This window comes from Kineococcus xinjiangensis, from assembly GCF_002934625.1.
Taxonomy (GTDB): Bacteria; Actinomycetota; Actinomycetes; order Actinomycetales; family Kineococcaceae; genus Kineococcus_A; species Kineococcus_A xinjiangensis.
In genome coordinates, this window is record NZ_PTJD01000019.1 from 1 (window position 1) to 49,946 (window position 49,946).

Annotated in this window: 40 protein-coding genes and 1 pseudogene; 19 read left to right on the forward strand and 22 right to left on the reverse strand. The window is 71.1% G+C overall.

Annotation, left to right across the window (positions count from 1 at the left end):
- Nucleotides 1-57: 57 nt before the first annotated feature.
- Complete coding sequence (locus CLV92_RS19310) at nucleotides 58-3,723, reverse strand: DNRLRE domain-containing protein (RefSeq protein ID WP_104435514.1); 3,666 nt, start codon at nucleotides 3,721-3,723, stop codon at nucleotides 58-60.
- 852 nt (nucleotides 3,724-4,575) lie between these two features.
- Here CLV92_RS19310 and CLV92_RS19315 point away from each other — a divergent pair.
- Both CLV92_RS19315 and CLV92_RS19320 read left to right on the forward strand, forming a co-directional pair.
- Nucleotides 4,576-4,983: a type II toxin-antitoxin system Phd/YefM family antitoxin gene (locus CLV92_RS19315; RefSeq protein ID WP_104435576.1), complete on the forward strand. Its 408-nt coding sequence runs from the start codon at nucleotides 4,576-4,578 to the stop codon at nucleotides 4,981-4,983.
- Entirely contained in the window at nucleotides 4,980-5,396 is a 417-nt protein-coding gene (locus CLV92_RS19320) for a PIN domain-containing protein (RefSeq protein WP_158257341.1), read from the forward strand. The genes CLV92_RS19315 and CLV92_RS19320 overlap by 4 nt, the downstream gene beginning before the upstream one ends.
- Before the next feature lie 130 nt (nucleotides 5,397-5,526).
- On the opposite strand, the gene CLV92_RS19325 is transcribed toward CLV92_RS19320, so the two are convergent.
- On the reverse strand, nucleotides 5,527-6,876 hold the full coding sequence (locus tag CLV92_RS19325; RefSeq protein WP_158257342.1) for a pentapeptide repeat-containing protein: 1,350 nt from the start codon (nucleotides 6,874-6,876) through the stop codon (nucleotides 5,527-5,529).
- 211 nt (nucleotides 6,877-7,087) lie between these two features.
- Here CLV92_RS19325 and CLV92_RS21675 point away from each other — a divergent pair, with 211 nt between their 5' ends.
- Complete coding sequence (locus tag CLV92_RS21675) at nucleotides 7,088-7,252, forward strand: hypothetical protein (RefSeq protein ID WP_158257343.1); 165 nt, start codon at nucleotides 7,088-7,090, stop codon at nucleotides 7,250-7,252.
- 54 nt (nucleotides 7,253-7,306) lie between these two features.
- On the forward strand, nucleotides 7,307-7,453 hold the full coding sequence (locus tag CLV92_RS21680; protein WP_158257344.1) for a hypothetical protein: 147 nt from the start codon (nucleotides 7,307-7,309) through the stop codon (nucleotides 7,451-7,453).
- Nucleotides 7,454-7,734: 281 nt separating this feature from the next.
- On the opposite strand, the gene CLV92_RS19330 is transcribed toward CLV92_RS21680, so the two are convergent.
- The 4 genes from CLV92_RS19330 to CLV92_RS19345 all read right to left on the reverse strand — a co-directional run bounded on the left by CLV92_RS19330 (nucleotide 7,735) and on the right by CLV92_RS19345 (nucleotide 10,203).
- A complete protein-coding gene (locus CLV92_RS19330; protein ID WP_146099669.1) occupies nucleotides 7,735-7,995 on the reverse strand; it encodes a hypothetical protein in 261 nt (86 codons plus the stop codon).
- A 97-nt stretch (nucleotides 7,996-8,092) separates the two neighbouring features.
- Entirely contained in the window at nucleotides 8,093-8,725 is a 633-nt protein-coding gene (locus tag CLV92_RS19335) for a hypothetical protein (protein ID WP_104435522.1), read from the reverse strand.
- Nucleotides 8,722-9,807, reverse strand: a complete 1,086-nt coding sequence (locus CLV92_RS19340) for a 3'-5' exonuclease (RefSeq protein ID WP_104435524.1) — start codon at nucleotides 9,805-9,807, stop codon at nucleotides 8,722-8,724. Before CLV92_RS19340 ends, CLV92_RS19335 begins: the two co-directional genes overlap by 4 nt.
- Nucleotides 9,808-9,894: 87 nt before the next feature.
- Complete coding sequence (locus CLV92_RS19345) at nucleotides 9,895-10,203, reverse strand: hypothetical protein (protein WP_104435526.1); 309 nt, start codon at nucleotides 10,201-10,203, stop codon at nucleotides 9,895-9,897.
- Nucleotides 10,204-10,491: 288 nt separating this feature from the next.
- Between CLV92_RS19345 and CLV92_RS19350 the strand changes: the two genes are divergently transcribed.
- From CLV92_RS19350 to CLV92_RS23150, 4 genes and pseudogenes are all read left to right on the forward strand, one after another.
- Nucleotides 10,492-10,905: a plasmid mobilization relaxosome protein MobC gene (locus CLV92_RS19350; protein WP_104435528.1), complete on the forward strand. Its 414-nt coding sequence runs from the start codon at nucleotides 10,492-10,494 to the stop codon at nucleotides 10,903-10,905.
- Entirely contained in the window at nucleotides 10,905-12,662 is a 1,758-nt protein-coding gene (locus CLV92_RS19355) for a relaxase/mobilization nuclease domain-containing protein (RefSeq protein WP_146099670.1), read from the forward strand. Before CLV92_RS19350 ends, CLV92_RS19355 begins: the two co-directional genes overlap by 1 nt.
- A gap of 31 nt (nucleotides 12,663-12,693) precedes the next feature.
- Nucleotides 12,694-14,757, forward strand: coding sequence for a hypothetical protein (locus tag CLV92_RS21685; RefSeq protein ID WP_158257345.1), 2,064 nt, complete (start codon nucleotides 12,694-12,696; stop codon nucleotides 14,755-14,757).
- Nucleotides 14,758-14,840: 83 nt separating this feature from the next.
- Nucleotides 14,841-15,543 (forward strand): annotated as a pseudogene (locus CLV92_RS23150) (NF041680 family putative transposase); the annotation flags it as partial.
- 1,781 nt (nucleotides 15,544-17,324) lie between these two features.
- On the opposite strand, the gene CLV92_RS19380 reads toward CLV92_RS23150, so the two are convergent.
- The 8 genes from CLV92_RS19380 to CLV92_RS19415 form a co-directional block, all read right to left on the reverse strand.
- Complete coding sequence (locus CLV92_RS19380; protein WP_158257346.1) at nucleotides 17,325-18,923, reverse strand: type IV secretory system conjugative DNA transfer family protein; 1,599 nt, start codon at nucleotides 18,921-18,923, stop codon at nucleotides 17,325-17,327.
- Nucleotides 18,924-19,567: 644 nt separating this feature from the next.
- The gene (locus CLV92_RS19385; protein ID WP_211291291.1) at nucleotides 19,568-20,449 is read right to left on the reverse strand and encodes a DUF4913 domain-containing protein; all 882 of its coding nucleotides are present in this window, start codon (nucleotides 20,447-20,449) and stop codon (nucleotides 19,568-19,570) included.
- A 107-nt stretch (nucleotides 20,450-20,556) separates the two neighbouring features.
- Complete coding sequence (locus tag CLV92_RS19390; RefSeq protein WP_104435536.1) at nucleotides 20,557-22,347, reverse strand: type IV secretory system conjugative DNA transfer family protein; 1,791 nt, start codon at nucleotides 22,345-22,347, stop codon at nucleotides 20,557-20,559.
- Entirely contained in the window at nucleotides 22,344-24,086 is a 1,743-nt protein-coding gene (locus tag CLV92_RS19395) for a hypothetical protein (RefSeq protein ID WP_211291292.1), read from the reverse strand. The genes CLV92_RS19390 and CLV92_RS19395 overlap by 4 nt, the downstream gene beginning before the upstream one ends.
- Nucleotides 24,083-25,588, reverse strand: a complete 1,506-nt coding sequence (locus CLV92_RS19400) for an SCO6880 family protein (protein ID WP_211291293.1) — start codon at nucleotides 25,586-25,588, stop codon at nucleotides 24,083-24,085. Before CLV92_RS19400 ends, CLV92_RS19395 begins: the two co-directional genes overlap by 4 nt.
- Nucleotides 25,585-27,021, reverse strand: a complete 1,437-nt coding sequence (locus CLV92_RS19405; protein WP_104435540.1) for a TrbL/VirB6 family protein — start codon at nucleotides 27,019-27,021, stop codon at nucleotides 25,585-25,587. Before CLV92_RS19405 ends, CLV92_RS19400 begins: the two co-directional genes overlap by 4 nt.
- Nucleotides 27,021-27,812: a DUF8175 domain-containg protein gene (locus tag CLV92_RS19410; RefSeq protein ID WP_146099671.1), complete on the reverse strand. Its 792-nt coding sequence runs from the start codon at nucleotides 27,810-27,812 to the stop codon at nucleotides 27,021-27,023. The genes CLV92_RS19405 and CLV92_RS19410 overlap by 1 nt, the downstream gene beginning before the upstream one ends.
- Before the next feature lie 47 nt (nucleotides 27,813-27,859).
- Complete coding sequence (locus CLV92_RS19415; protein ID WP_104435544.1) at nucleotides 27,860-28,129, reverse strand: hypothetical protein; 270 nt, start codon at nucleotides 28,127-28,129, stop codon at nucleotides 27,860-27,862.
- 449 nt (nucleotides 28,130-28,578) lie between these two features.
- Between CLV92_RS19415 and CLV92_RS19420 the strand changes: the two genes are divergently transcribed.
- The gene (locus CLV92_RS19420) at nucleotides 28,579-28,842 is read left to right on the forward strand and encodes a helix-turn-helix domain-containing protein (RefSeq protein ID WP_104435546.1); all 264 of its coding nucleotides are present in this window, start codon (nucleotides 28,579-28,581) and stop codon (nucleotides 28,840-28,842) included.
- A 41-nt stretch (nucleotides 28,843-28,883) separates the two neighbouring features.
- Here CLV92_RS19420 and CLV92_RS19425 read toward each other — a convergent pair whose 3' ends face one another.
- From CLV92_RS19425 to CLV92_RS19435, 3 genes are all read right to left on the reverse strand, one after another.
- Nucleotides 28,884-29,936, reverse strand: a complete 1,053-nt coding sequence (locus tag CLV92_RS19425) for a M23 family metallopeptidase (protein WP_104435548.1) — start codon at nucleotides 29,934-29,936, stop codon at nucleotides 28,884-28,886.
- Nucleotides 29,933-30,451: a hypothetical protein gene (locus CLV92_RS19430; RefSeq protein WP_104435549.1), complete on the reverse strand. Its 519-nt coding sequence runs from the start codon at nucleotides 30,449-30,451 to the stop codon at nucleotides 29,933-29,935. The genes CLV92_RS19425 and CLV92_RS19430 overlap by 4 nt, the downstream gene beginning before the upstream one ends.
- Before the next feature lie 243 nt (nucleotides 30,452-30,694).
- Nucleotides 30,695-31,759 (reverse strand): polysaccharide lyase, encoded by a 1,065-nt coding sequence (locus tag CLV92_RS19435; protein WP_146099672.1) that lies wholly within the window; start codon nucleotides 31,757-31,759, stop codon nucleotides 30,695-30,697.
- A gap of 342 nt (nucleotides 31,760-32,101) precedes the next feature.
- Here CLV92_RS19435 and CLV92_RS19440 point away from each other — a divergent pair, with 342 nt between their 5' ends.
- The 3 genes from CLV92_RS19440 (at nucleotide 32,102) to CLV92_RS19450 (ending at nucleotide 34,722) form a co-directional block, all read left to right on the forward strand.
- Complete coding sequence (locus CLV92_RS19440; RefSeq protein WP_158257347.1) at nucleotides 32,102-32,821, forward strand: helix-turn-helix domain-containing protein; 720 nt, start codon at nucleotides 32,102-32,104, stop codon at nucleotides 32,819-32,821.
- 109 nt (nucleotides 32,822-32,930) lie between these two features.
- The gene (locus CLV92_RS19445; RefSeq protein ID WP_146099673.1) at nucleotides 32,931-33,551 is read left to right on the forward strand and encodes a hypothetical protein; all 621 of its coding nucleotides are present in this window, start codon (nucleotides 32,931-32,933) and stop codon (nucleotides 33,549-33,551) included.
- On the forward strand, nucleotides 33,544-34,722 hold the full coding sequence (locus CLV92_RS19450; RefSeq protein WP_104435556.1) for a hypothetical protein: 1,179 nt from the start codon (nucleotides 33,544-33,546) through the stop codon (nucleotides 34,720-34,722). Before CLV92_RS19445 ends, CLV92_RS19450 begins: the two co-directional genes overlap by 8 nt.
- 28 nt (nucleotides 34,723-34,750) lie before the next feature.
- Here the strand turns inward: CLV92_RS19450 and CLV92_RS19455 are convergent, their stop codons facing one another.
- Entirely contained in the window at nucleotides 34,751-35,692 is a 942-nt protein-coding gene (locus CLV92_RS19455) for a saccharopine dehydrogenase NADP-binding domain-containing protein (protein ID WP_158257348.1), read from the reverse strand.
- 185 nt (nucleotides 35,693-35,877) lie between these two features.
- Here CLV92_RS19455 and CLV92_RS19460 point away from each other — a divergent pair, with 185 nt between their 5' ends.
- The 5 genes from CLV92_RS19460 to CLV92_RS21150 all read left to right on the forward strand — a co-directional run bounded on the left by CLV92_RS19460 (nucleotide 35,878) and on the right by CLV92_RS21150 (nucleotide 41,820).
- Nucleotides 35,878-36,723 (forward strand): SDR family NAD(P)-dependent oxidoreductase, encoded by an 846-nt coding sequence (locus CLV92_RS19460; RefSeq protein WP_211291294.1) that lies wholly within the window; start codon nucleotides 35,878-35,880, stop codon nucleotides 36,721-36,723.
- Between the two features lie 231 nt (nucleotides 36,724-36,954).
- The gene (locus CLV92_RS21145) at nucleotides 36,955-37,164 is read left to right on the forward strand and encodes a hypothetical protein (protein WP_146099674.1); all 210 of its coding nucleotides are present in this window, start codon (nucleotides 36,955-36,957) and stop codon (nucleotides 37,162-37,164) included.
- Nucleotides 37,165-37,464: 300 nt separating this feature from the next.
- Nucleotides 37,465-39,525, forward strand: coding sequence for a TOTE conflict system archaeo-eukaryotic primase domain-containing protein (locus CLV92_RS19470; protein ID WP_425433594.1), 2,061 nt, complete (start codon nucleotides 37,465-37,467; stop codon nucleotides 39,523-39,525).
- A gap of 938 nt (nucleotides 39,526-40,463) precedes the next feature.
- Nucleotides 40,464-41,180, forward strand: a complete 717-nt coding sequence (locus CLV92_RS19475) for a ParA family protein (RefSeq protein ID WP_104435564.1) — start codon at nucleotides 40,464-40,466, stop codon at nucleotides 41,178-41,180.
- 58 nt (nucleotides 41,181-41,238) lie between these two features.
- On the forward strand, nucleotides 41,239-41,820 hold the full coding sequence (locus tag CLV92_RS21150) for a hypothetical protein (protein ID WP_146099675.1): 582 nt from the start codon (nucleotides 41,239-41,241) through the stop codon (nucleotides 41,818-41,820).
- A 310-nt stretch (nucleotides 41,821-42,130) separates the two neighbouring features.
- Here CLV92_RS21150 and CLV92_RS22985 read toward each other — a convergent pair whose 3' ends face one another.
- The gene (locus CLV92_RS22985; protein WP_281256957.1) at nucleotides 42,131-42,265 is read right to left on the reverse strand and encodes a hypothetical protein; all 135 of its coding nucleotides are present in this window, start codon (nucleotides 42,263-42,265) and stop codon (nucleotides 42,131-42,133) included.
- A gap of 479 nt (nucleotides 42,266-42,744) precedes the next feature.
- Here CLV92_RS22985 and CLV92_RS19485 point away from each other — a divergent pair, with 479 nt between their 5' ends.
- Complete coding sequence (locus CLV92_RS19485; protein ID WP_245886986.1) at nucleotides 42,745-43,668, forward strand: GmrSD restriction endonuclease domain-containing protein; 924 nt, start codon at nucleotides 42,745-42,747, stop codon at nucleotides 43,666-43,668.
- A gap of 218 nt (nucleotides 43,669-43,886) precedes the next feature.
- Here CLV92_RS19485 and CLV92_RS19490 read toward each other — a convergent pair whose 3' ends face one another.
- The 3 genes from CLV92_RS19490 to CLV92_RS19500 form a co-directional block, all read right to left on the reverse strand.
- Nucleotides 43,887-44,348 (reverse strand): hypothetical protein, encoded by a 462-nt coding sequence (locus CLV92_RS19490; RefSeq protein ID WP_146099676.1) that lies wholly within the window; start codon nucleotides 44,346-44,348, stop codon nucleotides 43,887-43,889.
- Nucleotides 44,349-44,543: 195 nt separating this feature from the next.
- A complete protein-coding gene (locus CLV92_RS19495; RefSeq protein ID WP_104435570.1) occupies nucleotides 44,544-47,966 on the reverse strand; it encodes a choice-of-anchor L domain-containing protein in 3,423 nt (1,140 codons plus the stop codon).
- 642 nt (nucleotides 47,967-48,608) lie between these two features.
- Nucleotides 48,609-48,821 (reverse strand): hypothetical protein, encoded by a 213-nt coding sequence (locus tag CLV92_RS19500; RefSeq protein ID WP_146099677.1) that lies wholly within the window; start codon nucleotides 48,819-48,821, stop codon nucleotides 48,609-48,611.
- Nucleotides 48,822-49,063: 242 nt separating this feature from the next.
- Here CLV92_RS19500 and CLV92_RS19505 point away from each other — a divergent pair, with 242 nt between their 5' ends.
- Nucleotides 49,064-49,729 (forward strand): hypothetical protein, encoded by a 666-nt coding sequence (locus CLV92_RS19505; RefSeq protein ID WP_104435574.1) that lies wholly within the window; start codon nucleotides 49,064-49,066, stop codon nucleotides 49,727-49,729.
- The last annotated feature ends 217 nt before the right edge of the window (nucleotides 49,730-49,946 follow it).

Below are 49,946 nucleotides of genomic sequence, written 5' to 3' on the forward strand. Positions count from 1 at the left end.
GTCGAGGCCGAGCAGGCTCACTACGCTCACCACCAGACCCCGACACCGGTCGGAGCCTCAGAGTAGGAAGTCTCCGGACTCGCCGGGGCGGTTCAAAGCCACCGACCAGACGGCCTGCAAGTTGGCGCGGGTAGCTGCAGTCGTCACAACGCCTGGCGGTGCGGGGTTGACTACGGCGTGGCCGAACGTCGTGACGGTGCCGTCGCCGTCGGTCAGCGTCCAAATGGTGCTGGCGGCGTTGCCCGCCAGGGTGCCAGCCAGGATGAGGTCCTCCTGGCCAGGCTCGGCCTGCCAAGTGTTGTCCTTGCCCCGCACGAAGTGGATCGCCGTGCCCCCGGCGTCGACGAGGCTGAGGGTGGTGTCGCCGGTCTGACGGATTGCGGTCCACGCGGTGGCGAGGTCGTCATCCACTGCAGCCAAAGTCCACTGCGGGCCGAACGCAGAGGCCTGAGCATCCTCATGACCCGCACCGAGACGACGGGAGTTATAGGTCCGCGTCACCGACACCCCGAACGCCGAGGCGTCGCTGGACGACAATGTGAAGGCGCCGGTCAAAGCGTTGACGCTGCCAGGGCCCACTGCGAGGGCGGGGGCCTGTCCGCCCTCTGGGTCGAAAACGATGCCCGCTACCGGGTTCAGCGGCACTTGAGTGGGCGATCCATCAGTCGTGGTCTGGGAGTCGGTGAAGCGGAAGCGGACGTCCACCATGCCACCGACGCCACCGAGGGTCTTGTAAACGTCCCAGTAGACGCGCTCATTGGGCACGTCAAGGACGCGGCGCCCATCCGCCAGCAGCTTCGAGGGCAGCGATGCAGGCGCCGACTGCCCGGTCGTCAGCACAAGATCCGCGGTCGGCACGTTTTGCCACAGGCCAAGGCCACGCCGGAACTCCAGCACGGGCATGCTCATGCGGCCAGCGACATCGGCCTTCAACGTGAAGCCAACGGGGAGGCGCCGGGCAGTCGACTGGCGGGGCAGCGGAGTCGTCATGGAGCCGGCCGTCATGACAGCCGTGGGCACGGTGGAGACAGCGGCGTAGATGGTGCCGTGCTCGAAAGTCACTTGCCGCGCGCCGTCGGGCACGGGCCCGCCCGCCGGCCACACGATCGGGGTGAACTCGTCACTAGTGGGGTACCCCAGCCAGCCAGCGGGCCCGCCAAGCTTGTCGTAGTGGCTTCGGATGGACTCGCCCATCGCGTGGGCGCCCGTCGATGGGTGCCAGAAGATGGATGTCATTGGGCCACCGCAGCCGGTGGTCGAGTTCACCACAAAGCGGAGCGACTTGCCTCCTGCGTGCGTGTCGGCGGCGTCGCTCATGGGGTAGCCGATCGCTGTCCATTCCAGCGAAGCCCACTTGTCGCGAATGGGTCCCTCTACCACGAACGCGCCACAAGGGGAGGATGCGATGGACCGGTAGGAGCCGTCGCTGGGGTTGCGGAATTCGCTGCGCTGGTGTGGCTCGCTCAGGTTCATTCCGGTGCTGGTGGCGGGGTAGCCAAGCCGGCCCCGCTCGGCTCCTAGCGACAGCCACTTCGTCCTGATGGGGCCCCCGACTCGGTGCGCCCCAGTGGCGGCGCTCCAGTACATGGAGCGGTCGACACTGTAGTTGCCGGGCCCGAAGTTCTGGTAGCGGCCGGTGCCATCAGCGGTCGGCTGCTCATTGCCCGTCGGGTAGCCGTAGACGGAGCCGTTCTTAGCCATCAATGGGCGGAACTCGCCGCACACCTTGTAGGGCGACGGGTTGCCGTACTCGGGGTAATTGGTGCAGTTCTCCCACGTCACCTTAAGTGCGGGCTTGTCCGTGGCCGCTTCGCCGGCAGTGAACTGCTTAAAGCCGGTATTGTTCTGAAACTCTGCAGAAATGATGAATCCATGGTTAAGTACGCCCTGGTTGTGGCCGGCGGTGCCGTTAGACCAGCGCTGCACGATCGGTGTGACGTCGTGAGGAACGGTCTGAGCGGGGCAGGCCGTGGAGGCGCCGTGAGCGTACTTGTTGAGAACATAAAGATCAGACGAGGCTGGAGCCGTGAACCAGGTCACCGTTGACGGATTCCATGCACTGGAAACGGCGCTGATGCGGACGGTGGACGGAGTGCAGGAGACGGCGCCCGTGTTGTGCAGAGACAGATTGGCCGACAGGACTGTGTTCTCTGAGCCCTCGAGTTCACCGAGGTCGAAGCGGAGGAGCGAGCGGGTGTTCGGGGTAGAGCTGCCCACCCAGCGTGGACCAACGAGAAGGCGACTGGAGTCCTGCACGCCCTGGGCGGTGCTGGGGAACGCTTCGTCGATGTAGGCGTCGACGCTGGCGGATCCGTTGGCCCCGGTGGTGGTGCTGAAGCTGGTAGCTGCGGTGATCCGCGGGTCGATCGTCAACGGATAGACGCGGGCGGGGTCGGTGATCCAGGCTGGGTCGATGCTGACCTCGACGGTCGCATTGCCGGCGCTGGCGGCGATGAGGCGGGTCGCGACGGCGGTGACGGCCGGCTCCCCGGTGGCGTCACGGGAGGAGTCGAAGGCCTTGCCCCCACCGTAGGTGGCGATCACGGCCCCGGCGGCGTCGACGAACTCCACCCCAAGCACAGAGGCGTCGATGTCGTCTCGCGGCGCGGCCTGGCGGGCGGTGACACCGGCGGGCAAGGTGAAGACGCTGCGGTAGACCGCGGCGGCCTCCGCGCCGCCGGCTGCGGCGACCTGGGCGGGGCTGGCGAGCAGGACGGCCTCTTCGGCGCCGGTCTCGGTGACCGTGACCTGGAAGTCCCGGCCTCCCTTCAGCGCCCCGCGGTAGCGGGCCTGGGCGTCCGCCTTGGCAGTGCCCTCCCCGGCGCTGGTGTCGTCGTTCTTCGCGTTCGCGCCCCTGTCCGTGGGCTGCCCCTTGCCCGAGCCCTCATCGGGCTCGCCGGGCGCCTCACCGGTCTTGCCCGGTGCCTGTCCGCTCCTGCCCGGCGCTGGGGGAACCTCGACCGCCACGCCGGGGGTGACGGGTGCGGTGCCCTCATCCGGGGCGGTGGCGGTGACTGTCGGAAGCGGGCCGCCCGGGCCGCCGCGGCCGACGGGCTTGGCCGCGGCCTGCGGTGACCAGGAGATCACCGACCCTTGCGGGCCGACCTCGAACATCCTCGCGCCCGACGTAGGCGCCAGCCGCGCCGCCCACGGCCCGGCCGCGGCCGGGGTGTGCCGGCCCTTGCTGTCACGCCCGGACAGCGTCAGGTCCACGTCCTTCCAGACCGCCTTGCCCGACGTGTCGGGGCCGTGGCCACCATCGGTGCGGTAGCGCACCGGGGACAGCGCCGACTCCGTCGTCAGGGTCCCATCGGGGTTGGCCACGGTGCGGGAGGTCTCCGACGTCAAGGCGGTCACCTCGACCGCCTTCTTCGACGACGCTGCGGCCTGCTGCGCCGCGGCGATCGCCGCCTCCCGCGCCGCGCGCTTCTCCTCGCCCTTGTCGTCGCCCTTGCTGGCGGGTGGCAGCCCGGCAACGGGAATCTTGCGGCCCTTGCCGCCCAGCTCGCGCGCATCGCGCTCCGCGGCGGCATCCGCTTCGGCCTGCAGCACCTGCTGCTGCGCGATCACCGCGTCCAGCGCGGCCTCCCGGGCCTGCGCCGCGGTCTGGCTGGGCTTGGCCGCCTCCCGGGCCGCGGCCTGCGCCGACCAGTCCCGCACCACCGAGGGCGAGAGGTCGAAAGCGGTGGTGAAGCCCATCGTCAGCAGCACGGTGCCCGTCACCAACCGCGCCGGACGACGCGACGCCCACGCGGCACGAGACCCACCCGACCGCCCCGCCGGCACCGCCCCAGCTGCCGAGGCAGACACGGAGTCATCCTCCGCCGCCGATGGCGGGACCGCAGCAGCCGCGACAGCAGCAGACGAACGACGGACACGACGAGGCCAACCCCGCACGAGCACTCCCCTTGACGACCAGGCCGACGACGCCGCGCCGGTGAGACACCGGCTCTGCCTCGTAGGCGCACGCCACCACAAGTGGCAACCACGCCAACCATCACAGTCAGGTCACTGCGCCCGTCACAGATCGCTGAACATCCACCCGGACAGCGCAACACGGCTAGCTCATCCGCTCAGCGCAGCTCCGACGCACCCCGCGCGTCACGAGCTGAGCCGGCACTGCCTGAGGTAGTCAGGCCGAACGGGTGGAATCACCGACGCAACACCGCAGCGACGGAATCTCAAACTGGCCCGAGAGAACTACATGCGCTGGGCACCAGGGGCGCAGCGCCTAGATCCCACCCAAGGACGCAGTCCAGAAGGAACGAAGCCCCCGTGACGCGACGTCACCCGATCCTCCGCCCTCACCGTCCCCACCGCTGCAGACGACGCCCGCCCGAACCCCCCAGACTTGTTCCCCAGTCGGGCCCCGCCCGGCCCGACCGGGCCCGGCCGACTCACATGACCCGACCATGTCACCGTCCCGCTGCTGCTCCAGCCCTGCACTTGGTACCCGCTGCGGCGGTGGGGCCAGCCCTGGCCGCGCTGCTGCCCGACCGGTGCTCAAGCGTCGTCGGGACCTTGCACGTAGCACGCCTGTAGCACGGCACGCTACGGGTGCGCTACGCTGGGGTGATGCAGTCGATCAGCGTGCGGGAGTTGCGCAACGACTCCGGGCAGGTGCTCCGCAAGGTCAGTGAGGGCGCCTCGTTCGTCGTGACGTCGAACGGGCAGCCGGTGGCTGAGCTGTCCCCGCACCGCCCCCCGGCCCGGCCGGTCAGCGTGCCGGTCACCGCCGTGCTGGGCATGCTGTCGGCGTTGGGCCCTTCCGGAGCCGAGGACCTGCGTGAGGACCTGCTGGCGGCCGAGCCGGCGGCAGGCGCTGGGACGAGTACCGCATCAGGTGCCGAGACGGAGGCGGGAGCGGAGTCGGCGGATCCCTTCGAGCGCTGGGAAGCCCAGCGTGCGCAGTGGAACTCCGAGCAGAGCCCCGACCAGAACTCCGGTCAGCAGGCCGGCGGTCGGCGGCGGCGCGGCGCGTGAGCGGCTACCTCCTCGACACCTGCTCGGTGCTGAACCTGCTGGCCCCTCCCCCAGGCGCGAAGGTCCTCATCCCACTGGACGCGGCGACGTTCGTCTCGGCGGTCACCGACTACGAGTTGCGCTTCGGGGTGGCTGTGGCGACCGCGGACCCGGCCAAGGCGGCGAAGCGGATGAACCAGCTGATGGCGGTCACCGCGCACTGGCAGCCGCTGCCGGTGGACTCCGCCGTCACCGCCGCCTACAGCAGCATCGCCGCTGGCGTCATCGCGGCCGGACAGCAGCTGAAGGACAAGAGGATGGCTGACCTGTTGCTGGCCGCGACCGCCCTGGCGCACGACCTCACGTTCGTCACCAACGACAAGGCCCTCACCCGCGCGGTCGCGGACACCGTCCCCGTCACCGCACTGCTCTGACCGTCCCTGCTACGGCACCCGGGCAGGTTCGGCAGCGGTCCGACTCGAGATGACAGAACATCTCTTATCGGCGTACCGGAGAAGGGGCCGAGAGGGGCCTGACCGGGGCTGTGGGCGGCCACCCGACCGGCTACGCCACAGGCGTGGTCGGCCAGTGCGCAGGGCGCACTACCTCCGGGGGCAAGGTCGTGGCGCTGTTGCCGTGGACGTCGGCCAGGTCGGCGCCGTGCAGGTTCGCCCCGGTCAGGTCTGCGCCTGGCAGGTTCGCCCCACCCAGGTCCGCGTGAACCAGGAAGGCGCCCTGCAGGTTCGCCTCGGCCAGGATGGCGTTCTGCAGGTTCGTTCGGGCCAGGTTGGCGTTTTGCAGGTTCGCCCCGGTCAGGTTGGCGTTTTGCAGGTTCGCCCGGGCCAGGTTGGCGTCCTGCAGGTCCGCCCCGGCCAGGATGGCATCTGCCAGGTGCGCGTCGGCCAGGAAGGCGACCTGCAGGTGCGCTCCGATCAGGGTGGCGTCCTGCAGGTTCGCCCGGGTCAGGTCGGCGTCCTGCAGGTGCGCGCCGCTCAGGTCGGCGTCCTTCAGGTGCGCGCCGCGCAGGTCGGCGTCCTTCAGGTGCGCGCCGCTCAGGTTGACTTCCTGCAGGTGCGCGCCGCTCAGGTCGGCGCCCTGTAGGCGCGCTCCGGTCAGGTTGGCGCCCTGCAGGTGCGCGCCGCTCAGGTCGGCGTCCTTCAGGTGCGCCCGGCGCAGGTCGGCGTCCTTCAGGTGCGCCCGCGCCAGGTTGGCGCCCTGCAGGTTCGCCTCGGCCAGGTTGGCGCCGCGCAGGTCGCTGCCGCGCAGGTCCGGGGATCGCTCGACGATGCCCCCTGCGCGGTCCTCGGCGGTTAGGGGAGCTCGTCGCGCAAGGATGGTCAGCGCGGTTTGGATGTCGATGGGGGGGCTCAGCAACTTCTCCGGCTCCGAGGTGGCGGGCGCCGGTTCGCGGCGCCCGTGGGCGACACGAGGACGGCGAGGCCGCGGTGTCGCTGCGGTGCCCTTGTCGTCAGCTGGAGGCCAGGGCGCGCGGTCGCGGATGTAGGCGCACAGGACGTCGCTGATGGTGGCGCGGTAGGTCTTCGGTTCCTCGCGGGCGAGCTGTTCCAGGGCGTAGAGGCCGCCGAGGCGGGCGTTGAGCTTGTCGTCGCTGATCAGCTGGATGGCCTTGACGTAGCGGTCGGTGTACTGCCCGGCCTGCGTCAGGGCGACGGTCTTCTCATCCCGCACGCGGGTCTGGACCAGGGTGCGGTGGCTGATCCAGGCGCTGATCCCCCCGACGACGGCGAGGAAGAGCCCGGCGGTCGGTATCCGGGCGGCGTTGACCGCGGTGGCCCGCTCCGCTGGCGTGGCGAAGTTGCGCTGGTTGAGCCACTCCGGCACCGCCCACAGCGCCAACATCAACAAGCCGATGGCGAGGAACACCGCCGCCGAGAGGCTGATCGCACGAGCCATGAGCACGAGAGCACGCACCCAGGGCAGGGACGCGATCCGCTTCTCCGGGCGGCGCCCTCTCTGCGCGGGGCGGAGCCGGCGCCGATACGGCGCGGGCCGGGGCGCGTGTCCGTGATCGGCTGCCACGGGCAGCATCCTGACAGCGCAGCGTGAGCGGTGGTCTGTGGATGACGCAGGTCGCTTCTGGCCGGCGCCCGGCAGGCTGTCGCCTATGGACATCGCCGCGGACCTGGACGCCTGGCCGCACCTGTGCGCCGTCTGCGGCCAGACCCTCACCCCCACGCACCCCGCACCGGGCCGGCCCCGGCAGTGGCTGCACGAGGCCGTCCACGTCGACCACGTCACTGTGCCGCTGCTTCTGCAGCCGTTCGACTGAGCGCTGCCGTCGAGCCGGCGCGGGCCCCGGCTCGCGGTGCCGGAAGATGGAGCGGTGCAGTGGACGATCGCCTACCAGACTCCGCAGACCTCCGAGGTGCTCAGGGAGACCGTCGCGACGGCTGACAGCTGGGACGCCGTCACCACCGTGCGCGAGAAGCTGCCCGAGGGACACACCGTGCTGTACGTCATGCGCGGCTGAGCGGGCGCCCGCCAGCAACGATCCGCGACCACCCACCATCTCCTGGCCGTCTCCGCCAGCCACCGACAGGTGACCCCGGCGGCCGCCGCGGTGGTGTCGGCCCCTGGCGTGCCCGGCTGCCAGCCCTGCAGCTGCCTAGCCACACCAGCTCGGCAGTACCTGACCACGTCGCGCGGTGCGCTGACGCGAGCAGGCTCGTCCTCGTCGTCCTCGTCGTCCTCGTCGTCCTCGTCGTCCTCGTCGACTGCGCCGGTGGACCGGCGGGCCGGCGGGCCGCTGGCTCAGGGACGGCGGACGTCCTCAGCGCGGAACCACTCCCCGCGTGCCAGACCCGCGACGTCGACGCGGACCAGGTCAGGTGTCCAGGCGTCGGCGAAGGCGTGCACCTCTTCCTCGCCGGTGTCGGACCACTGCAGCCGCACGAGGACCTCGACGGGCGCGGGGGCTTCGGTCCACTCGGCGGGCACGCGACCGCCGAGGCCGTTGAGGAGGCGGTGGGCGAAGTACGGCCACGGCTGCGACTCAGGCGGGAGCTCGGGCACGGCGCGCAGCGTGGCGCAGCGCTCCGACACGACCGGTCCGCGACGTCCCGCCGGCGACGCCCTGTCGGCGACGTCCGGCCGCTCGCCGACGTGGAGGTCAGGCGCCGTGCACTCCGCCCACGGCCGCGGTGTCGGGGTCGTGGCGCGGTAGCGCGATGGAGGTTGGGTGCGCGGGCAGCTGCACGGGCACGCCGGCAGCCGCGGGCACGTCCTCGGCCACGCAGGCGGGCGGGTGTGCGGGGAGGTGGGTGGGGATGGTGTTGTCGCGGGCGAAGAGGAAGCGGTCGGCGATGCTGCGGGCTTGCTCGCGGGCGACGTCTTCGAGGGGGTGGCCCGGGCACATCGCGGCGAGCTCTTCGAGCACGGTGGCCAGGGTGACGACTTCGCCGACGGTGAGGAGGGCGACGCGGTCCTTGGCGATGTCGCAGCGGACGTGACCGGCGGGCGGGACATGCACGGCGCCGTCGTCGTCGACGAGGGCGAACGGTCCGGCCGGGCCGCGTGCACCGAGGAACGTCCAGGTGCCTTGCAGGGTGGTGCCGTCTTCGTAGACGAAGCGGACGCGGTCGCCGGAGCAGGGTGAGGCGTGGTCGCCGAGCTGGCGCAGCATCGCCGCGTGCGCGTCACGGGCCGCGCCGTGAGCGGCGACGTGCGATGCGGCGGCGGTCGGCGTGCCGGTGCTCGGCGCGGTGCTGCGGCTGGTGCGGGTGCGGCGCGGGGTGGTGCTCACGCGACGGCCTCCAGTGCTCGGGTGGGTGCGGGGATGCGGGTGGGCGGCGCGCCGGCTGCGGGTGCGGCCAGGTCGTGCAGGACGCGGCGTGCGGTGTGGCAGTCGCCGAGGGCGCGGTGCGGTCCGCGCAGCGGCGCATAGCGCCACCGCATGGCGTGGTCGCGGTGTCGTGCCATGAGGCAGGCCCAGGTGTCGACGTCGTCCAGGTGCGCGAGCGGGAGGTCCGCGGCGGCCGCGGAGCGGGTCAGCACCGCGTGGTCGAAGTCGGCGTTCCAGGTCAGCACGCGGCGGCCGCGGGTGACGCGCAGGACGTCGTCCCAGACGTGCGCGAGGGTGGGTGCGTCGGCGAGTTGTGCGGTGGTGATGCCGTGCACGGCGGCTGCGGCGGCGGTGCAGGGCGTGGGTGGGCGCACGAGGGTGTCGAGGAGGGTTTCGCCGGTGGCGGCGTCGAGGACGGCGACCTCGCAGGCCATGCCGTCCAGTGCGGTGGTCTCCAGGTCGAGCAGCACCGCGGCGTCGGGGCGCACCATCTCCCGCGCCCAGGTGTGCGCGTCGTGGCGGGCGGTGAGGAGGCGGCCGGCTTCGGCGCAGCGCCAGTGCATCGCCCGCCGCACCGCGGGCAGCGCGACGTCGTCGGCGAGAGCAGCGTGCACGCGGGCGGGCAGCAGCGGCGCGGCAGTGGCATAGGCGGGCAGCACCACGCGCAGCAACACGTCCGCGACGCGCGCTGCGTCCGCACCGGATGCGAGCGAGGGTGCGACGGGTCGGGGCGCGGCAGTTTCGACGTCGAGGGCGTCGGCTGCGTCGAGTGCGCGGCGCATCGAAGCGAGTGCGGTGTGCTGGGCGAGGTCGACGACATCGCGGGCGGTGCGGGCGTCGGCGGCGAGGTCCTCGTGCAGCTCGGCGTTCTCCTCGTGCGCTGCTCCCCATGTCACGGCGTCGCCGGGGAAGCGGGGCCCGGTGACGTGCAGGACGGGGCGGCCGCTGGGGCGGGTGCGGTCGCCGATGTGCACCGTGAGGGGTCCGGCGGCCAGGGCGGTGACGCCGAGGTCGCGCACCGATGCGGCAGGCAGAACGCGCATGCGCTGCTCCTCAGTTCCCGTGCGTCCGTGAGGTTCGGTGCGTCCGCGCCGACGTGCACTGGGTGCGACGCCGGCGCGGGGTGCGGGTCACTGCCCCGCTCCCCCATCGGCGCCGACGCTGGCGCTCTTGCGGCTGCTGCGGCTCTGGCGGGGACGGCCGGGCTTCTTGCGCGCCGGCTCGCCCAGGCCGCAGCGCTTGAGCTCGTCCTCGCTCCATCCGGCGCGCAGCGCCTCGGCCCACTGCACCGCGTCGGCCCGCTCCGCTTCCTCCAGCTGCTGACGCAGCTCCGCGCAGCGCTTGCGGGTCTCGGTGAGGCGTTCGACGTTGGCCATCTTCTCGTCGAGCAGTGCGCGAGCCGCGCTCAGTGCCTGCTCCGGCGTCGGGGTCTCGCTCATGTGATCAGCGTAGCTAAACCAGCGCGAGTTTCGCCGCTGAAGCGCGCGAGTTTTCGCTCAAATCCGCCGGAGTTTCCGGCGACGTCTACAACAGCGGGTGCATGACTGGCGCAGCCAGACCCTGCACCTCCGCCTGGAAACCGCACTGCGGCCCCTGGCGGAGCAAGCTATACATTTACCCATGGTAAGTGGCTTGCGCGCCTCGACGCGGGGCGTCGAGGCGGGCACACTGGGGTGTGCGTCCCCGCGTTGGGCGGGTTCGCTGCGCTGGGCCGGAGGGAGGAAGCGATGAGCGAGGAGACCAAGCCGCCGTCGTTCTTCCGCCGTCGCCGGCGCGCGAACGTCGAGGGTGGGCGCAAGTTCAAGCACGAGGTGTGGGCGTCGGAGTCGGAGGAGGCGCGGCTGGTGGTGCTGGCCACGCAGCGCGGGGTGACGATCCCGCGGCTGCTGATGGAAGCGGCGCTGTCCAGCACGTCGGAGACTCCGACGGAGCGGCGTGACCTCATCATCGAGCTGTTCGCGCTGCACCGGCTGCTGGCCAACATCGCCAACAACACCAACCAGATGGCCAAGCAGATGAACGCCTACGGCCTGGGGGCTGCGGAGCCGCTGAGCCCGGAGGAGATCCGCGCCAACCAGGACGCGGTGCGCCGGGTGGCGTTCCGGATCCGCGACGTCGTGAACATGCTGGCCCCGTCGTGATGCCGAACATCACCCGCGGCGACCGCGGGGTGGGGCTGATGGTCTACCTGGCCGGGCCGGGTAAGGCCAACGAGCACACCGAGCCGCACCTCGTGGCGGGCGACTCTGCGCTGATGGCCTGGTACAGCGAGGTGGAGCTCAACCACCAGTCCGCCCTCGAGATCGGCCGCCACCTGGACGAGCCGGCGAAGCTCCTCGGGGTAGAGGTGTCGCAGGGCCACATCTGGCACTGCTCCCTGGCGATTAACGCCGATGAGGGCGAGCAGACGGACCAGAAGTGGCAGGACATCGCGGAGGATTTTCTGCGCGAGATGCACGTCCTCGACGACGTCAAGGGCGAGGTCCGCTGGACGGCGGTACGCCACGGGCTGTCCAAGGACGGCAACGACCACATCCACCTCGCCGTCTGCCTGGTGCGCGAGAACGGCACCAAGGTCAACGTGCACAACGACCACCCGCGGTCGCAGAAGGTCGCCACGCTGATGGAGCAGCGGCACGGCCTGCAGGTGCTGGAGTCGCGGCTGAGCGGCCACGTCTCCCGCGGCTACAAGCCGGCGGAGCTCGCGACGGCGAGGAAGCAGAAGCTGCCCGAGGTCGCGCGGGTGACGCTGGCGCGCACGGTGCGCGGCTGCGCCACGGCGGCCAAGGACGAGGCCGAGTTTGTGCGCCGGATGCGCCAGGCCGGGGTGCTGGTGCGCCCCCGCTTCGCCGACGGACGCACGGATGTCGTCACCGGCTACTCCGTCGCGCTGCGCCCGGGCACCCCGAAGACTAAGCCCATTTGGTACGGCGGTGGGCAGTGCGGGCGGGACCTGACGCTGCCGCGGCTGCGGGAGCAGTGGCCGGACTCCCCGCAGCACGCCAGTGCCGCGGTGGCGGAGTGGACCGCCGCAGGTCGTGGCCGGCGCCCCTTCGCGCCCGGGCGTGAAGTGCGCCAGCCGCACCCGCAGCTGTGGTCGCAGCACACCGCCGAAGTGCAGGCACTGCGGGAACGGCTGCGCAGCGTTCCCCTCGACGACCGCGCGACGTGGGCACTGGTCGCACGCGAGACCGCCGGCGCGTTCGCTGCGTGGTCGCAGCGGGTGGAGGCGACACCGGGGCCGCTGGCGGCGACCGCTGACGCGTTGGCGAAGTCGGCGCAGCTGCGCAACCTGCAGCCGCGTCGTCGCCCCACTCCCCTGCCCTCTGCTGCCGGTGCGGCGATGCTGCTGGCCGCTGCCGCCTACGGCGGGCAGGGCGCGGCCGCCGAGGCGCTGCTGCTGCGTCAGCTGGCCAACTGCATGAAGGCCCTGCACGACATGCACCAAGCCGCCGGTGAGCTGCAGCGCGCCCGCGACATCGCCCACGCCGCGCGGGTGCAGCTGGCCTCGGTCGCGGCGCGTCTGCCGCAACCCCCCGATGCGCGCACCGCGCAGAGCACGACGGCGACGTTGACCCGCCCCACTGCAGCAACACCGCAGCAGGCACCGCAGCAGGCACCGCAGCAGGCACCGCAGCAGGCACCGCAGCAGGCGCACGCGCCCGCGTCGGCGCCGGCACCGGGTGCTGCTCCCACCGCAGCGCAGCTTGCCGCGTTGGCGGCGATCGACCCAGAGGCCGCGGAGGCGCTGCGCATCGCGTCGGCCGGGCGGGTACCGATGGGCCCGCCCATCCCCAGCCGGCTGCAGCCACGCGAGCCGGACAGCGTCACCGCCGCACGGACGCGACAGCAAGAAGAAGACCAGCAGCGCGAGCGGGACAACGGACTGGAGCGCTGAGCCTGACCGGCTCGGCGCGGAAGGAGTGACCATGAGCGTGCAGCACAGCGACGGCGTTGAGGAGGCGGTGGAGTCCACGCTGCGCATGCAGCTGATGGCCGCCGCTCGACTCGGGGAGGTCCTGGCCCGCGCGCACGAGCGGGCACTGCGCGATGCGCAAGCCCGCAGTGAGGCCGAAGCCCGAGCGTTGGAGTCGCGGCTGCACGCCGAGCGGTCCGCCGCCCGGGCGGAGCTCGCGCCGCTGGCGCAGCCGCAGTGGTGGGACAACGCCAAGGAGGCTGACGTCGCCCGCGCCTGGCAGACGGTGCAGGCATGGCGCCACATCGACCCCGACATCAACGCCACCGGCGACCGGATGCGCGAGGAGGTCCGCACCCGTTTCGGCGTCGACGTCGACGAGATCGCGGCGAAGGTGCAGCAGCAGGCCAGGGCTCAGGCGCGTCCCGAGGTGGTGACGGAGGCGGAGGCCTCCCCGGTCGTGGAGGCCAAGAAGTGGCTGCGGACTCTGGACCCGGAGCTGGCCAAGAGCTGGGAGCAGCAGCACCAGGACCTCGACACCCCCATGGCTAAGAACGTCCATGAGATGGAGCTGGTCACTCGCCACGGACGCGCACACTGGGAGGCGGCCCGCGCGAACTCCGCAGGCTTGCCCATCGACTTCACCACGTCCGAGACCCTGCGGGAGCTGGAGGTGGACCGGGCCGGTCGCTGGTTCCGCGACAACGACCCCGCCTGGCAGAAGGAGTGGAGCAAGGGCCGCAGCGAGGGCATCGCCACCGGTCCTGGCGGTGCGGCCGTGTTCGAGCAGGTCCGGCGTGAGTGGGACGAACGCCTCATCACCGCCTACCTGCAGCGCTCCGGCCAGAGCGCCCTGCAGGGAGTGCCGCCCGGCAACGACCCGGTGGCGGAGGCCAGGAGGTGGCAGAGGTCCTTCGACCCGGAGATGGCCCAGCAGTGGGACAGCCGGCACGCCGCGGCCGACCACAAGGAGCAATCCCACATGGAGCACCGGCTGCTCGGGCGCTACTACCGATTCGACTACGAACGCCAGAAGCTCGAAGCCGAGGGCCTGCCCGTGGACTACACCACCTCCCGGTTCCTGCGGGAGGTGGAGACGAGGCGAGCCACGGAGTGGTTCAAGACTCACGACCCGCAGTGGCTAGACAAGCTTCAGAGCTACCAGTCCGAGATCATCCAGCAGTCGATGCTCGGCAACCATGGCCGCCTGCACCCGGACGCCGGAGCCACCGAGGACAAGCGCCTCATCGCCGCCTACTTCCAGCGCTCCGGCCACACCCCCCTCGGCCAGGCAGCGACACCGACCACCGCCCAGCAGCCGACCCAGCAGGAGCCGAGCCCGCAGCAGCCGGCGACGTCGCGCGGGCCGGGGCAGCTCGACGCCGCGGAGCAGTGGCTGCGGCAGGCGATCGACGCCACGGCGGCGGATCGCTGGCGCAAGCACACCGAGCAGCTGGCGCCGGCGGAGCGAGCCAAGGCCGAGCAGGACCTGATCGACCAGCACGCGAAGGCGACAGCCAAGGCAGCGGCCACCGTGCCCCAGGCCGCACCGGCTGGCGTCGGCGCCGGGACCGCGCAGGAGCCCGACCCCGCGGCCGCCGCGCTGCGCCGCCAGCGGGAACGCGCCGAGGTCGACGGACTGCTGCGCCGTGACGACCACGACCAGAACCAGAGCAGCATCACCGCGCCGCGTGGTCGCCTCGAGCAGGCACCCGCTGCGGAGCAGACGGCAGCTCCTCAGCGTGCGTCGCGCACCGCGCCCTCCCCCACCGCGCCCTCCCCCACCGCGCCCTCCCCCGCCGCGCCGGCCACGGCGGCACAGGCCACTGCGGCGCCTGCCGCCGCGCCGGCATGGGACAGCCACGAGCGGCGGGCGCAGCTGCCCGAGCAGCTGCGCCAGGCAGGCATCACCGATCCGGAGACCATCCAGGCGCGGCTGCTCGCCGACATCTCCCAGGCCAAGCCCGCCAGCGAAGCCACCGCAACCCGGTCATCGACGGGCCCCAAGCCCCACGTCAACCACGACACGGACCTGTCCCGCCAGCGTGAGCGCGGCGGCCCCTCGCTCGGCGGGTGAGGACCACGCCGCCTCACATCCAAACGGCGGCAGACGCAGCGCAGCCAACACAGAGGAGGGGGACGACCCGCACGGGGTCGTCCCGCCACGGCGCGGCCTTCTCACTGCGCCCGTCCGCCACCTGGCCGGCGCGGGCGCAGCACGCCAGCACCGCCACCTTTCGCTACGGCCTCGCCGAAGCACGCAGTTGGGACTGGCTACATCCCAAGCTGACTCACCGCGCCGGCTGGGCCGACCACGTGCACACTCTGCCGATCATCGAAGGGACGTTGATCCGGCTGCAGGCCGAGCACCTGCCCGGCGAGCGTGAGAGCAACCCGAAACCGGTCTGGCTCTGGATGTCGACGACCGACCTGAGCGCCGAACAGGTGGATCAGTGCTGACGCATGTTCCTGCGCCGCTTCGATCTCGAGCGCACCTTCCGCATGCTCAGGCAGACCCTGGGCTGGACGGCACCGAGACTGCGCACCCCGAGGCCGCGGACCGCTGGACCTGGCTGATCATCACCGCACGTACGCAACTGCGCTTGGCACGCGCCCTGGCGGAGGACATCCGCGGGCCTTGGGAGAAGAGCTGCCGCCCTACGCGGCTGACGCCCACCGAGTCCGCCGCGACTTCCGCAACATCCGCGCGAAGGCCGCCTGGCCGGCGGCTGCACCAAAACCCACACTGCCTGGTCCCGGGCGCTCACTCGGCGCCAAAAACCGCCACCCAGCACCCCGCGACGACGTCGGCAAGAGCACCCGACGCAACAAGAAGCTCACCCAACGCGAACTCGCGGGCTGAAAGTCGGGCTCAAACCAAGTCGTCGGCGACCCCGACCTGGCCGAGCACGGCAGTGGCAGCGCCCAGTCCCGCCCCGTACTGGCAGCCGCGTACGCCTCCTAGATCAGGTCGGTGTCCAGGTCGCGGATGAGGGCACTCATGAGACCACCTCGGGGTAGCCGGGGCTTCTCGGAGGGCCCGGGAAGCTGTCCACGGCCCGGCCGGCCGCGTAAGCGAGCAAGCTCACGGGAAGCAGGTACCCCGAGGTGGTCGAGAGCGCGGCCATATCTCCCACACACGGCGTGGGGGGACTGCTCGGCGGCCACCGTCTCAAAGCCGCTGATCGCGCGCGATGCGGGCCGCGTCGCGAGAGCCAGGATCGGCCGCGGGGCGTCCACCGCAATGCGGTGGCCACCTTCCGGTCAGTCGATCTCTATTCCGCCGCGCGTAGGTGTTGACTGAAGGCCCTCCTGGGCGGCGCGGTCGAAGTCGGCGCGCACGTTGTCATCGGTGACCACTTGCTCACGGCCCTGTCCTGCCTCTCGTGCTCTAGTCTGCAGGTCGTTGCCACCACCGCCCCAATGCTGTGCCGACGGCTCCGGGCCGAGCGCGCCGTTCGGCTTGGGCAGTCCGGCCGTTCCGTGCGACCGTTCCTCCGCTTGGCTCCATGACGGGACGTTACGCATGTCCATGCCGGTGCTACGGCCGTACCCGGCGTCGGTCCACTCGTGCTCAGGTACACGGGGCCATGACGAGCCGTCGCCAAGGTCGCCCCGTGCGTATGCGACGGTTGCGGCTCTCTCGTCGCTGCGCTCTGCAGCATTCGGCCGCGGTGCTTCGACGCCGCCGCTATCGATCAAGTTCTGGTCGAGTGCCGTTACGCGTCGAGCGTCTGCGTCGACCCGCTGTTCTGACGGGCGCTCATTGTCTTCCTTGCCATGGACAGGCCCCCTTGTCGGGTTGTCCCCGACGCGGCCAGTTGGTGACGGAGGCTGCGCGTCGCTGGCCGACTGCGCCACGTCGTCAGAGGCCCGGGCGCCTGCGGTGGGGGCACCTGCGGTGGGCTCGCCCGGGGCCGGGGCACCTGCGGTGGGGGCACCTGCGGTGGGCTCGCCCGGGGCCGGGGCGCCTGCGGTGGGGGCACCTGCGGCCGGCTCGCCCGGGGCCGGGGCACCTGCGGTGGGGGCACCTGCGGCCGGCTCGCCCGGGGCCGGGGCACCTGCGGTGGGGGCACCTGCGGTGGGCTCGCCCGGGGCCGGGGCACCTGCGGCCGGCTCGCCGGCGATGGAGGTCGCGTCGCTGGCCGACTGCGCCACGTCGTCGGCGATCGGAGCCCTGGTGCCGGGTGGAGCCGGGGCGGGGTATTGAATCCTCGCGGCTGGCGTGGAACGGTCGGCCGTCAGGGTTTCTTCCCGCTCTTGGATGGCTCGCCGCGCGATCTCCCTAACATCTGCTAGGTCTTTGACGTTCTGGGGCACCTTGTAGGGAGTGGGCGGGTCGCGCCGCTCTGGAGTGCGCATGGGGCGAAACACCAGTTCCAGTACACAGTTGCCGCGCGCGGTCTCAATCTCGAAGCTTTTCAGCTTGGCGACAACGGTTTCCGCATGCTGCGCGGGAACGTCCAGCGCGATCGTGTAAATGTCGACAGCCAGGCTAAGGGATTTCCATTCACGGACGATCTCAGAGAAGGAACGGCGCGCAGGTTTACCTGACATGGATCGCTCGCCTTTCTCGTGGCGAGACGTGTACCCACGGCCATGTCCGGCGGGCGGTCCAAGCGGTGCACACGGGTGCGACTCGGCTCACCCTTCACGCTCGCTCTGCGCCTGCTCGTTGTCGCAGCGCAGGTACGGATCGTAGTTCGGTGCAGGGTTGGATGCCGTGAGAGGCTGCGGCGCGGGTCGATTGAGGAATGCTCCGCTCGCGATGTCTTGCCACGGCTGGTGGGAGTAGAACGGCGTGCATTGGATGAGTCGCCATGAGCCACCCGACATGAAAAGGGCGTGCCCTGTGGGAATGTTTGCGAGCGTAGCGGGTGTTAGCTGATGCTCCCGTTGCACACTGTTCGACACGCTTTGACCCGTTTGCCAACTCGATCCCACGCCGATTGGAATGCCGAAGTTGACGCTGCGCCCGCTGCTTGCGTTATACACAACGTAGGGTCGGTCCCAGTCTCCCGCCAGCGTGGACAGTGCCTCCAACGTGCGGACGTCACCGATGCCCGGGAACACGACCTTCGTGCTGAACAAGGTGAGGAACCCGTCTGCGGCATCGTGCCAGCGGCCCCGTGCTTGCGAGAGGTCCTGAAAACAAGCCATGACCTGCAGCCCCTGTCCGCCGCCTTCGGAGATGATGCTGGGCAATCTCTTGATTGGGGCGATGTTCGCGACCTCATCCAGTGCCCAGAAGACGGACGGTCCGGGCCAGCGCCCCACGCTTCGCGCGTCAGCGTGACGCTGGTAGGCCGCGCGCTTGATCTCCTCGAGGAGTCCGACGACCAGTGGGGCACACAGATGCTGCTTGTCGGAGGGAGAGGTGATGTAGACGGTGTCGCGAGAGGAGACGAAAGCGGCAGCGTCGAAGTTCTGCTTCTGACTGGCCGCGGCGACGCTGTCGGAGCCATAGACGTTCAGGACGATCCTCGTCGTCGCGCAGATCGCGCTTCGCTGGCGCTCATCGGTGTACAGGAGGATGGCGGCGAGGTCATCGGCTGCAGCCCGCTGCCCGTGCTCCACGAGGGTCGTGTACAGCTCCTTGCCGTATTCATTGGGTCGAGAGACCCAGTGGCGGACGTCGACAATCGTCTTTCCGGAGACGTACGCGGCACGCAGCAGCGGTGCCAGTAGCGCCTTGGCTGACTCCGTCCAGTGCGAGGAGTTCTCAACACCGACGCCCGCCTGGGATGCGTCAACCATCGCGTCGGCGATCGCCCGTGCACCGTCCCAGGTTGAAGCGCTGTTCACTGGCGTCCAGTGCAGCGCACGCGCGTTCGGCGGGATCGGCTGACTTCCCGACGGGTCAAAGACCCACAGAGTGCCCATTCGCCCTCGTGCCGACGCCGTGGCGTGTAGAACGTCGTGCTTTGTCGATGTCACGACCACGGCGCCAGGCGCCGACAGAATCGCGGGAATGATCAATGCAGTAGTCTTGCCAGAACGTGGCGGCCCCAGAACGAGCACGGCTTGCTCACGTGCCGCGGTGGTCCACTCCCGGCGGTCCGGGGTAACACCGACGTAGACGCCACCGTCGTTCTGCGCCGTACACTCGATGGCCGCGAGGTGCGGGTTGGGCGCCCGCGCGATCACGGCTTCGGGGCGGCACGCGAACCAGTCGGCAAGGCGTCGCGAATGCTCCTCCTGGAACTGCTGTGCGCGAAGACTCCGTAGCGTCGGGGCGTACATCAAGTACGCCAAGTAAGCCCCCGGTGGGCCCAGCAAGAATGGTGACAGCAACAGCGCCGCGGCAACTGAACTAGTCGCCATCAGCAGAGTGAAGCAGACGCCGATGAAGCCCCATACCCCGAACAGAGCGAGCAGACACCCCGACGGCCCCTGAGAGGAGGGCACGTTGGGAGTCGGAGGTACTGCGGCGTGCGGACCCCACTGCTGTGACATGACCCCGCCCTTTCCCCTCAAGTTCGTGGCGGGCTCAACGACCTGGCCAGCGCGCGTGCAGTGGCCACCGGTACCTGCTGAAGACCTGACCACCCTTCGGACCGCCGAGGTACACCTGCACAGAAGCGGAGCAGCACTATCACCGTCCACACGGGCCGATTCTAGGACGCCCGGTCCTCACCAAGGAGGCTTTCTACAGAGCCGGCCACCGACCGAGCCGACGGGGGCACCACGGCGGCCATGACTCCGTGATCTTCGGGGGCGCCTCCCTGGAGGGCGCTGCGGCATCTGAGTCTGAGTGACGTTTTCTCACCGGGTTGGTAGCTGAAGGCGGGTAAGACGTCGTTGCATTACAGCTCGTTTCACTACGACTGTGGGAGTTTGCGGGCATGACAGAGGGGGGACGACCCGCACGGGTCGTCCCCCCTCTGTCATGCCCGCTTCCACCACCGCGAGGGCTCGCGAGCAGGCTCCGACGATGGCCAGCGGGAGGGGCCGGGGACGGGTGCGGCGACCGCTGGAAGCGTCAGCGTGGCGGGGCCATCGGGCTCCTCGCCGGAAGCGTCTGCGCCCGTGGCCTGCTGCTGGGGGATGTCAGGGCTCCTGCCGTTCTTCGGTGATGCGGCGGCCGCGGCCACCTGCTCCATCAGCTTCGCCAGCTCCCTGGTCGCGATCGCACCGGCACTCAGCGGCGCGTCGCCGTCATGCTCGGGCAGCTCCGGTGAGAGGGCAGGCATGCCCTCCGGCAGCGGCTGGAACAGCCCCAGGGGCGGGGCCTCCAGGGCAAGTCCGACGGCCTTGGGCTGGTGCCCCTTGTCCGGGGTGCAGCCCTTGAACGGGCCGTCGGGGTTCATCAGCACGCCCATGTGCGGGCCGGCGTGGTCACGAAGCCACACCGACATGCCCAGGCCAGCGTCCTGGCGCAGCACTTCCCACGCCCGCCACAACGCGTCGAGACGGATCTGCGCCTCGGGGTGCTTCCACCACATCGGGCACCAGGTGAGGTTTCTGCCGTCGAGGTTGTGCCGGCGCCACATCGGCGCCAGGTACTGACGCACCCACGCCTCGAGGTGGGGGTAGTACAGCGGAGGCTGCTCCTGCTGCTGACCGGTAGGCGCAGCAGGAGCGGCGGCCGTGCCCGCCGCCGCAGGTACAGGGGCGGCGGCCGTCGACGTGGCGGCCGTCGACGTGGCGGCCGTCGACGTGGCAACCGTCGACGTGGCAGGCGCGGAGATGCCGGCAGTCACCGGATCCTGCGCAGCTTCCTGCGCAGCAACTGCGGGCACCCCATCCAGCGAGGACTCCTCGACCACCACGAGCTCCTCGACCGGCGCGAGCTCCCCAACCGGCGGGGCCTCGCCGTTCGGTGAGGGCTGGGTGTTCGGTGGGGGCTGGTCGTCCTCCCACTCCCCTATGCCGGTCACGGCACCTCCTGCGCGGCGACTCCGTGCTCCTCGCGCTGCTGCACCTGGTGCAGGGACTCATACGCCTGAGACAGGGTGTCGTGGGCGCCGGGGTCGTGGGCCTGGATCGAGGCGGCGACCTGCTCGGCGTGGGGGCCGGCCATCCAAGGGATGGTGCGGGCCAGGGTGGGGCGGGAACCGGAGGCGAGGACGACGGCGCGGCCCTTGGGCAGGGAGCCGAGGTCGGCGACGTCGAGGATGCGCTCACGGCGGGTGGAGCGACTCGTGGAGCGGCCGCCCTTGCCGTAGGAGGTCGACACCTGGGTGACGTCGAAGTCCCCGACGAGCTGGGAGACCTCCTGCAGGAACTCCACCTCGGAGACGCCGCCGCCGTAGACCTTCACGTTGGCCGCCGACCACAGCTTGCGCATGCCCTCACGTCCCCAGACCTCCACCCCCTGGGACCAGGACTGCAGGATGGTCATCAGGCAGATCCCGCGGGAGCCGTAGTGGGAGTAGATGTCGGGCAGGGTGCGCCAGCGGCAGACGTTGGCGGCCTCGTCGAGGACGGCGACCATCGGCACCGGCAGGCGGCCCCCGGCTGAGCGCTTGGCCAGGTCCTCCGCGGCCTCGCAGACGGCCACGGTCAGTGCGGTGACCAGCGGGCCGGCGGAGCCGTTGCCCTCACGGGAGAGGCTGTAGAGGGTGGAGCGGGAGCGGACGAAGTCGGAGGGCGAGAACTGCCGGCGCCTGTCGGTGGGGCCGTCGGGCACGACCCAGTGCACGGCCTGGCGGTTGGTGAGGAAGGACACCCGCTGCTTGGCGGTGCCGTAGACGCCAGCGCGCTGCTTCTCCGGGGAGCTGATGACCGCGTTGACGTTGGCGGCGATGAGCGGATGGCCGTAGCGGATCAGGAGTGCGACCGCCTCGTCCTCGGTCGGGTCGGTCAACCACAGGTAGACCTGGGTGATGGGCCGCTCATCCAGTGCGGCAGCGAGCAGCATCCCGGCGAGCAGGTCGGTGCCGGCGGGGTCGAAGAACGCATCGGTGCGTGAGCCGGGCTCGCGGGAGGCGGAGGCGAACAGGTCCGCCAGGACGGATGCCTTGACCTCGTCGGTGACGTAGGAGAGGGGGTTCCACCACCACGTCGCGGGTTCCTCCACGATGCCTTGCGGGTCGAAGACCCACACCGGCCCGACGCCGGCGCGCAGGTCGCGGGTGGCGTCGGCGAGGTCACGCTTGTTGGAGGTGGCCAGCACCGCACCGGGTGCGGTGAGGATGGCGGGGATCGCGCGGGAGGTGGTCTTGCCGGTGCGGGGGCCCCAGATGTCGACGGAGACGTCCTCCCAGGAGGCGTAGAGCGTCTGCCCGGTGGCGACGCTGGCCGCGATCGGCAGGCCGGGCGCGTTCACGCCGAGGCGCTGGGCGGTGGCGGTGGCGGCCCGCTCCCCCAGGGCCTCGACGTCGCGGCCGCGGCCCATGTGCCTCGCGGCGCGGTCCACCCGGGACCGCTTGCCGCGCCCACGCAGCACCAGCCACAGCACCAGGGAGCCGAGCAGCAGCAGTGCGAGAACGGCGGCGGCGAGGAACATGGTGGCTGCCCGGGGCCAGGCGATGTCGCCGGTGAGGACCTGGATCAGGACGGTCATCGGGTTGGCCGGCACGTCGTGGCCGTTGCCCTCCCACCAGTTGCCCACCCGCAGGGCGACGTTGACCGCTGCGGCCGATCCCAGCACCAGCCCGAGAACGACGAAGAGGACCGCCGCCTGCGGGTCGAGGCTGCTCTGCCCCTTGCTCGTCGAGCTCATCGCTGCCCACCCTCGAACAGCTGGTCCCCCGACTCCTGGCCTCCGGCCGCTGCACCCCCGGCCGCTGCACTCTCAGCCGCCAGAGCTGAGGTCGGGGCGAGGGTGGTGTCCTTGGTGAGGTCGAGCAGAGCGTCCGGCGCGGTGTGCAGCGTGGTGGGGGTCTCGTGCTCGCGCAGGTCGACGATGCCGTCCTCGCGGGAGACGTCCTCGATGACCTCGGCGATGCCGCCGGTGCGGGAGACGTCGTGCCAGAGCTTGTTGGTGTCGTTGAGGTCGCGTTCCACCGACGTCAGCTGGACGTGGACGGGGATGCCGGGGCGGCCACCGACCTTGACGAGGAAGTTGCCCAGGCCGGGGGGCTCGGCTTCCTTGCCTGCCAGGGAGTCGAAGGCGGGCGGGTCCTGCCAGCCGATGAGCAGAGCCTGCTCGGCGCGGGAGAACGGCACCGCGGAGTTCAGCAGCGGCATCTCCGCCGCCGGCAGCCCTCCGCAGATCACCATGCCGGAACGCTCCACGAAGCCTCGCGCCTTCATCCGGTCAGCCTCAGACGGCAGGGAGAGCAGGTCAGACATGGTGTGGGTGATCATCGCCATGCCCACGCCGCGCTGGCGGTTGAGGCGGGTCAGGGCATCGACGCGGTCGACGATGCCCTTGCCCGCCCGCAGCGCCCGCCACAGCTCGTCGAGGATGACGAAGTAGTGCCGCCGCGGTTCCAGCCCGGCGTCGGCCAGGGTGTGGGCGACGTTGACGGCGCCGAAGCCGTAGGACCAGCAGGCGAGAAGGACGGCGGCCTGCAGGTCCATCTCGGAGTCGTCGATGCTGGAGACGTCGAAGACGACGGGGCGGTCCCGGCGCATCGGCACGGACGTGGGCTGGGAGAAGATCTCCCCGAAGCGCCCGCCGCCGGCCAGGCCGATCAGCGTTGCTTCCAGCCCCTCGGTGATCTCCTGGTAGCGGCGCATGTCGCCTCGGTCCAGCGCCACGTGGCGCAGGTCCTCCGGTGCCTCCTGCACGACGCGCAGCAGGTCGCGGAGGACCGGGACCCCGTCGTGGCGGTCGTCGAGGACGCGCAGCGCCCGGTCGAGGATGGTCTCCTCCCGGTCCGTGGGCGGGGCGGAGCGCATGATGGTGAGGAGAGAGGACACCATCGCGTGGCGGCGCCCGTGCGCGTCGGCGAGCACTCCCGTGCGGGCAGTCCCGGTCAGCCGTTGCGCCGCAGCGGTCGCCTCGCCGGGGTCGAGGACGTTGAGGTGAGACCGCCCGCGGCCCAGGGTGATGACCTGGCCGCCGACGGCCTTGATGAGGTCGACGTAGTCCGGCTTCAGGTCCCCCAGCACCAGGGGCAGCACGCCGTAGCCGGTCAGGCCGAGAGCCATCCGGCGCACGATGGTGGACTTGCCGAGGCCGGGCTTGCCGAGGACGAACGCAGAGGGGTTGGACAGCAGGCTGGCCCGCTGGAACCAGGAGATGGGGTCGCAGCACAAGGTGGCCCCGGTCAGCATGTTGCGCCCGATCGGCACCCCCACCATCGGCGAGCCGGACCCGACGGAGAACGGCCACATCCCGCACACCTGCACCGTCGTGCCGCGCCACTCATCCGGTGCCTGCACGTACGTCGAGGCGCCCCCACCGCGCCCCGGCCAGCCCCGCGGACCGGGACGACGGGCCCGGCCCTTGCCCCTGCCGGTGTGGGGGGCGGGCGTCTCCTCCGCGGTGGGGAATCCTTCGAGCAGGCTCACAGCGACTCCCGGATCTCGGCGGGGACCTTCAGGTGCGAGGGCAGGACAAGCCCGAGAGGCAGCGCCGCGGCGAAGGCGGAGTCCTGCGAGCCGAACACCGGGCGCAGCATCAACCGCGCGGTGCCGGAGAGGTTGTCGACGGCGGCGACCGCCTCCGGGAGCCGGTCCTGATCCCGCACCGTGACCGTGACCAGCAGCCCGAAGTTGACGAGGTTGGAGCCGCGGGCCTCTTCCTCGGCGGTCGCGGCCGCGGAACGGGCCGCGGCGATCGCGCGGGCACTGGGCCGCTTGGACGAGACGACCTTGAAGTCGGCGTTGCGCTTGTCCTGCTCGGCGATGCGGGCAGAGCGGGCCGGGTCGAAGGGGCGGTAGAGCAGCGTGACCCGCTTGCGGTCCAGTTCCGCGTTCGGTGCCAGCAGCCGGGAGAGGACCGTGGACTGCACCACCCCACGAGGAGCCGACGTCATCGACCACGTCACCGACACCGCGCCGTCGTGCAGGTAGTGGTCGCGGTTGGCCTGGGCGAAGGACGGCCCGACATTGTCCCACTCCAGCTCCGCGACCTCGCCGGTGGCGCGGGCCGCGTCGAGCAGACGCCCGGCGTCGGGGTCGTAGGCGGTACGCACCATCTCGCACAGCTCCTGCGCCGAGACCGGCCGCGCCGCACCGGCACCGGTGGCGCTCAACCCCCGCGTCAGGCCGGGCAGGCGGGCGGCGAGGTCACGGCCCATCTCCGCGGCATCGCGCCGGCGCCTGGCAGACGGAGAGGTGTCGGTGAAGGTCAGAGCCACCCAGGCCCGCACGGTCGCCGAGCCGGAGGGGTAGCAGTCGATGACCTCGCGCAGCATCGCCTGGGCGACCTCAGGGGCGTTCGGGTCGGCGTTCAACGCCACCTCCCGACGCAGCCGACCGCCGGTGTCGGGGGCGGTCTCGATGGTCACCGTGGCCGCCACCAGGCCCGGCTCGCTGCCCAGGGCGTTCAGCCACCCACCCCAGTGCGCCACCCAGGAGTCGATCTGCTCCGGGTCCACCAGCGAGGCCCCGTCGGGGTCAGCGGCCAGCACCACCGTGTAGTGCTTGGTCTGCGGCACGAAGATCAGCGCGAACTTGCGGCGCTGGGAGTCCTCCCACTCGCTCAGCTGCGACGCCGCGGCCAGGCCGGGCAGCTGGTACGTCCCCCAGGGGGTGTTGCCCAGTGGGCCGGAGCGGTACAGGTGCGCCCCCCGGGCACGGGCCAGGCGGCCACCGGCAGCCTCGCCCATGCGCTGCAGGCCGTTGCGCCCGTGCCGGTCGCGCACCACCAGGACGGCGAGCACCACCACCAGCGCGGCGGCCACGGCACCAGCGGCCATCAGCCCACCGAACATCATCGCCACGATGACCCCGATGAGCCCGGCCAGCAGGATGCCCGTGCCGATCATGCCGAGCTGACCCAACCCGGCCGTCTGCGGCTTCCGCCAGTTGCCATAAGTTCGCGGTGCGCGGTGCTCCGTGAGCGTCATGCCCGTCCCTCTCCGGTGGTCTCCTCAGCGGCGGCACGGGCAGCTCCCGCACCGGCCTGACCGATCTGCTTGGCGCCATCGGCTACCGCCCCGGCCGCGGCGATGCCCAGACCGACCGGTCCCGCCGCCGCCGCACCGGCACCGGCTACGCCGCCGGCACCGGCTGCGCCGCCAGCACCGGCTGCGCCGCCAGCACCGGACGCGGCGCCAGCCCCCGTCGCGCCACCGGCACCCGCTCCCCCAGCCACCGGAGCGGCGCCCGGCCCAGCTGAACCAGCCGGACCCGCACCGCCAGGCCCTCCACCAGGTCCACCGCCGCCGGTCGGGCCCGCAGGACCTCCACCGGTCGGGCCCCCACCGCCGGTCGGGCCAGCAGAGTCCGATCCGGTGGGCGGGGCATGCGTGCTGGACGGCTGGCCGGTCCCCTGCCCGCCGCCACCGCCACCGCCGCTGCTCTCACTGGAGGTGAAGGCCCGGATGGCCATGGCCGCCGCCCCCGTGGGCAGCGCGACCGCAGCGCCAGCCAGGATCGCGCCGGCGTTGCCGCTGCCGGAGGTGGGTGCAACCAGCGGGGTGACGAAGCGCAGGAGAGCGGGCAGGGCCACCAGCGCAATCAGCATCATCGCCATGCCCGTGAGGACCTGCACCAGCTCGTCGGTGCCGCCGAAGATGTTGGCGCCTGCCAGGCGGAACGCGGCGGCGTAGACGATGGCCGCGGCGGGCTTGTAGAGGATGAACGCCAGCAGCCAGCCGCAGTTCTTCTTGAACCACGCCATGCCCATCTCGGTGTTCGTGAACGACGCCGACAGCGGCAGGATCCCGGCCAGGATGACGAGCATGCCGCCGCGGATCACCATCAGCACGATCTGCAACATGCTCATCAACATGGCGATGACACCGAGGAAGATCACGATGACGGCGGCAAAGCCTCTGGCCTGGCCACCACCGATGACGATGAGACCAACAAGGTTCCTGGCGAAGTTGTTGTCAACGGTCGCGCCGACGAGGATGCTCGCGGCGAGCTTGTCGGACGCATCGACGGCCAGAGCCACCACCGCCAGCCCCGCGCCCGAGACCACCGCGAGGGTCATCAGCGACTTCACCGCCTCCATCAGCGGCTGGCCGCGCCCCTCCCAGGCCATCCGCGCACCCGCCACGATCAAGCCGAGGATCGCAGCCAGGAACAGCAACGGCAGCAGCTGCGTCTGCAGGTAGCCCACCGTCGCCGTCGGCTGCACAGTGTCCGCACCGCCAGTCTCGACCACCGCCAGCATCGGCGTCGGAACCAACGTCCAGACAGAGCCCAGCGAGAAGAACGCCTCCCCAACCGCCTCGCTGACCTCGTCCGCGAGGTTCTGGATCGCGTTGCCGATGGCCCCGCCGACGACGCAGTTGATGTCAACTGGCAGGCATGTCGGTTGTGTCGCTGTCATTACGTTGTCCCCCATGCGGTGTAGCCCGCGAAGTCCGGCAGAGGGCCAGCCCCGGCCGCGAGGTTGCCGTCCGGAGGAAGCAGCAGCTTCCAGTCACCCTCGACCCACTGCAGCGTGAACGGAACATGCCCGGTGCCTCCGCTGGAGGCGCGGACGGCCATGTCGATGGTGGCGACGTCGTCGCTGTAGTTCAGGAAGGTGTACCCAGCGAGCTGAACGGTGCCGGAGTTCGGCGGAATGCCACCGGCGAGTAGCTGAGCAAGAGCATCGCGGCCCGGCCCTGGGACGGTGCCGTCCTCGACCAGTTCCTGCACGAGCTGGGGCGAGCTGGTCGAGGCGAGCACGTTGGCCGCGGCGTAGAGAGCTCCGGTGGGCGAGTGGGCGTAGCAGCTGCGCCATCCCGTGGTGGAGTCGACTTGGCCGGGCCCGTGCTGCTCGGGTGCCGTCGGTGCGGCCACCGCCCCGACGAGCTCCCACTGGCTTGACGGTGCCGTGGTCGGCACCGTCTGCTCCCCCGCGGGCAGCCCGCAGACGCTGTCGCCAGTCGAGGCCGGCGCAGACGAGGACGCAGACGGTGCAGGGGTGGAGGGCGCCGGTGCAGCGACCGGCGCCCCCTCCCCCTGCGGTGCCTTCGACGAGTCGTCGTCGAGGGCACGTTCCACCGCCAGACCTGCGCCGGAGACGACGATGAGTCCCACCACCGCTGCTGATGCGATGAACCCGGGCCTGCGCCACGGGCTCTTCTTCTCCTCCGGTTCGACGGAGGTGCCGTTCACGACGGTCTCACTCATGGTCATCTCCTGGATGCTCGGAGGACGGGTCGGTCCTCAGGGACGGCTCAGACGAGGGCCCCGACCAGCGCGCCGGCGGAGCCGACGACCACACAACCACCCATGACCCACGCCAGGCGGGAGGTGTGCTCGTTGCTGCCGCCGCCGCCGGCACGGGCCACGGCCATCATCACGCCGGCGATGATCACGCCGAAGACGCAGACCGCGAACGCGGTCCAGGCGCTCCAGTTGAGGATGGTCAGGATGCCCTCGCTGCCCGGGAACGCCTCTCCCGCGCCGGGCTGGGGAACGGCGGCCAGAGCGCTCATGAGACCCATCAGTCCTTCTCCTTCTGTTGGCCGCTGACTGCGGCGTTGTGGCGAATCAGCCGCCGCCTCGGAGGAGGCGGCGGACCTCTGGGGGGATGCGGACGGGGGCGGCGTGGTGCCGCTGCGTCACGTCCGCATCGGGGCCAGGTGCCGACTCGGCGACACCTGGCTGGGACCTCGACTGCTAGCTGCAGGGCTGGCAGTGCTTCACGGCGGAGCTGTGTAGACGATCCGGCTCCGGTGGGGCCGGCTGCGGCTGAGCGCTGCCCGCACCGACCGGTGCGGTTTCGCCCTCAACGACGTTGGTGGCTGTAGATGTATCGGGTGCATTGCCCGTGCTGGAGGACACGCAGTGGGAGCGGAGACCCAATCCCGCTGTATGTCCACACTAATACCAAGGAGTCTTAAATGTCCACGGATGTACTGATGTGTAGCAAAGCGTCTAGTAGCGTCGCGGGATGCGGATGGTCGGCATGACCCGGCACCTGGATGCCCTGTTCGACTGCTACGGGCCGCACCTGACGATCAACGACCTGATGGCGATCCTGGGCGTCTCCCGGGCCACCGCCTACAAGCTCGTCCAGCACGGCGAGGTCCCCGCCTACCGGGTGGGCTCCTCGTGGCTGATCCTGCGCGACGAGGTCCGCGAGCACCTGGCTGCCGGGTCGAACCAGACAGGTGGACAGCCCGCTCTCGGCGAGGGTGACTCCGACCCGGCATGACGTCTTACTCCTTTCCTCGTCTGGTCGTGGTGTGAGGTGCCTCAGCGCAGTGCTGCGCCGCGGGCGGCCATGAACGGCTCTGGGTTGATGCGGGTTCCGGCTTCGAGGACCTCGAAGTGCAGGTGGCAGCCGGTGGAGTTGCCGAAGGATCCGACGCGGGCGATCTGCTGGCTTGTGGTCACCGCCGCTCCGACGCGGGTCAACATGCCGGAGTCGTACATGTGGGCGTAGCGGGTGACGATCCCGCCGCCGTGGTCGATGGCGATGAGGTTGCCGTACCCGCCCGACCGGCCTGCGGTGACGACGACGCCGGCGGAGGCCGCGTAGATGGGGGTGCCGCAGGCAGCGCCGATGTCGGCGCCGCGGTGGAAGGTCGAGCAGACCCCGCCGCAGGAGCCGCGGGGGCCGTAGCCGCTGGTGAGGGGCCCGACGGCCGGCTTGATCCAGCCGCTGCCGGTGCCGGGAGGCGGGGCGATCGGGTCGGTGCAGGGCAAGCCACCGGTGCCCGGGGCTGCGCCGTCGATGACACGGGCACCCGCTAGAGCGCCCATGATCTGCACCGCGTCGTCCCAATACTTCTCGTAGTGGAACGGGTTGGCGTTGCGCTGGGTGCGGTGCGCGGCGATGGTCGGCGCCAGCGTCTCCCAGCCCTGGACCCGCAGCAGGGCCTTGAAGAAGTTGGTCGCCGAGATGGTGGGGTTCATCCGGTCCTCGTAGGAGCCCCACGCCCCGTTGGCACGCTGCTGAAACAGGCCGCGCGAGTCCGGCCCGGCAAGGTCGCCGTGGTCGACGACGATGAGGGTGGACTCGCCGATCGCCGTCATGACGCCGATCGTCTGGCCCCGGGCACTGATGCCCAATGCCTTGCCGGCGTTAATGATGAGAGCGGCGTTGACCAGCTGCACGCCCCGGTAGGGACCGACCGCAGCGGGCACGGTCGAGGGATCCACCGTCAGTCCCGGGCCGCTCACCCCGCAGTTGGCTTGAGCCGGTTGGGCGGAGACCAGGCCCACGACCAGGACCAGGACCAGGGTGAACCCCACCGGCACCGCGATCAGGGCGCCGAGGAGCAGGGAGCCGTTGCGCCGGTTCACGGGCCCACCGGCGGCGCTGGCCCACCCGGCGCCGGCGGCGCCGGCGGGGGCAGGGGCAGGGTCAGCACCTCCGGCGGGGTCAGCCGCTCCACCTGCCACGCCTCGTCAGCGCTCTGCCGAGACAGCAGCACGTCGTACTCCCCGACATCGGTGGGCACGAGAACGTGGGCGAGGTAAGGGGTGTCCTGTCCCGCGAGGCGGGCGGGACCGGTCACCTGGCGGGCGGGAACCTCGGCCGGGTCGGTGCCCTCGTAGGCCATCGCCGCGGCCGCGGTGAGCAGCGGAGTGAGCTCCGCCCACCACGTTGCGGCGTCCAGATGCGGGCGGGCGAAGACGGCCATCGCCGTGCTGCCACGCTCCAGCGCCGCCGCCTGGCTCTCCTCGTCCCACGTCGGCGCCGGGCCCGGCTCTGGCAGCTCGGCGTGCGCGTCGGTCCCACCCTCGACGTGCCCGTGATCCCCCGGCTCGTGGTGGTCGGCGTCTGCCGGCTCCTGTCCCTCGCTCGTCTCGGGCACGGTGATCGAGGAGCTGGACGTAGATGGCGTCGGGACCGACTGTGCGGCAGAGGAAGAAACCTCGGACCGGCCCGCCCCGCAGCCGGCGAGCAGCACCGTCAGGGCCGCAGCAGCAGCGGCGGCCGGACCAGCCGATGTACGCATGTGATCTCCCTCGTGAATCAGTCGGTGTGTGCGCCGTCCCCCTTGTCCGTGGAGCCCGCTGCGCAGATGGCGTGCCGGACCCCGCTCGCGCTGTTGGGATCAGCCGCGGACGGGACCGTCCGGCGCGAAGTCGCCACCGCCGGGGACATGCCAAGGCGGCTTCTCGCCGTCCATGTACGTCTCCATCGGCGCGTCCGGTGCGAAATCGCCCTTGACCGGCGCCGGCACCGGCCGCGGCGGCGGAGGCGGCGGAGGCGGAGGGGGCGTCGGGCGCGGGTAGACCGGCCCGATGATCGGCCCGCCACCAGGCCCACCGGCGCCCTGGGTGACCTTGAAGTCGGCGAAGTCGATGTAGCCGTTTCGCGGGGCACCGGGCTGGTTGTAGAAGACCTCCGCGATGAACTGGTTGATCGGGGTGTGCACCCCCGCCTCGCGCCAGCGGATGTCGCGCAGGCCGACGCCCTGGCGTCCGTCCAGCCAGACATCGAGCTCCCCGTTGTTGACGCCGGGGGTGTTCATCTTGACCCGGATGCGGACCTCGAACCAGCGATCGGCGGGGATGCGCAGCCGCATCCCCGATCCGTTGAGGCCCTCGGTCATCGGGACCATCAGGCCCCAGTGGCTGTAGTGCTTACCGCCCCCGTAGGGGGCGTAGAAGTAGATGTCCCACCACGGGTAGCCCACCCGCGACAGCGCGGCGCGGCGGGCGTGCAGACGCACCGACCAGCTGCCCGCCCGCAGACTCCCGCCGGTCGACGTGTCCCACTGCGACCTGCCCTCCGGAAGGCCAGCCAAGCCCGGCATCTTCAAGTCCCGCGACGACAACCCGTTCTCGTGGACGTCGCGCGGCACCCGCACCTTGTACGTCAAAGTCGCCTCTGACATCGCCGACAACGGCGCGCGAACCTTGGCGCCATCCATCTCCCCTTGGACGAGGCGCACCCGCGAAACCCCAGGAGCCGGCGAGGACAAGTTCTGCCCACTGACCTGCACACCGCCGCGCGCGAGGAAGTCCTGCATCGTCTCCGCCGACGCCGCAGGAGCCTGTGCCCCCGCGAGCAGTGCACTCAGCACCATCGGAGCCACGACACGCGTGCCGATGCCTCGGTGCCGCACCGATACGGCGCTCGCGCGAGCCGTGGGCACCACGGCGCTGCTGGGCATCCGGTCGTGAAGCTGACAGGTCACAGGGTCCTCGGCTGTTGATGAGGTAGGCGTGCGCAATGAAGACTCTCACAGCGCCTTCACTGAAGGCATCATGCGCCCGTAGGAGCTGACAGAGCAAGTATGGGCCGCTGCGGGCCGCTCCTAGGCCTCCGAGGTGGCTGTGAGGGCTGGTGTGCCAGCATTGGTGTTGCCCGCAGGGAGGCCCACGGTTGACTACATGGCTGTGCGAGGAGGGCAAGACGGATGCCGCGCAGGCGTAGCGAGGAGCCCTCCCCGCTTTCCATCGCCGGCCGCCTCGAGCGCCTCATCGCCATCGCGCAGCGGACGGGGCGCGGCCCCATGGACTCCCAGCAGATCGCCGCGCTGACCCAGAAGGTCGGCCACCCGCTCACCAGCTCGTACATCTCGCAGCTGCGCCGCGGCAGCCGCACCAATCCCACGATCGACAGCCTGCGGGCGCTGGCGGCTGTCTTCAGCGTCCCGGTCAGCTACTTCTTCCCCGGTGAGGCCGAACCCGACGATCAGCCCCCGTTCCTCGTCGGGGCCGACGACCGCCAGGGCGGCGTGGAAGGCACTGCCCCGCGACCTGCCGAGCATCGACCGTCCGAGGTCACCTCCCCGGTCGCCGCCAAGCTTGAGGAGCTCTTCGAGCGTTCACGTGCCCTAGAAGGGGGCCCCCGCACCGTCGAGGACGTCGCTCGGCGGTGCGCAGAGCTGGGCTACGAGGTGAGTGCGGGCTACCTCGAGGACATGCGCAGCGGCGTGCGGGACAACCCGTCCCTCAAGGCGATGGAAGGCATCGCCAAGGCCTTCGGCGTGCACATCTCGTTCTTCTTCTCTGCGCCGGCCGGCATGGAGTCCGAGCAGGACGTCGCCCAGGCCGACCGGGCGCTCCACGAGGTGATGAGGGACGAGGGCATCCGCGAGATCGCCCTGCGCTCCTCTGAGCTCGACCCCGCCGGTCGACGCATCTTGGCCGCGATGCTGCGAGAGCTCAGTGACGTCAAGATCACTCGGCACGAGCCCACACCGCCCCCACCAGCCGCGGACGGGGAGTAGCTAGCCAGCTGCCGCAGGTGCGCTGGCGCGCCCGGGCGTACATGGTGCTGGGCATGGGCGTGTGTCAGCCGTTGTTACGCTGCGCCGGTCCCTGCCCGAGCTCCCGGAAGTGCGCCACGTCGTGAAGCTCTCAGCGGTTCAACTCTCGCGGTTCCGTCGACGCAAGCCCACCCCCGGCGCAGAGCTGACGAGCGCGCAAGCCAAAGCCGTCGAGCGGGAGTGCCTTGACGTACTGGCTCAGCTGCGACCGCGGCCGCCCTTCGATAAGGACACCTTCCTCAGCCACATCGCCTATCTGGCCGGTGGACCCATCTACACCGGTGTGCTGCCCGACGGATGGGCGGACCTCTTGGCTTCTCGGCACGGTGGTCACACCAGCGCCATCACGCTCTCGCAGTACGACGGTTGGGCCATCTACATCAACCCGCGGGCCGGAGTGCCCGACGTCTTGAACTACGGGCACGAGGCCGGTCACGTGCTCTTCGACGCTCCGCGTGGCGACGGTGTTCCGCCAGACGAGGAGGTGCTGCACCTGCCCCCGGCGGACAGCGCCGAGGCTGAGCGCCTGCTCACCGCGTCGTGGTCGCGCCGTGGTGGCTTCGCGGGCCTGCCGGAGTCGCGCGCGGAGCGGTTCGGCACGCTGCTCAAGGCCAGCCTCGAAGGGCTCGGCGTACAGCCACCCGAGCAGGACGGCAGCCTGAGCTCACTCTTCCGCGCTGGCGATGTCTGAGGCGATCCGCGCGCTGCTGCCCTGGGTCCTGGTCCCGGGCGTGCTGGTGATGGTCCCGATGGTCGCCTTGCGGGCCCGCTGGGGCACCAGGAGCCGCAACGGGCGCTTCGTGAAGGTGCTGGTGTCCGCGGCGGCGATGATGACGCTTACGGTCCCGGCCATCGGCGGGATCCTCGACGACCAGCTCAACCTCGTCGGAGTCCAGACGCTCGTGTGCGACTCCATCGCGATCTACCTCTCCCGCCAGGCGGCCCTGGCCATCTGGGAGGAGACGTCGGGTTCCTCTCGGGGCGGGAAGTACCTCAACGCCGGTCTGACCGCCCTGAGCGCCGTCGGGGTCGCCGCCCTCGTCATCGCCTACGTCGGCATGCACCAGAGCGGCCTGAGCCTGCTGCTGCTCACCACCGAGAGCCTGCAACCGCCCGCGCTGCTGTTCTGGGTGACGTTCTGCCTCGTCCACGGCACCAACATGGCCTTCGCCCTGGGCCGCGCCATCCAGGCCCGCTCCGGGAAGCTGGGGCCCGTCAACCGGCTCGACCGGGCCAGCCTGACCTGGTGGATCGTGGCCTCCACGGCGATCTGGGTGTACATCCTCAACTTCCCCGCCGCGCTGGCACTGATCGCGGCCGGCAGGAGCGATCACTTCGTCGTGGTCAACACGCAGCTTCTGCAGGCGCTGCCGGGACTGGTGGGCTCCATCGCCGGAGGGATCTGCGCGGTCACCTGGGCGGACGCGGGCACCCGCTTCCGACACTCGCTGCTGCGCCCGGCGTGGGCGTGGTGCACAAGGACCGAGCAGGACGTGGTCCTGTACCCCTTCATGCACACCCCGGGGCACCGGCTCTCGCGCCGGAGGACCGAGGTGTCCTTGGCCACCGACCGACTGCTGGCTTCGACCACGGCAGCCGAGCGCGAGCAGGTGCGCAGCGCCGTCGAGCAGGGCACCGTGCGTGCTCAGGACCACTGGGGTGTGCTGCTGCACGCCGGTCGCCGCGCCCGGCTGGAGGGCCGCTCACCCCAAGCGCTCTCCCCTGGCGAGACGCTGCCGCCGGGCCCTGACAGCTTGTGGCAGCTGCAGCGGACCATCGTGCGCCGGCGCCACTACGGCCGGTTGCAGGCGGAGGTCCTGCAGCAGCCGCTCCTGGCCGCAGCGTCTACCGCGCAGCGCTGAGGCTCGCCTGCGACCGGCCCTCGACGGCTCACACGCCCAGGGCATCGCGGAAGGTGCCGGCGCCGAGAAGGGCCCCGGGCGTCCAGGCGCCCGGGCGCCCCTCTTCCAGCACGCCCAGCACCGTGCGCGCCGCGATGCGCGCGGTGACCGTCAAGGAGTCACCCGGCTCGATGGCCGCGGTGCGGGTGCCGCCCTGCTCATCGGTGAACTCCACGTACACGACCGAGCCCGGCTCATCGCCGTCCACCCCGGCGCCGGGTGGCGCCTCGACGTAGGCGGCCACGTCGCGGGCGCCGCTGGCGCGCCTGATGGCTTCCACGTCCCCTAGGGGCGCGGCCACGAGCGTCCTCAGCCGCCCCGCCAGCTGCGCCTGCCACCGGTCGGCGCCGATCGGTGCGTGCACGAGCTCACCGTTGACGTAGCGGGTGGAGCCGCCCTGCATCGCCGCGGCCGCCGACGCCTTCACCCCGGCGCTGGGCGCGGAGTTCCACGTCAGCAGGACCGAGCGGACCGCGCGGGGCGCTGAGGTGGACTGGGTGGCCAGCTGCATCGTCAGGAACTCGCTGGCGACCAGGCCGAGCCCGGCGCCGGTCACCAGCGTCACCCCGGCCTCGCGCGCTGCCGCATCGCGCGCCAGCAGTGCCTGCACGGCCGGCTGCTCGTTAGCCAGGTCCACCGAGGCGACCGCAACGCGCAGGCACGCCTCGATCACCGGAGCGGCCAGCAGCATGAACGGGCCGACGGTGTTCACAACCGCGTCGACGTCTGCGACCGCGGCACCGACCGCCTGCTCGTCCTGCACGTCCACCACGCGCGCGGCCTCGCCCGGCAGACGCAGGCGCTCGGCGAGATCGTGCAGCCGGGTGCCGTCACGCCCGGCAAGAACTACCTCGACACCAGCCGAGAGCAGTTCCTCGCTCACGCGCTGCCCGGCGCGCCCCGTCGCACCGAGCACCAAGACCTTGGACACCGCAAGCTCTCCCATCGCATCGCTGACGTCGGGCGCTCACCCTGCCAGACGAGACGGTGAGCCAAGTTGGGGAGGCGGTGCGTCGCGATGTCGATGACCAGCGTGGCCCGCGATGGAGTGCTCATCAACGTCACCTCGAAGTCGCCCCGCCATCGCTGCACCAGGCAGGACCTAGGGTTCGCGGGGTGAGCACTCCTGCCAGCCGTCCCACCGCCCTGATCACCGGCGCCACCGCCGGGCTCGGTGCCAGCTACGCCGCTCACCTGGCGGCCGCAGGCCACGACTTGGTGATCGTCGCGCGGGACAGGAACAGGCTGGAGGAGACGGCCGAGCGGCTGCGTGAGCGCCACGGCGTGCAGGTGGAGGTGTTGGCCGCCGACCTCGCCCATCGCGCCGACCTCGCTGCGGTCGCCGCCCGCCTCGGCGATGAGGCCCGACCTGTGGACCTGCTGGTCAACAATGCCGGCTACGGGCTGAAGCAGTCGCTGGCCGTCGGCGAGATCGAGCTGCTGGAGCAGCACTTCGACGTGCTGGCCCGCGCGGTGCTGGTGCTCTCCAACGCCGCCGCTAAGGCGATGGTCGACCGCAGGCGCGGCCGCATCCTCAACGTCGGCTCCATCGCCGGCCTGCTGGCCGGCGGTGGTCACTACGCCGCGCTGAAGGGCTACGTGCTAGCTCTGACGGAGTCCCTGGCCAAAGACCTGCGCGGCACCGGCGTCAGCGCCACCGTGGTCATGCCCGGCTACGTGCACACGGAGTTCCACGCCCGCGCGGGCATGAAGGGAGCCTCAGGACCCTCGCACGCCTGGCTGAAGCCCGATGACGTCGTCACCGCCAGCCTGCGCGACACCTTCGCCGGCCACCTGGTCAGCGTCCCCTCTGTGCAGTACCGGGTGCTGGCAGCCGTTCTTGGAGTGCTGCCGCGCAGCGTCGTGCGCACCGCCTGGCGGTTCAGCTCCCGCAAGGCTCCTTCCAACGCACGCACGACCTCCGCGGTGACCTCCTCGTCCGCCCTCACCACGCAGGGCTGAGGCACCCGCGAGGGCGGATCTGGCAGAGCTTTCCGCGCCACTACCGGCACGCTTTGCGCTCTGACAGAGCTAACCGCGTATGGTGGAGGTGTGCTCGCCGCCACCCCCAGTCGTTCCGTGCAGGACATCGGGCACGGAGCGACACGCCGGGCCATGTTCTCCCCATTGGCGCCAATTTGCGGTTGGATCACCGGCATGGCACGCATCCGAGGCGCGACGGCACGCACTGGCGTGAGCGATGCAGTCCGGTTCCCCACGACCCGGCTGCACCCCGCCAACGTGGAGAAGATGCAGCGGGCCCGCAGCGCCCGCAACACCTCAATGGCTGCGCTGATGGACGACGTCCTCGCGCGACTGATCTTCGACGACGAGGGCAACCTCGTCGGCGTCCGTCCTGACATCACCGACCAGCAGGAGCTGCCTCTGCAGACGGCCTCATAGGAGAAGGGCCCCGTCTGCCTGGCAGCAGATGAGGCCCTTCTACAAGTCTCGCGGCCCGGTCCCTGGCGACCAACCATCCCGGCCCGCTGTCACAGGTCTCGCAGTGCGAGCCCTGCCTTTGTTCTGCCCCCCGGCGGAGGAGCTGTCATCAGCGTACCCGAGCAATCCGATGCGCGACCAGATGAGCGACGCAACACACGTCGTCGTGTCGTCTCGTCGCGTGCTGCCGTCGCGCCCCGCGCCGCCTCCGGCGCGGGAGGCGACACGACGGCCGGGACCGCCTGGGCACTGACCAGGGCACTGAGCCCGCGCCGTCACGTCCGCCTCGCCGACGTCGACTCCTCCACCGGCCAGACGCTCAACACCTACAGCCGCGAGCGTCACGTCGGCTCCAGCAGCGGTGCCGGCGATCCCGCGCGGCCGTGGGCGATGTACCTGGCCGACTCTCACGGCGCCTTTCGCTTCCTGACCTGCGACCTCGACGCCGCCAAGGGAGACGCCCGCGCCGACGCCCGCGCCCTCGCGCAGCTGCTGGACGACCTCGCCATCCCCTGCGTGCTCACCCGCTCCGGGCCCAGCGACGGCCGTCACGTCTGGATCGGCCTGGCCGAGCCCGCCGATGCCGACCTCGTGCGCGAGCTCGCGCACCTCCTTCGTCGGCTGTGCCCCACGCTGGATCTGTCCCCGCTGACCAACCCCGCCACCGGATGCGTACGTCCCCCCGGTGCACCGCACCGCGCCGGCGGCCGCTCCTCCCTGCTCGCCGGCGACCTCGACACCCTCCTCACCCCCCGCGTGCGCCTAGCCCACCTGCACCGCCTACTCGCCGCCCTTCGCCTGCGCTTCCCCGCGCCGGTCCCGGTGACTTCCCAGCCGCGAGAGCACAGCGGCAGCATCTGCACCGACAGCAGCGGGCACCCGTACCTGCCCGGCACCCGGCGCGAGCTCCCTGCGGCCAGCCGCGCGGCCCTCGTCTCCCCCGTCGCCGCCGGCGTCGACGGCTCGGCCTTGCTGCGCTCCGTCCTGCTCGGCGCGGCCGCCGCGCACTGGCACCTCTCCGACATCGCCCAGCTCGCCGATGACGCCCCCTCCTCCCCCGGCCTGGAGCACCTCCGCAGCGCCGCCGGGCGCCCAGGACAGCCCCGCCGCCCCCGCAGTGCCGTCGAGAGCGGGCGCCTGCTCACCCGGCAGTGGGCCCGCGCCGTCACCCACGTCGCCACCACCACCCGCCACGCAGGCGATGACGCCACCTTCGGGGCCCGCGCCCACGCCGTCGCCCAGCTCGTCGACGACGTGCAGGCCCGCGCCCACGCCACCAGGGGCCGCTGGCGCCTGCGCGGTGGCCCCAGCCTGCGCCGCGTCCTCGACGTCCTCTGCGAACTCGTCCTAGAGGCCGTCACCGGCGTCGTCGAAGCCGACATCCGCCGCATCGCCCTGATGTGCGGGATCGGGCGGGAGACCGCCCGCACCGCCCTGCTGCGCCTGGCCGAGGAGGGCTGGATCCGCCAGGCCCGCCCCGCCGAAGGCCCTCACGCCGCCTACTGGGCTCTCCTCTCCCCCACCGGCGCCGCGTCGCCGCCCCGCCGCGACCGGGACCTCGTCGGCGGCAGTCTCGCCGTGGAGGCGACGCCTGCCCCCGACGAGGCATCAGCGCAGGTCAGCGGCCTTCCGGCCGCGCTATCCACAGGGGATCCGGGTAGATCCCGGTCACAAGCTGACCCAGCGCCCCCGGGGTGGTCTCCTCCTCTCCTCCCCCGGCCCCTCGACTCCTCCGGGGCAGGGCTGCGCACCTCGCTACTGCACCTGCTCACTGCCCGCCGGGAAGCCCAAGCACACCCGCTTTTCACCCCGACCGGCCTTGGGCACCGGCCTGGGCAGGTCTGGGCGCTACTACGGGAGAACTGGCCCCTGCCCACCTCCGCCGTCGCTGAGGAGCTCGGCGACAGCATCGACACCGCGGCCGCCGACCTGGACTGCCTGCAGGAGCACGGACTGCTCCACCACGGCCCCCGCGGCTGGCTCACCACCGACTCCACCATGCGCGACCACCTCGCCGCCGAACGCGGCATCGAGGACCTCCTCACCGACCGCGCAGCCCGCTACACCCTCGAGCGCGAGCTGTGGGCCTGGTGGCAGTCCGAGCAGGAGTGGATGAGCGCCCCCCGGCGCACCAGCGGCCCCCGTCGAGCCGGCGCCGGGCAGCTCCAGCTCCTCCCCCACCACCACGCCCGACCTGCGCACCCCCGCCGCAGCGACGGCCGCTGCTCCTGGCGCACCGCCCGCCGTGCCCTTCTCGAGACCGGGCCGAGCACCGGACACGGCAGCCCACGAGCCCGTCGCGGCGATCACGCCCCCGCCTGAAGACCCCCTCCCCCGACCGCCCAGCCACGACGACGCGAGGACACCACAACGCGAGAAGAGACCACACGCCGGCACGAGCGCACGGCCAAGCGCCCGCCGAGCCACACACTCAGCACCAGCACCCCCTGCTCGCTCCCCCGCCGCCCCTGAAGGATCCCTCCATCAGCCACCGTCGATGGCGCTGACGACCTCCTGGGCGCCGGAGAGGCGCCCAGGAGAGCAGCCACTCCGCGCGCTACCCGTACGCACTCCCCCGCAGGGCGCGACCGCGCCTGAACAGCACGCCCAACAGTCACCGCACGCCGCAACGAGGGTCAGCACGCGTGATCACAACGTCACAACGTCACAACGTTTGAACTCCTTCAGATGTGGCGCACGTTGCAACGTCCGAACGGCGCAACTCCTCGACCTCGGCGCCATCGAGCTGAAAAGCTGCGCCATTGGAACGTCCCGGCGTCCCAATGTCCAAACGGCCCAACGTTGGGGCGCTATAGCGTTGGAACGTTAGGAATTTCCAACGCTTGGACGCAGCAGCGTCCCAGAGTTGCGATGCCTCAACGCCGCATCGCGGAAGGTCGAAGCACCCAAGCGGTCAGGGCCTGCAACGTTAGGACATTGGAACCCCCCAACGTTTGAGTGGGCAGCGTTGGCCCGTTCAAACCTTGGGACGTTCACGTGTCGAGACATCCGCTTCAGTGGCTATGCGACCAGCGTGCGGGCGGTTTCAGCATTCCAGCAAGGGAACGTGTTGGAGGTGTCGCCACAGCTGGCACACCCCGGGCCTGGGCGGGGCGCGGCGCCAAGGCCGGCCGTGCGTCCCAGTGCCACGCGGTCGCATAGGCGGGGACGCCGCACCAAACGTTGGGACATTGGAACGTTGCGATGTTTCGGCGTGTCGATCCCGCAAGCTTGGGGTGTTGGGATGTTGGAATGCCGCCATGACGCACATCGTGACCGTGGCTGCCCGCAAGGGGGGCGTCGGGAAGACGACCATCGCGTACGAGCTCGCGTACCTCCTCGACGCGCCCCTGGTCGACCTCGAGTTCGACGACGGCTCCGCCACCCGCATCTGGGGCTACCGGCACGAAGCGCGCCTGCGTGCGCCGCTGCTCGACGCGCTCGAGCGAGGCACTCCGCCACGCATCCTGACCGGATACCACAAGCCCGACCTCGTGCCCTGCCACCCCGACTTCCAGCTCAACCAGCCCGAAGCGGACGCCATGGCCGACATCCTCACCGACTGGGCTGCCGCCTGGGACCGGGAGTACGTCGTCATTGACACCCACGGGGGAGGCTCTCCCTCCGGTGACGGCGCGATCGCTGCGGCCTCGACCGTGATCGTTCCGACGCCGCTGAAGACGAAGGATCTCAACGCCACCGAAAGCATGGTCCGGGAGATGCCGGACTACCCCCTCGTCCTCGTGCCGAGCATGGTGCAGCGCGTCCCGCCGGCCGCCGAGATCCGCCGCCTGGGCAGCATCGTGCACGGCACTCCCATCACCGTCGCCGAACCCGTGCCCTACGTCCGCGGCATCGAGACCCGCAAGAAGCGCGTCGCGATCACCTCGGAAGACCCCACGCCCAAGGCCAACGTCGAGTTCGTCGCCGCCATGCACCAGCTGGCGTCCTTCGTGAAGGAGAACAACCATGCCTGAGGCGCGTCCGGACGGCCTGGCTAGCCTGTCCAAGGCACGGGAGCGTCGCTCTCGCACGATGCCCGCCCCTCGCCACCCCGTCCGGCCCAAGGTGGGCACCGCCGACGCACCTGCCGCCACCCAGGCACTCGCAGTCACCGCCGAGTCCCCCAATGACGACGCCTCCGGCAGTGCGCAGCAGCTCGCCAGTACCGCCACGGGTGACGCACCCCCGGCCGCAGCCACAGTCACCGCTGCAGCCGCAGCGGGCCGGGTGCCGGTGCGGGACACCGCAGCAGTGGAGGGGAGGGCCGGCACGCCTGTCAGCGCGGCCGCGGCGCCTGCACCCACGTCCTCGGCGCGCAGTCCTCGCCGACCCGCCAAGGCCGACGGCGCGGCCCCCGTCCTCGAGACCCCGCGCCCCACCGCAACCAGCGTCCCCAAGGCCACGACCCTCTACCTCGACGAGGACGTCAAGGGCTTCCTTCACTCCGTCCGCGTCGCCGGCATGACCGCCGCCCAGCCCATCGACGTCTCCCACAGCGCCGTCGTCCGCCTGGCAGTGCGAGCACTGCGGGAACGCATGACCCCAGCGGAGATCATCGAGTACTTCGCCGCCGTCGAACCCGACTCCCACGCCACCGGGCGCAAGCGCCGGTAGCGACAAAGACGCGCCTTCCGAGGCGTTGAAACATTGAAACATCCCAACCTCGGAACGTCGGAACCCCGCGGCTTGGGATGCGCGGCCTTCAGTGCGACTGAGCGGGGCGGTGACTGCAGGAGGCAAACGCCTGCGGGCGGTACGGGCCTGTGGCTGCCGTGCCGCCCGCCGCACTCACTGGGGGAGCAGGTCCGATCATCTGCGCTTCAGGCAGGCGCCACCCACCACGGCACGCCACCGCAGGTGATGATGCCGCTGTAGGGGGCTCTTTCGTGCCATGTCCCTGCTCGGCGCCGCCCTGCGGGGTCGGCTACTCCGGCTGCGGCATGGGAGGGCCGAAGGTGGCGTAGGGCCAGGAGTCGACACGGCCCCACATCGGGTCGCTGTCAGGGCCGATGCGCACCCCGTACGCTTCCGCGGCCAGCGCCATGAGCAGCAGCTGCACGTCCCTCGCAGCGTCTTCGAAGCCGGTGTGGCCGTCGAGGTAGGCGGAGAGGGATGTTGCCGCACTTGATCCCCTGATGAGCCGTCAACGCGACCGGGTTCTCATCACCGGGAAGCCGCCGGCGCAGCCGGTGCTGCATCTGCTCCGAGGGATCCTCCACCCCACCCAGCGTCTCAGCCCCGGCGTAGCGACAGCCTGAACTGGCGCGGCCGCGGCACCAGGCGATCACTCCTCAGCCCCAACGCTGGAGCCGGTAGCCAGACCGGCCAAGGGGGTCGCCCCATGCCTCACATCGGCCGTGCTGCGGGGGAGGTGCTGCTGTGCGCGTGCTGCCGCATGATGGGTGGATGCGGCAGCAGTGGTGGGGTGCAGCGGTCATCGCGGCGGCCGTACTCAGCGGCTGCAGCCCGGCCTCTACCTCCCAGGCACCCCCGCCAGCCGACCCCGCCCCAACTAGCTCCGCCTCGTCCAGCACCTCGGTGCCCGCTGCGCCGGCCCCATCGGACAGCGGCGCGTCACCGGAGCCGCCCGCGCCCCCGTCCTCGACGACCGCGCCGGCGCCTGCGGCCGCGCCGGGCACGGCGCGGGAGGTCCTGGACACCCTGGCGGTCAAGGGCAGGGCGCCGAAGACCGGCTACGACCGCGACCGCTTCGGCCCTGCCTGGCAAGACACCGACGGCAACGGCTGCGATACCCGCAACGACATCCTCCGCCGCGACCTCGTCGACGAGGTCGCCAAGCCCGGGACCCGGGGCTGCGTCGTGGCCGCCGGCACCCTGCAGGACCCCTACGCCCCCCGCGCCATCGCCTTCACCCGCGGCGAAGGCACCAGCGATGACGTGCAGATCGACCACGTCGTGGCTCTCTCCGACGCCTGGCAGAAAGGCGCCCAGCAGCTCAGCGAGCAGGAACGGGTGGCCTTCGCCAACGACCCCCTCAACCTCCTCGCCGTCGACGGGCCCCTGAATCAGGCCAAGGGTGACTCCGATGCCGCGACCTGGCTCCCGCCGAACCGCGCCTACCGCTGCGCCTACGTCGCCCGTCAGGTCGCGGTCAAAGCCAAGCACCGTCTCTGGATCACCACCGCTGAACGTGACGCCATGGCCGGGGTCCTCGACACCTGTCCCACCGAGCCGGTCCCCACCGACACCACCGTTCCCGGCCCCGCCCCCGAGGGGGCAGTTCCACCGCCCCCAGCCCCCGCACCAGCTGAGCCAGCACCACCCGCACCCGTCGCGCCTGCCCCCGCTGCGCCGGCTCCCGCGCCCGGTGGGGGAGAGGACCCGCGCTATCCCAGCTGCAAGGCCGCCAAAGCCGCCGGCTACGGCCCCTACACCCGAGGGGTAGACCCCGAGTACGACTGGTACAAGGACGGCGACTCCGACGGCACCAACTGCGAGTAAGGCAGAGCCCCAAGGCTGTACGTAGCGCCTTTCCTGCGGCAGCGTCGTGGTCGCGGCAGAGCAGAGGGCAGAGCAGAGAACGGGGCCATTGAGCAGGTTCTCGCCGCCTCCGCACGGGCAAGCGCCAGTCTCGGGGGCTCTCGAGGTGACCTGCTCTCAATGCGCCGAGGGCGCCTTCCACGGTGAGGTGGAAGACGCCCTCGGAAGCGACGTGTCGATCAGGTGCGGTAGTGCCCGCTCCAGGCTGTGCCTGTCCACAGCTCGAAGGCGCCGGCTTTGTGAGGGGATGGGTAGAAGCCCGGAGCGTCGACGCCCTCGTGAGGCGGCTGCAGAACCTGTCCCTGAGGGGAGAGGACCCAGCATCCGGAGTAGTCCCAGGGCAGCCGCCAGCGGGTCTGGTGCCAGCCCCGGTGCGCGATGGGCGCGAAGGACCCGTAGTGCAGCACGAGGGTGGTGTAGCCGCGGCGCAGCTCCTCGAAGTTGCGAGCCCCAACGCCCTTCCACCAGTGCAGGGCGAGGACGAAGGTGAACAGCCCCATCGCCAGGACGGCGATGCTGATGAGGACGCCCCCAAGAGGGAGCAGCTGCACGAGCTCGACCGCGACGAGCACCCCCGCCACCGCTGTGATGATCTTAACGAGGAACAGGTTGAACGCGCGGTGGGCGCTCGTCCCCGGCATGAGCTCGGGGGGCTGATGCGGGACGAGGGGTACCTGTCCTGCCGCCCGGGCCTGGCTGAATCCGGGCACCTCCCGGGGCCTGATGCTCAGGCCCCGGAAGGTGCGCTCAGTGTGATCCCGACTCATCGGCGCGTGACTGCCCTTCCGGTGTGCTCTGTGTGGGCCGTCGCGGCGGCGATGTCTCGGGTCATGGACTTAGTCTGTCCAGATGCCGCCGTCGATCAGCGCCACGGCGCTGTCGTAGGACTCGTCGGAGGTGTCGGCGAGTGCGATCTTGACGGTCACCGCCTTGCCGGGAGTGACCGGCACGGAGCAGGTGAGGGGAGTGGTCAGCCCGTCCATGCTGGTGGCGTAGCCGGCGGCGCCGTTGGCGTTGTCCACGTAGAACTTGCTGTTGTAGATCGCGTTGATCGTGTTGACGGCAACGGGCTCGTCGGTGCCGGGGACGTTGGAGCAGAGCTTGCCGTCCACGCGCACGGACATGACGTCGTTGAAGGCGCTGCCCACGAACTCGGGGTACTCCTCGCTGGCGAAGACGTAGCGCACGTGCAGGTTGTCGCCTTCGGGGATGAGGGTCACTTCGTAGGAGGCGGCATCGTGCGTCGGGAAGCCTGCCAGTGCGCTCAGTTCGCTGTCACCCGGCCTGTTGAGCTCGGTGCTGGCGAACTTGTCCGGGGAGCCCAGGGCGTTGGAGATGTGCCCGGTGCTGAGCACCCATGCCTTCTTGCCGGGGACGAAGCCGTCCAGGTGTCCCCACTGGTCACCGCCGCCGACGGACTTGTCGTCGACCTTGGTGACGCCGTCACCGAGGAGGGAGTCCTGGGTGCCGGGGTCGGGGGTCTCCTCGGCACCCTTGCTCTTGCAGCCCTTCGGCAGCTCCCAGGGGGAGCCGAAGTAGGGCGTCGATCCCTTCAGCGCCTCGAAGCTGATCTCCTCGGTGTGCTCCCAGACGGGGATCCAGGCCGTGGCGACGAGGCTGAGGCTGCGGGAGAACTCGGCCTTGGCGTCGATGCAGGCGTTATACCGGGAGTCGGTGGCAGCGAAGTAGGGCTCGAAGCTCGCGTCGATCGGGTTGAGCTTTCCACTGACCCCGGCGATGACGCCGGCATCGGAGGTGCCAACACCGGGGCCGATGATGAGCTCGCCACCGGCCTTCAAAGCCAGGGAGCCGTTGGCCTTGACCTCCGGTTCCAGTGCGGCGACTTCCATGATGGGACTGCCGGAGAAGGACACCCCCTCCTTCACGCTCATCGTGCCCTTGGCGGCGAAGCCGGCCTTGGCGGAGACACCGATGTTGGACACCGACAGGGCGCCGCCGGCGCTCACCTCGGCGGTAGGTGCCAGACGCATCGAGATCGGCACGGGCGAGACGGTCAGCGGCTTGAAGACCTGCGGAAGGTTGACGCCGCAGGCGTAGGCGCCGCTGACCTCGACCTTGGCTGCGCCCTTCATGTCGGCGTAGACCGACATGTCCACCGAGGCACCGACCGGCAGGTCCGGACCGATGTTGTTGTGCTTGTCGATCTTGGTCTTGAAGTGTCCACCCATGCCCACGCTCGGGGCGAACTCCACCGAGCTGGAGCCTCCACCGAACTCGCACTGGCCCTTCGGCTGGCCCTTGGCCGCAGGGGAAACAGCCAGATCGGCCGCGGCGACCTCGGTGTCGGCCAGGTCGAGACCGGCGAGCAGGTCGGTGGGCTTGAGGAGGGAAGCGGGGGAGGCCGGCGCCGGCGCCACGGTGAACTCGGCGACGTTGAGGTCGTAGTAGTCGAAGGCGTCGCCGAGCCCGGTTGCCGTCAGATCCAGGGTGCGGCCATCGGCGGAGATCGCGGTGACCGTGCCGAGGAAGCCGCCGGGGAGGGCCTGGGAGATCGGCAGGATGATCGCTGAGCCCAGCGGCGGGGTCGCCATTGTGGAGCTGAGGACAACCTGCACGCCCGTACCGGTGGTCTTGGCGCTGGTGATGTCGCCGCCTTCGGTCAGGACCGTGGTGGGCGTGGCGACGTAGGCGGCGTCGGTGGACCCGGCGGTGGGGGCGGTGCCGGCCACGACGCTCAGCGGACCCGTCCAGACGCCCTGGTTCAGGGTGAAGAGGGAGTAGGTGTACTGGGTACCGGCCGACAGGCCGGTGTCGGTTGCCGTCGTGCCGTCCACGGCGACCTCGACGCCCTGGGACCGGTCGGTTGCGGCGTCGTCGCCGCTGGTGCGACGCAGCGAGAAAGCGGTGCCCTTCGGCGCCGTCCACGTCAGGGTGACGCTGTCTGCGGTGAGGGCGGTGGCGTGCAGGTCACGGGCGCCGCCGTCGGCGACGTAGGTGGCCTCCACATTGCTGGACTGATTGGCCGCGACGGTGACGTTGGCCTGGCTCGTCGTGCCGACGTAGCGGGTCCCGTTGACCGTGACGCTGGGGAGCTGGATCTGGTAGGTGCCCGCAGGCATCGTCAGGGCGACGTCGCTGCTGGTGCCCTCGGGGCTCTTGGCGGCCACCCGGTAGGTGCCGCCGCGCAGCTCCACGTTGGCGGCAACGCCGTCCGGGGCGTTGACCTTCACGCGCACGGTCCCCGTCGTCGGGGTCGAGACGGGCGGAGGAGCGACGGGCGGCGTCGTGGCCGGCGGTGTTGCGGAGGGGGGCGTGACCTGCGGGGCCGTCGCGGCTCGCGCGGCGGCGGTGAGGGTGTCGGTGCAGATGGCGCCCTCACCGCCGAGGGCGATGACGGAGCCGGCGTTCATCGCGCGCAGCGACTGCTGCACCGAGTCAGGCAGGCCGGCGCAGGAGGGCACCAGCAGCACGGGGCCGTCGGTGAGGGAGCCTGCCGCGAGGGCATCAGCGAAGACATCACCTCGGGCGATGTAGGCCTTGGCGGGGGTGGTAGCGCGCTGCGCGATCGCTGCTGCCGCGATGGCCGCGGCGGAGGCGTAGCGGTCGGCGCCAGCCAGGCGTGCGGTGGGCTTGCCGGCGGCGGCGGCGGTGAGCAGCGCCTCGGAGATGGTGGCGGGGCCACCGAGTGCGATGACCTTCTCCGGGCGCAGCCGGGCGATCTCGGCGGCCACAGTGGCGGGCACCGGACCGGCGCTGGGGACGGTGAGGATGGGGCCGTCGGTCAGTGCGCCACCGGCGACGGCGTCGGGTGCTGTGTCGGCGCCGGAGGCGATGTAGACACTGCGGCTGCCGGAGGGGAAGGCGCGCTGAGCGATCAGCACCGACGTCTGGTAGCGGTCCTGGCCGGCCAGTCGGTGGGTGCTGGCGCCGACCGAGGCGGCCACGCTCGTGAGCAGGTTGTCGCAGACCGCTCCCTGCCCGCCCAGGGCGACTACCTGAGTGGGGCGCAGAGCCTTGACTGCCGCGAGGGTGGTGATGGGGGCCGGCCCGCACGAGGGAACGAGCAGGACGGGGCCGTCGCTGAGCGATCCCGCCGCCAGGGCATCGGCTGGGACATCACCTCGCGCGAGGTAGACGACACCGGCGCCCTTCGGGAACGCGGCCACCGCGATGGCCGCGGCGGTGGCGTACCGGTCCGCGCCGGCCAGGCGTGCCGTGGTGGCCGCCGCGTCCGTCGTGGCGTTGAGAGCGGAGGGAGCCGCCGTGGCCGGACTGACCGTGAAGGTGGTGCCGGTCATGGTGGCCGCAATGAGCAGCCCGAGTACGCGGTTACGCACGTGATACCTCGCAGTGTCATCGCAGGCGCCGCAGATAGAGGGTGCGGCCCTGCCGCCCGGGGGCGTGGAAGGGGTAGGAATGCGTCGGTCGCTTCGCCTGAGCGCAAGCGACCAGCCCGACCGGGGGCGCCACTCGGCGGATCGTGCACCGAGGTCGCGGTCGAGCAGGGGGTGCCGCAGGAAGACCGGGATCGAGCGGGACGGCTAGGTCCAACTTCGATCCAGGTGCCGAGCACCCGACCTAGGTGCTCGCCGGTGATGCCGGAGAGGGTGACGATCAGCGCTTCGCTGTATCGCTGCTAACTCAAAGCGCGGCGATCCTGACTGCGACTCGAGCTAGCCGGCTCCACGGTTTCGGTGTCCTCCATCAGCGCTCGTGAGTGTCTCCGTCAGCCGTGCCCCGTTGCGTCAGCATCCTCACCCCGCAACCGGTCCGGAACTCGGACGTTCCCTCCCCGACCTGGCGGAGAGCTCGTGAAGAGCATGGCCAGCTGCCCCGTTCTCGAGTCACGAAGAGCGAGCCCGCTCACCCATCCGCCGCTCGCGCCTCGCCCAGGCGTACCAGCTACCCCAGGCCGAGTGCAGCGCAGCTGTCACGCTCTGTCACTCGATGGTGCGCGGATGGCCCCGCGGGGCGAAGGCGCCAGGAGCGGGCGGCAGCACGCAACCGCGTCTCAGGGCAGGGCAGGGCCGGGCCTGGACCACGACCGCGGCGGTGCGCTGTCGGTCCACGGCGATGATCTGGCCCACGTCCTCGACCTGGCCGCTGCCGGTGCAGGCGCCGGCGTGAGGGAACGAGCCAGGAAGGCCGCTCACGGCAAGGTCCATGCCGACATAGCCGTTTGCGGACGCCGACACTGCGATGCCCGACCTGCCCGACCCGCCCGACCCGCCCGACCCGCCCGACCCGCCCGACAGGGTGGGCAGCGAGGAGCAGCCGGGCATCGGTCAGGTGCCCACTGGCCGCTACCCCGCTCGGGTGAGGCAGATCGACCGAACGGCCCTGCCGAGTGCCGTGAACGCTTCTGCCGCGTCGCCTCCGCGCACACGGTGGTGATGTGCCTACCCACCTCGAGCACCCCGGCGCGCAGGAGCGATCCGGCCTGCAGCAGGCCGAGGGCGACCCCGAGATCGACCTGGACATCCTGCTTTCCCTGGCTACCGAGCTTGCCGGGCTGCAGGAGGCCATCCACGCGGCGGTCTACCGGGCGGCCGCGGCGAGCTTGGCGGCGCCCGCCACTGCAGCCGAGGCACGTGAGGCCACCCGCCTCGCGGAGGATCCCCAGCACCGGCAGAGGCTGCACCACCGGGCTGCGCTCTACGCCCAGGCGGTGGGCCTGAACGCGGAGCCGATGCTGGCCGCAGCCGAGACTGCGCGAGGCGAAGCCGCGCAAGAGGAGGTGTCCTTGACCGAGGGGCGCCTGGCATGGCTGCTCGGGGTTCGTCACGACCTCGCCGTCAGCTTCACCACCTACGGCTACGCCACCGCCGTAGACGAGCTGGCCGGCGCGCTGCTCGAGGCCGCCGATGAACACGGCCGCACGGACCTGACCCGCGATGCCCTGGCCCAGCGCGTCGGACGCAGCCCGTACACACTCACCCGCTACATCGCCTGGCTACGTCGCCACGGCTGGCTTCACTCCCTGCCCCCCAGCCGCCACGCCGGCTACCGCCTCACCCACCCCGACGGCGCCTGGCCGACTGCAGCAGCCCTGCCTTCCTGAGGGCACCAATCCGACGGCACTCACCGGGCTCAAGGCCATCCAGGCCGCGGAGCATTTGGGTCTGCTGCATGATCCGGTGACACCGACGCTGGCTTGCCCGAGAGGCAGCCTGGGAGGATGTTGCTGTGCCCAAGCCTTACCCCCGCGAGTTCCGCGATGACGTCGTGCGGGTCGCTCGCAACCGTGATCCGGACGTGACGCTGGAGCAGGTCGCCGC

Bases quoted from the DNA above. Each gene is read 5' to 3' on its own strand.
- CLV92_RS19435 (WP_146099672.1), bottom strand. From the start codon at position 31,759: ATGCCCAGCAGCGCCGTGGTGCCCACGGCTCGCGCGAGCGCCGTATCG.
- CLV92_RS19495 (WP_104435570.1), bottom strand. From the start codon at position 47,966: ATGACCGGCACCACCTTCACGGTCAGTCCGGCCACGGCGGCTCCCTCC.
- CLV92_RS19450 (WP_104435556.1), top strand. From the start codon at position 33,544: ATGTCTGAGGCGATCCGCGCGCTGCTGCCCTGGGTCCTGGTCCCGGGC.
- CLV92_RS19440 (WP_158257347.1), top strand. From the start codon at position 32,102: ATGGACTCCCAGCAGATCGCCGCGCTGACCCAGAAGGTCGGCCACCCG.
- CLV92_RS19405 (WP_104435540.1), bottom strand. From the start codon at position 27,021: ATGACAGCGACACAACCGACATGCCTGCCAGTTGACATCAACTGCGTC.
- CLV92_RS19490 (WP_146099676.1), bottom strand. From the start codon at position 44,348: ATGCCGGGGACGAGCGCCCACCGCGCGTTCAACCTGTTCCTCGTTAAG.
- CLV92_RS19415 (WP_104435544.1), bottom strand. From the start codon at position 28,129: ATGGGTCTCATGAGCGCTCTGGCCGCCGTTCCCCAGCCCGGCGCGGGA.
- CLV92_RS19350 (WP_104435528.1), top strand. From the start codon at position 10,492: ATGAGCGAGGAGACCAAGCCGCCGTCGTTCTTCCGCCGTCGCCGGCGC.
- CLV92_RS21150 (WP_146099675.1), top strand. From the start codon at position 41,239: ATGCCCGCCCCTCGCCACCCCGTCCGGCCCAAGGTGGGCACCGCCGAC.
- CLV92_RS19340 (WP_104435524.1), bottom strand. From the start codon at position 9,807: ATGCGCGTTCTGCCTGCCGCATCGGTGCGCGACCTCGGCGTCACCGCC.
- CLV92_RS21675 (WP_158257343.1), top strand. From the start codon at position 7,088: ATGGACATCGCCGCGGACCTGGACGCCTGGCCGCACCTGTGCGCCGTC.
- CLV92_RS19400 (WP_211291293.1), bottom strand. From the start codon at position 25,588: ATGACGCTCACGGAGCACCGCGCACCGCGAACTTATGGCAACTGGCGG.
- CLV92_RS19345 (WP_104435526.1), bottom strand. From the start codon at position 10,203: ATGAGCGAGACCCCGACGCCGGAGCAGGCACTGAGCGCGGCTCGCGCA.
- CLV92_RS21685 (WP_158257345.1), top strand. From the start codon at position 12,694: ATGAGCGTGCAGCACAGCGACGGCGTTGAGGAGGCGGTGGAGTCCACG.
- CLV92_RS19380 (WP_158257346.1), bottom strand. From the start codon at position 18,923: ATGTACGCCCCGACGCTACGGAGTCTTCGCGCACAGCAGTTCCAGGAG.
- CLV92_RS19475 (WP_104435564.1), top strand. From the start codon at position 40,464: ATGACGCACATCGTGACCGTGGCTGCCCGCAAGGGGGGCGTCGGGAAG.
- CLV92_RS19355 (WP_146099670.1), top strand. From the start codon at position 10,905: ATGCCGAACATCACCCGCGGCGACCGCGGGGTGGGGCTGATGGTCTAC.
- CLV92_RS19390 (WP_104435536.1), bottom strand. From the start codon at position 22,347: ATGAGCTCGACGAGCAAGGGGCAGAGCAGCCTCGACCCGCAGGCGGCG.
- CLV92_RS19325 (WP_158257342.1), bottom strand. From the start codon at position 6,876: ATGGCTCGTGCGATCAGCCTCTCGGCGGCGGTGTTCCTCGCCATCGGC.
- CLV92_RS19420 (WP_104435546.1), top strand. From the start codon at position 28,579: ATGCGGATGGTCGGCATGACCCGGCACCTGGATGCCCTGTTCGACTGC.
- CLV92_RS19315 (WP_104435576.1), top strand. From the start codon at position 4,576: ATGCAGTCGATCAGCGTGCGGGAGTTGCGCAACGACTCCGGGCAGGTG.
- CLV92_RS19410 (WP_146099671.1), bottom strand. From the start codon at position 27,812: ATGAGTGAGACCGTCGTGAACGGCACCTCCGTCGAACCGGAGGAGAAG.